Genomic DNA, 57,671 nt, shown 5'->3' on the forward strand with positions numbered 1-57,671 from the left:
CAGATTGGACAGCGGATTTTCAAAGGAACCTATGTTGGACATATTCATATATGAAACTACGCAAAATGTTGAACAACTTGAAGAGTCAATATTGACAAGTGAAAAAGTAAACTGCTTTACACCGGAAGCAGTTAATGAAATATTTCGAATTATGCACACCATTAAAGGTTCTTCCGCCATGATGCTGTATAACAATATAGCTTCTTTGGCTCATGCTATGGAAGATCTCTTTTATTGCATCCGGGAGGAAAAGCCCCAAGATATGGACTGTGCCTTGCTTTCAGATTTGGTTTTAGAAGGCGTGGATTTTATTAAGTTGGAGTTGGAGAAAGTAAAAAATGCGGACAGTCTTGACGGGGATCCTTCGAATTTGATTGAAGATATCAAAAGTTTCTTAGATTCTATTAAAGCTGAGAAAGATGACGCAGTTATATCCAAAGAGAAAGAAAAACTTCCTTTAGTACAACAGTACTATCTGTCTCACAGCAGTGCTGTTAAAACTTCGGCTGCAAAAGTTTATGAAGCAGTCATTTATTTTGATGATGGGTGTGAAATGGAAAATATCCGGGCATATTCCATTATACATAATTTAAAAGATATTACAGATGATTTTGCCTGTTACCCTTCGGATATTATCGAAAATAATGAAAGCGTACAGGTGATACGGGAACAGGGATTTCGAATAACCCTTTGCACCGAAAAAAGTCTGAAGGAGCTTCATGATTTCTTTACGGGAACCGCATTTGTAAGGGATTTGGAGATTGTCCAACTTGAAGAGGAAGAAGCCTCTCTTCGGTTTGCTTCCAGTCAGAATACAACCATTCAGGAAACACCTGTAATAATTCCTAGAGTACAGGAGCAGGAGCATCCGGACTATGGGCAGGCTGAAATCAGAAATACACATCAAAGCATTATTAGCGTTGATGTGTTTAAATTGGACAAATTAATGGATTTGATGGGGGAAATGGTTATTGCAGAGGCAATGGTTACACAAAACCCAGAGCTTAAGAGTCTGCAGCTAAATAGTTTTTATAAAGCAGCCCGCCAGCTTAGAAAGATTACCGGAGAAATGCAGGATATGGTAATGTCCATCCGAATGGTACCTTTAACAGTGACTTTCCACAAGATGTATCGCATTGTAAGGGATATGAGCAGGAAGCTTGGCAAAGAGGTGGAACTTACGTTGCTTGGAGAAGAAACGGAAGTAGATAAAAATATTATAGAGCATATCTCCGATCCCCTAATGCATCTGGTCAGAAATGCCGTGGATCACGGCATTGAAGAGCCCGAGGTTCGGGAAGCAGCCGGTAAGCCAAGAGCAGGGCAGGTAATATTGGAAGCTAAGAATGCCGGAAGTGAAGTTCTTGTAACTGTCAGGGATGATGGCAAAGGTCTTAACAAAACGAGAATTATAGAAAAGTCAATGGAGCAAGGGATATTAAACAAACCGGAAAATGAAATGACGGATAGGGAAATTTATAATCTGATTTTTCGCCCCGGATTTTCTACCAACGATAGTGTAACGGAATTCTCCGGCCGGGGAGTGGGTATGGACGTGGTGATTAAGAACTTGGAAGCGGTGGGAGGTTCCGTGTCTGTAGACAGCGGAGAAGGAACAGGCACGATAACTACGCTGAAAATACCTCTTACTCTGGCAATTATAGACGGAATGAATATAAGGGTGGGAAATGCAAAGTATACACTTCCCACAACTTCCATTCAGGAAACCTTCCAGGCGAGGAAAAGAGACATTATAAAGCAGCCGGATGGAAATGAAATGATTATGGTACGGGGAGAGTGTCATCCTATCCTCCGACTTCACAAACTATTTGCCATAAAAACCGATATTACCGACCTGACAAAAGGAATTATGCTTATGGTTGAACAGGAAGGTAAAAGCCTGTGCCTCTTTGCAGATGAGCTTATAGGCCAGCATCAGGTAGTAGTTAAAACCCTTCCGGCTTATGTAAAGAACCTAAAAAAAGTGGAAGGATTGGCAGGCTGTACTCTTCTTGGAGATGGCAGTATCAGTCTGATTCTTAATATAGACGGATTACTAAACATGTGAAAGCTACCATGATAATTTAGAATGAAGAATATAAAGGAGGTCATTAAAATGGCACAGATTGATGTATTGAACCTGACAGAACAGGAAGAGGATACATTGAAAGGAAAATACCTTATATTTTCTATGGGAAGTGAATTATACGGAATGGAAATCAGGTATATTACTGAAATCATTGGTATCCAGCCCATTACAGAGGTTCCTGAGATGCCGGAGTATGTAAGAGGGATTACTAATTTAAGAGGAAAGATTATCCCCGTAATGGATGCGCGGCTGCGTTTTAAAAAGGCTGTGCGGGAATATGATGGCAGGACCTGTATCATTGTCATTGATACCAATGACATATCCATCGGTCTGATTGTGGATAGTGTTTCGGAGGTACTTGCTATTGGGGACGAAGACATAGCATCTCCTACAGATATCTACAAGGGAGGACATAAATATATTAAGGGAATCGGAAAGGCGGGCGACAGTGTTAAACTATTGCTGGACTGTCAAAAACTGTTGACAGATGAAGAGATGGAAACACTGAGCACCATGTCCTGATAATCGTAACCTTAAAGTCTAAAAATAAAACAATATTGGAAGGAGGGCATGATATCCCCTTTTTCCATAAGGCAGGTGAATCCATGATTGTCATAAAAGAACAAGAATTCAGGCAATTTGCCGATTATATAAAATCCAATTATGGCATTCATTTTAAAAATGAGAAGAAAGTTTTGGTTGCCGGAAGGCTTAACCATGTGCTTACAAGTATGAATATGAACAGTTTGACGGAGTACATGGATTATGTAGTGGCAGATAAAACAGGTCAGGCAGCATCGGAAATGCTGAATAAAATAACTACGAATTATACCTTTTTCATGAGAGAAGCAGAACATTTTTATTATTTCAGAGATAAAGTACTGCCTTATCTGTCAAGAACGGTGAAAGACAGGGATTTGAGAATTTGGAGTGCAGCTTGTTCCACCGGGGAAGAACCTTATACATTGGCAATGATAATGGACCAGTTCTTCGGCCAGGATAAAAAGACCTGGGATACCAAAATACTGGCTACGGATATTTCTCAGAACGTACTATCCACTGCAAAGACCGGTATTTATAGAAAAGAGACGGTTTCTGAAGTACCGGCTTTGTGGAAGCAGAATTATTTTAGAGAATATGATGAGAGTAATTATATTCTGTCCGAGAAAATCAGGAATGAAGTAATTTTTGGAAATATCAATCTGATGGAATCGGTATTTCCTTTTAGAAGAAAGATGCATGCCATATTTTGCAGAAATGTCATGATTTATTTTGACAATGATACGAAGGATAAACTGGTTGAACGGCTATACGACATTACCGAACCTGGGGGATTTCTGTTTATTGGGCATTCGGAAGGACTTAATCGGGAAAAAACAAGGTACAGATATGTAATGCCTGCCGTTTACAGAAAGGAGTAGTTATGTATGGAAGGACATAAAAAGATCAGGGTGCTGGTGGTTGACGACAGTGCAGTATCCCGTGAAATGATAGTGAGAGGTATTACTACTGATACGCAGATTGAGGTAGTTGCTGTTGCAGGTGATCCTTTTGAAGCCAGAGATAAGATTCTTGAAGTACATCCTGATGTAATCACCTGTGATGTGGAAATGCCCAAAATGAAAGGCACCGAGTTTGTACGCCGGCTGATGCCCCAGTATTTTGTACCGGTGGTTATGGTCAGTGCTGTAAGCGAAGCGGTATTTGAAGCCATGGAGGCAGGAGCGGTTGATTTTGTGGTAAAGCCGGACATATATTCTCCCAGGGGAATGGAGATGTTCCTCCGTGATTTGATTCAAAAGATAAAGATGGCCTCCACTGTAAAAGCAATATTACCAAAATCAGCAAGTACCATTGGAAAAATCACAGGAGCTATGGCTCATGATACCAATAAAATTATTGCTATTGGTGCTTCTACCGGAGGAACGGAGGCCATATACAGCATACTCCGCTTACTTCCCCCCACCGTTCCGGGAATCGTAATTGTACAGCATATCCCCCCTGTTTTTTCAAGGATGTATGCGGAGAGACTGGATAATCAAACAGCTCTCCATGCCAAAGAGGCTGAAACCGGGGACTATATAGATTCGGGCAAAGTTTTAGTTGCACCGGGAGATCGGCATATGAGGGTGAAAAAGGTTGGAAAAAGATATCAGGTGGAGTGTTTTCACGGAGATAAAGTCAACGGACACTGCCCATCTGTGGATATTCTATTTGATTCCGCAGCAAAAGAAGCAGGCAGCAACGCCATTGGAATACTTTTGACAGGAATGGGTTATGACGGTGCGAAGGGACTTCTTACCATGCGGCGTAAAGGCAGCAGAACCATCGGGCAGGATGAAGGATCTTCAGTGGTGTATGGAATGCCAAAAGTAGCCTTTGATATAGGGGCTGTGGAAATACAGACAGCATTAGGGAATATTCCCCAAGTGCTGTTTGAGATGCTGGATTAGGTGATAGTTATGGAATTGGTAGTAGGAATGGGAGAATACATTGTAACTGACAGAGAAGATGACCTTATACGAACTTTTGCCCTGGCTTCCTGTGTGGCAGTTACCGTGTACTGTCCGGTAAAAAAGGCAGCCGGTATGATTCATGTGGTACTGCCTTTTCCCTTGGGTCCCAGGGATAAAACAGAACGCCCGGGTTATTTTGCCGAAACAGGCATTCCCTTACTTATAAATGCAATGGGTACAAAATACGGCTGTAAAAGGCATGAACTTCATATCCAAATGTATGGCGGAGCAGATTCTATACTTCCCCATGACATTTACAACGTGGGAAAAAAGAATATTGATGCAATAAAATATATATTGCTTGGCATGGGACTTACAATATGCAAGGCGGATCTGCGGGGAAATGAAAGCAGAACCATATCCATGGAAGTAAAAACCGGATTGGTGGAGGTTTACCGCCAGCCTATCTTAAAATAAGGAGGTGATTTTACTGCTACAAAATATACAGGAATCAGATCAAATGAAATTTATAACAGCTACCTTATCCAGTATCGGTGATGGAGTGATTGTAACTGACAGAAAAGGAATGATTCTCTATATCAATGCCTCCGGAGAGAAGCTAACTGGTTGGAACATAAAAGAAGCTTTAGGAAAATCTTTTGATGAAGTATTTCATTTAGTTAATTTCTTTACCGGTAAACAGCTGGGAAGCCCGATTTGTGGGGCACTTAGGAGTGGAAAAGCGGTAGGACTTAAAAATCACTCTGCTCTCATTAACAAAGAAGGAAAAACACTTTTTGTTTCAGCAAGCTGTTCTCCAATTTATACTGGTGACAAAGCAGAAGGTGTTGTTGTAGTATTTCGTGATATTGATCGTATTAAAAATATAGAAGAAAAAATCAGGAAAGAAAAAGATAATCTTAAAAATGTATTGGAAGCACTTCCTACAGGAATATTACTGATTGGAGGCGATGGAGTTGTAAAGTGGGTCAACAAGCCCTTTCTGGATATGTTTCATATTCAGGAAAAGGATATTGCAGGGCAGCGTTTTGGTGACGGCGTCCATTGCATTTACAGTTATGAAAAAGGTTGTGGAGAAAGCGGGAAATGCCGCTTTTGTGAAGTTCGGCAAAATATCGATAGGGTTATCCGGGAGGGTATGAATTGCAAGGACGTAATTTTTCGCCGGGCATTCTTAAGTGGTTTTCATAAAAACTACTTTTGGCTGAAGCTTAATTTTATTCCCCTTGCCTTTTCGGAGGAAAAGCAAGTAGTAGTAGCCATTGAAGATATTACCAATCAGAAAAATTATGAAGCAGCTCTTAAAAAAAGCAAGGATGAAGCAGAGTCAGCCAATAAAATGAAAAGTGAATTTTTAGCCAATATGAGTCATGAGATCCGTACCCCTCTAAATGGACTGATTGGTATGATGGACTTGTTTTTACAGACGGATACCAATGAGGAACAGAAAGAATATATCCAGATGGCCAAAATAAGTGCGGATACCCTGCTTAAAGTAATCAATGATGTTTTGGATTTTTCAAGAATAGAGGCAGGAAAAATATCTATTTCCAAGGTTCCCTTTAATATAAAAATTCTTATGGATGAAGTCGCCAAACTTCATGGAGTTCTTGCTGAAAAGAAAGGATTGGAACTGCATTACAATTTTTCCTCGGAAATTCCGCTATATGTAAAGGGAGACCCGGACCGCCTGCGCCAGATATTGAACAATTTAATCGGCAATGGGGTGAAATTCACGGATACCGGTGAGGTTAAGATTACTGTGGAAAAGATAATGGAAGCCGGACAAAGTGTGGAATTGGAGTTTTGTATATCAGATACGGGAATCGGTATATCTTCAGACAAGATGGCACTGCTTTTTGAACGGTTTAGGCAGATAGACGGTACGGTAACCAGACGACATAGTGGCACCGGTTTGGGGCTTGCAATCTGTAAGCAGCTGGCAGAATTAATGGATGGAACAATCAGAGCAGAGAGTGAAATTGGAAAGGGCAGCAGATTTTATTTAAGGATAGGCTTTGAGGTTGCGAAGATGCCTTTAGCAGATAACTTACAAAATATTGATTTTGGTGAGAAAGGTTTACCGTCTATTGTGATGGATGACCGTGAAGCCGGCCGGTTTATTCCGGAAAAAGCAGCAGGCCGGGCAGAAAATATTCATATACGAAAGAAAGGGGCCGGTTTTAAGAAGTGCAGTAGTGTCAGACTTGGAGAAAACGGAGAGATTGTTTTTGATACAGAAGCAGGAAAGGCCGAGGGAGAAGATATATCCCTTGAGTTAGAACGGCTTGAAAAAGTCTTGCAAGAACTTCAGATTATGATTGAGGAAAACAGAGTATTCCAGATAGAAGAAGCCGTCCATAAAGTGAAAAGAATCGCAGTCCGAATCTGCGGGGAAGATCTTAGGGAACTGGCATTCAAGGCAGAACTTGCAGCAAGGAAATGTAAATGGAATGTTGCAGTGGATTACTGTAACCAATTAATAAACATATTCAGCATTCGTTATAGGAGAGTATGAAGTATAGAACTATTATTTGTGATGCCGCAAAAGGGTATTCGGTTTGGAATCTGAAAGAAAAAAATAGAAAGGATGGATGGGTATAAACATGAGAATTTTGGTTGCGGAAGATGACTTAGTCAGCAGAAACTTTCTGAGTAAATTTCTTTCAAAATACGGGGATTGTGATTTGGTGGTAGACGGATTGGAAACCATTGATGCATTTCTTATGGCACTAAAAGACAAAGAGCCGTATCACTTAATCTGCCTTGATATTATGATGCCGAAGGTAGATGGTATGAAGACATTGAAAGCCATCAGGGATTTGGAAAAACAATATAACATCTCCCCTGAGAAACGTGTAAAGATCATTATGACAACGGCTTTAGCCGAAGCACAGATGGTTCGGACTGCTTTTGATTATGGCTGCGAAGCTTATGCCGCCAAACCCATTGATACTAAAAAACTAATAGAGGTGATGGAAAAGCTAGGGCTTATAAAGGAGAAGCAAGAGGAACAATCTGCACCGGAGACCATAGCATATGGAATGGAAAAACCTGATTTATCTCCGAATATGTTCAAGGAAAAAAGTAATACGGGAGAAGGATATTTTAAAAGTGTGCAGGCCCTGCCGGATTATCAATTGGAAGTCACCATGGAAACCGGTACAACAATTCATTTTGACTTTCGTTCCAGGCTGAACACCCTCCGTTTTGGGATGCTTCGGGATGAAGAATTATTTCGGAGTGTGTATACCGATGGGAACTACTTGATTTTTAATAAGGTAGGCAGGATGTTAGTTAAAATTACTGCTTCCGAGTTTATGGATCTTGTTCTGATTGATAGGAGAAAGTAATTACATAAAAGAGAAATAATAGAGTAATAAAGGACAGGGGAAGATAAAAGTTATGTTTGAACAAATACAAAGCACAAAGGATAAAGGAGGTAAAAGCAATCTTATGAAAAATTTATCAATTAATATGAAACTAATTGTCGGCTTTGGTATTGTACTCATTACAATGATGTTGTCTATGGGGGTATCCATGTTTAATATAGACAGTATTGGAAATGAGGTAAATTTATTTGAGGTTTATTCTCTTCCAAATACAGGCTATACCTGGAGTATTAGACGTGATATGCTTTTTATCCAAAACGAACTGTTGCAGGCCATCCAGGAGAAGACGGAAGAGAAAGCGGCAGAAAATATCAAATTAGCAGAAAATGAAGCTGCTCATTTGGAAAACACTATAGCAGCGCTTTCAGGGAACCAAAGAGACAATAAGCGGGATGCCCAGATAGCAGAACTTAAAGCAGAACTTGAGAAAACTTCTGACATTAGAAGTCAGATTACAGAGTTGGTAAAAAATAAGACGACGGAGAATACAGAAGCTGCATATAAATTATATGTAGAGGAGTATGTACCCCATTTTACAAAAGCAGCGGATATTGCGGTTATTCTAAATGAGCTTGAAGTGACAGAAGCTCAGGATCAGGCTGCTAATGCGAAAAACGCCGAAAAGCTGGCATTGGCTTTGTTAGTAGTTCTAACTGCAACTTCGTTTTTTCTGACAATTATCGTTGTAATTGCCATAAGAAAATCAATTCTAAGTCCCGTTAAGGAAATTGAGAATGTATATACGGAGATGGCGAAGGGCAATATGCAGGTGGAAATCAGCTATGAAAGCAAGGATGAACTGGGACACATGGCAAAGAACATCAAAAAGACCAATGAACTTCTTTCTTCCTACATACATGATATTTCAGAGAAACTGAATCAAATGTCACATGGAGACATGCGGATTAATGTGGAGATGGACTACATTGGTGACTTTGCTGCCATTAAAAAGGCAATGCAGAATACAGCTACAGCGTTAAATTATACATTGATGACTATTAATACAGCAGCCGAGCAGGTAAGTACCGGTTCTTCACAGGTGGCAAGCGGAGCCCAGGCACTAGCCACAGGCTCCACAGAGCAGGCTTCTTCTGTGGAAGAATTAAGTGTTTCCATTACCAAGATTGCAGAAGAGGCAGAGAAAAATTCAGACAATGTTAAAATAGCTACACAATATGTGGAACAAGCCGGTGCAGAAGTGAATGCCGGAAATGAGCATATGGAACAGCTTACAAAGGCTATGACCAATATTGGTTCTGCATCTACTCAGATTGCCAATATCACCAAGGTTATTGAAGATATTGCGTTCCAGACAAACATTCTGGCACTGAATGCTGCCATTGAAGCAGCCCGGGCAGGTAATGCAGGAAAAGGCTTTGCAGTAGTTGCTGACGAGGTTCGCAATCTTGCTGCTAAATCAGCAGAAGCGGCTAAGCAGACGGTGGAGTTAATCCAGCATTCTACCGTTACGGTAGATGAGGGCACACAGATAACAGCACAAACAGCGCAAATACTTCAAAATGTCAGGGAAAAAGCCTTAATGGTAAATGAAAGTATTATTAAAATTGAGAGGGCATCTTCCGAACAGGCCATTGCAATTGAACAGATTAAGCAGGGACTCACCCAGGTTTCTTCTGTTGTGCAGACCAATGCGGCTACTGCAGAAGAGAATTCTGCAACCAGTGAAGAAATGTCCGCCCAGGCTGCCACATTACGTGAGGAAGTTGGGAAGTTCAAGCTGAATACCGGATACGAAAGAGAAAGTATATCTCCCATATCCCTATATAAGGAATTTCCTCAAGTGAATAACGCAATGTTTGAAGCTGCTCCTTCTTTAGGAAAGTACTAATTTTACAACATAAACAAAATAGGAGGCAACAAAAGAACTATGGATGCAGAAATAATAAATCCATTTATACAGGCCGCACAATCGGTTTTAAAAGCACTTTGCAATGACGAACCTGTGTTGGGTAAAATTTACTTAAAAAAATCATCTTTTTTAGCAAATCAAATTATTATCGTGATTGGAATTGTAGGAAAAATACGGGGACAGGTCTGTTTTGAGTTATCTCAGGAAACCGCCAAGAATATAGCCACTGTAATGATGGGCGGCTTTACTGTAAATAGAATGGATGAAATCAGCAAAAGTGCTATTTCGGAAATGGGGAATATGATTATGGGGAATACCTGCAGTTTGCTTGGTCAAAAATCCATCCAAGTGGATATTACCACGCCTTCCCTGATGTCAGGTAATAATATTGAAATATCCAACAGACTTCCAACAATCTCCATTCCACTCTCCCTGAATAAATATGGGGTAATTACATTAAATGTTACCATGGAAACAACTGCATAACCTGACTTTAGCTGAATTTAAGTAGTCCGTGAAATTCTATAGTAAAAGAAAACAGGATAAGGTTAAAAAATAAATATTGTAAATATAAAAACAGGTAGCCATAAAAGGTGCCTGTTTTTTCAACTTAAATAATATAATAGCAGGCTGAAAATTTAGACTAAGACTGCCTAAACAAACTTAAATTCACATAAATGAACTTAAATTTACTTAAATAGAACATAAATTAGAACATAAATTTAGAACTTAAATGAATTAAAAAAATGGAACCAAAAATTAAAAAGCCTCGTCTAATTAATGAAACAATCCGATTATACTACACATACCCAGATGACAATTACAGGAAGGAGGTCAACTTCCCTTACTAGAGTGGTATAAAAGGATAAAAGTATATTTTATTTGGAGGCTAGATAAATGAAAAGAAAGATTGTTTATATTTTAATGATAGTTTTAACTATGAGTATTTTTACAGCTTGTAAGAATACAGTAACAGAAGAAAATAATCAAGGTACTAATGATAATAATACAGAAGTAGAAAATGATGAGAATGACAATAAGGATGACAATGGCAGCAAGGATGAAACAGAAAATACAGATAATAGTAATGCCCAGAATGCAGAAGATAGTGATCTTTTATCTATTATCAAGAAAATATATGAAATTAAGGATCCGGAATTAAATGTGGCTGAGAATCCTGTGGATTTAAGTAATAGTGATTCTGTAAAATATTATACTGGACTTTCTGATAGTTCTAAATTAAAGGAAGCAGTTGCATCTGAAACAATGATAGGTTCACAGGCATATTCCCTGGTACTTGTTAGGTTAAAAGATGCAGGTGATGCGAAATCTGTTGCCGAAGAAATGGTAAAGGGAATAGATACCAGAAAGTGGATCTGTGTTGAAGCAGATGATCTTCAGGTTGTAGGTCATGATGATGTGGTAATGCTGATTATGGTTTCTTCATCTTTCAAAGACAGTGTAACATCTCAGCAAATTGTCGATGCGTTCAAAGAAGTATCTGGCGGTAAATTGGATATTGAATTAAAATAAGAAGTAATTGGAGGGTACAAATGAAAAAAAATATAATTTACGTTTTATTAATAGTTCTGATTATGGGTGTTTCTGCCGGCTGTAAGAAAACAGAAACAAAAAATAATGAAATTATGGAAGAAGATAATGGTGAGTTGTCTGAGAATACATTAGGGGAAAATGAATCTGAAGATATGGTTCCGGACAATAATGAAAGTTCAGACAGCACTGGAAAAATAGATGAAGAGAATGATAAGATAGAAACCGATGGTAAAGAATCCGATAGTAAAGAGAACGGAGAAACAGAAACCGGCAATACAGAAACCGAAAGTAAAGGAACTGAAAACACTGATAATAAAAGTACAGAGAACGTAAATAAAGAAACTGAAAATAAAGATAGCGGAAATAAGGAAAGTGGAAGTAAAGGAACTGGAAATAAAGAAAGCGAAAACAAGGAAACAGAAAATAAAGGAACTGGAAATAAAGAAAGCGGAAACAAGGAAACGGAAAATAAAGGAACTGGAAATAAAGAAAGCGGAAACAAGGAAACAGGAAATAAAGGAACAGGAAATAAAGAAAGTGGAAATAAAGAAAGCGGAAATAAGGAAAGTGGAAATAAAGAAACCGGAAACAAAGAAAATGGAAATAAGGAAACAGGAAATAAAGGCAACGGAGATAAAGAAACCGATAATTCAAAAGATAAGGATAAACAAGATGTAAAAGAGAAAGATCTTTTGGATATAATAAAAAAGATATATGAAATTAAGGATCCGGGACTTAGGTTAGATAACGCATCGGTTGATTTGAGTAATGAGGATTCAGTGAAGTATTATACCGGACTTACTGACAGTTCCAAGGTAAAGAAAATAGCAGCATCGGAAGCAATGATACTTTCCCATGCTTATTCCCTGGTTCTTGTACAGCTTAATGATGTCGGTGACGCAGAAAAGGTCGCCAACGATATGTTAAACGGCATTGACACTAGGAAGTGGATATGTGTTGGAGCAGATGATCTCCAAGTTGTAAGTCATGATGATGTTATAATGCTTTTTATGGTTTCTTCAACATTAGAGGAAAGTGTAACATCCAAGCAAATTGTAGCTGCTTTTAAAGAAGTCAGCGGCGGCAAGCTGGATATTGAGTTAAAAAAGTAAATTAATTATTGTATTCATTAACCGTATCCTGTTTTCAAACCGTTTTTCTGCGGTAAGGAATTCAGGATATGGATATTTAGGAGAAAACATGCTATTTTCAAGTATAACATTTTTATATTATTTTCTGCCATTGGTTCTAATTTTATATTTTGCTGTGCCTAAGAATCTTAAAAACTGGGTACTTCTGATTTCATCTCTTATATTTTACGGATGGGGTGAACCGAAATATATCCTGCTGATGGGTTTATCCATAGTGGTTCAATATATTCTGGGTATTCTAATTGAAAGACATTCCGATACAAAGAAAGCAAAATTCTGGTTAGTGATATCAATTTGTTTCTCCATAGGATTACTTGGTTATTTTAAATATGTCGATTTTTTTATTCGTAATGTAAATAGCGTCACGGGATTGTCAATACCCCTGCTTTCCATTGCTTTGCCCGTAGGTATCAGCTTCTACACATTTCAAATATTAAGTTATACCATTGATGTTTACCGCAAAGAGGCCAGGGCTCAAAAGAATATAGTTCATTTAGCCACTTATGTTGTCTTATTTCCACAGCTTATTGCAGGGCCCATTGTGCGTTATGTTGATATAGCCTCAGCCCTTGAAAATCGCAGCCATAGTTTTGAAAAATGGCGTTATGGTTTACGCCGCTTTATATTTGGTCTTGGGAAAAAAGTGCTGATAGCGAATTCTCTTGGAGAGATTTGTGAGATTTTTAAGAAGACAGAACAAAGTACGGTGCTGTTTTATTGGATGTATGCTATTGCTTTCTCACTTCAAATTTATTTTGATTTTTCAGGATATAGTGATATGGCAATCGGCTTAGGAAAGTTATTTGGATTTGATTTCCTGGAAAACTTTAATTATCCTTATATATCAAGGAGCATTAGTGAGTTCTGGCGCAGATGGCATATGTCATTGGGCACATGGTTCCGGGATTATCTGTACATTCCAATGGGTGGAAACCGTGTAAAGAAGAGCCGTTGGATATTAAATATTATGGTTGTTTGGATGCTTACCGGCTTATGGCACGGGGCAGCATGGAATTTTGTAATCTGGGGCTTGTTATTTGCCCTGTTATTGATGAATGAAAAATTATGGTTTGAGAAAGTAATGAAAAAATTACCCAAATTCATATCTCATATATATGTGCTGTTTTTTGTAATTATAAGTTTTGTTATTTTTGACGCGGCCAATATGGCTGAGGCAGTAGAACGAATCTCCTCTATGCTGGGAATGGGAAGAATAAAAGCAATGGATATACAGTCTTTATATTATTTTCGAAGCTATGGTATAATTCTGATTCTTTCCATAATCGGCTGCACACCGTTGCCCAAATTATGTATCGAGAATATCCGAAAGATGAAATGGGCTGACAGGGCATTGGTTATACTTGAACCGATTATTTGTATTATATTGCTTTTAACAATTACTGCATATCTAGTGGATGCTTCTTTTAATCCATTTCTATATTTTCGTTTTTAACTTAGGTTAAAAGAACAAGCTTTAACAACCAGTAATTTGTGTCGGTGCACAAAATTACCATCGTTATTATAAGGTGCTAAAGCACCGGAATTGAGGTTATTATGGGAGAAAAATTAAAGAATACCGTCGTAGTTCTTTCCATAGGACTTATTTGGTGTATACTTGCACTGTTTTGCTGGATAAAATCTCCGGAGGAAATATCAATTAGTGAAAGAAGAAAACTGGAACAGTTGCCGGAATTCAAAGTACAAACTTTGTTGTCCGGAAAGTTTATGAGTGATTTTGAAAAATATGCACAGAATCAGTTCCCCCATCGCTTTATGTTTCGTAAATTGAAAGCATATACCAGATTCTATGCCTTTGCTCAGAAGGACAATAATGATATTTATATTGAGGGGGATTATGCAGCAAAATTAGAGTATCCCTTAAATGAAAGGTCTATTTTATCTGCTGCCCAAAAGTTTGGCTACCTTTATGAGAAATATATGAAGGAGAAGGAGCTTAATGTTTATCTCTCTATTATTCCGGACAAGGGATATTATTTAGCCGGTCAGAATGGATATCCTGCTATGGATTATGAAAAGCTTTTTGATATAATGAAGAATCATACAGAATTTGCAGAGTATATAGATATTTCAGATATTCTTGAATTGGAGGACTATTACTATACGGACATTCACTGGAGGCAGGAAAAGCTTATGAAAGTAGCAGAAAAAATTGCCTCAGCACTGGACATTTCAAAGGAACTTTCTGGAAATTATGAAACAATAGAGACAGATGTGCCATTTTATGGCGTATATTATGGTCAATCTGCTCTGCCTTTAGAACATGAAAAAATATATTATCTAACAAATGATATTATTAATAATTGTACTGTCTATAATGTTGAAACAGATAAAACGACTCCGGTATATGATACCATAAAACTCCATGACAAGGACCCTTATGATGTATACCTGTCAGGAGCTTCCCCTTTGCTTATTGTAGACAACCCAAATGCTGCAAATAAGAAAGAATTGATTGTATTCAGGGATTCCTTTGGCAGCAGCCTCATACCTTTATTGCTGGAAGGGTATTCTAAAGTGACGTTGGTAGATATTCGATATATTACAAGCGACTATTTAGGAGAATTTCTCACCTTTGATGATCAGGATGTGTTATTTTTGTATAGTACTCCTGTACTTAATTCATCTGCCGTGTTAAAATGAGTATATGCTTTTATTACATCATGAAACATTGGGAGTATAATAAATGAAACAATTTAAGAGAGTATATATTGAGATTACTAATATATGTAATCTCAATTGTAATTTCTGCCCTCAAACCCAGCGGCAAGCAGAATTAATGAGTGTAGATACCTTTTGCAATATATTAGATCAAGTGAAACCATATACGGACTATCTGTATTTTCATGTAAAAGGTGAGCCTTTTCTTCATCCTCAAATAGATGAATTGCTAGATATTAGTTATGAAAAAGGCTTTCAGGTAAATATAACTACAAACGGCACTTTGATTACAAAGGTAAAGGACAAGCTTGCAAATAAGCCTGCATTAAGACAGATTAACTTTTCCCTGCATAGTTTTGACGGAAATGATGGCTTACACAACAAAGGCGAATATATATGGGATATTTTATCCTTTGTAAAAGAAATCAGGGAAAAATCCAATGTATTAATTTCTTTAAGACTTTGGAATTTGGATGAGGACAATCAGGTTAATCTGGATAAGAAAAAGAACAATGTCCTGTTGGAGGTAATTGAGAAAGAGTTTAATCTGACTTATAATATACAAGAAGTCGTTACACCTGGCAGAGGAATAAAAATAGCGAATGGTGTTTATTTAAATCAGGATTATGAATTTCAATGGCCTGCGCTAAAAGAAAAAGAAGATGATGGTATTGGATTTTGCTATGGACTTCGTAACCAGATAGCAATACTGGTAGATGGAACGGTTGTTCCCTGCTGTCTGGATGGGGAAGGAGTTATTAATCTGGGAAACATAAAAAACGCTCCCTTCTCCCAGTTACTGGAAAGTGAAAGAGCAAAAAGTATTGTAGAAGGTTTTTCAAGAATGGAAGCCGTAGAGGAACTTTGCAGAAAATGCGGATATAGAAAACGATTTGGCAAATAAGGAATATAATAAATAGCTTTCTTGGGTGGTTAACTTGTACCCAAGAAAGCTATTTTTATAATCATTATTTCTAAGCTTCTCCATAAGTAATTAGCAGAGACTTTTAATCTAAATAAGTCTTAATTACTTTATTTCGGCTCTTTCTTTTAAGAATGATAATACTCTTGCATGTATTAATTCCTGCATGACATAACCTTTGCCATATTCTTCAACAAGAGAATCATAATCCACTGTTGCCTTGTCGCCCAGATACTTGTCAAATTCTTCTGCTGTTACATTAAGACCTTCTTTTTGATAAATCATCTGGAATATTAAAGCCATCTTTGCTTGATCTTCTACGTCTTTCCCCAATCCGGCATCATATTCTTTCTCAGACATACCGGTATATTGTTCAAAGGTTGCATAAGGTGGGGTTGAACCAAAAGAAGTATATAATTGATTCATGTATTCAAAATAACTTTGATCTTCGAATTTCTTAACGGATTTTAAGTGCTTCATATATTTCTCAGGATAGGATGAAACGGTGGTATTATCCATAAGAAAATCTTCTAACCAGGTGTCCAGTTTAGCTTCATATTTGGATCTTTTTAGATATTCTCTATAATCTTTGGCTGTCATTGCATGTTCAGAAAGATTTTCTTTTACAAAGGCATCTGTCAATTCCGGTATGTCATAAATTCCATTAATTTGAACTTCAAAAACTGCATTCTTTCCAGCCAAAGCTTCATTTTGTTTATAATCTGCTGGGAAAGTAACTTCTACGGTTACATTATCACCAATACCATGGCCGATTAATTGTTCTTCAAAGCCATCCACATAATCTTCAGAGCCGATTACTAAATCTGTTCCGGCATCTTTTGTATTACCGCCTTCAAATTCTTTTCCGTCAACAGTTCCCACATAGTCGATGTTTACTTTATCACCATTTGCAATCAATGCATCGGTTTCTGTTTCCAGTGTACCATGTTCTGCCAGTAGCTCTCGAATATCCTTTTCCATATCTTCATCGGTATATTCTACTTCACTTAAGGGTATGTTAATATTGGAATAATCACCTAATACTAAATGGTCAGTAACTTGTACATCTTTTATTAAGCCCTCTTCTGTCAATTTTGCACTATAATCACTACTTGGTCTTACTCTGTTAATGCTTCGGTGTACGGAGTAGCCGATTAAAAGTACAAAACCAACAGATACCAGAGCAATTAAGCAGATAGAAATAATCTTTGATAAGTAAGCATCCCTTTTCATTTTTTTAATTTCTTTTTTTCTTTCAATTTTCCTTGTTTTGCTCATGCTTGTAGAATTTTTTTCATTCTGTGATGCATCATTCATATTTTACACCCATTTCATATCACATGTCTCTTGCGATAGCGCCACATATAACATGTGCGAAAGATTATCTTTGTGGCATCCTTTCAATATTATATTTCTTTCACACCTTGGTGCCAGGTTGCCTCAGCAACAGCAGACGGCACATGAAAATTCGAGAAAACATGATATTTAAGCCCTTCCGGTTTTCTTATCATATTCCCGCAAACTGTAAAGCAGCTTCCATTTTACATTTCTAAACAGACTGTGCCTTACAATGTCTTAAATATAACAATTCATTTTTGTCCGGGTATCAGAACATAACCGTTATGTAATTCATTATACATTAAAATTATGAATGATTTGTGTACAAATTCATTTTTTGGACAAATATAAAATAAAAACTTATAGATATTATACAATAAAAATCATTTAAAATATATAATAAATTATAAACTTCAACTTTAAATATAATTTCTCAATGAAGGATTTTAATGCCTTGTTTTTAATTCCTATTTCTTATGTAAAGTTTCTTTCAGCTTACATTTTCTCTCCTCACAGATTATAATTAATCAGTTACATATATAGTACATCTTGCTTTAGCTCCGTCTTCCTTTGCATAGATATAGGCTCTTCCTTTTTTTATTGCTCTTATTTGACCCTTGGAGTTTATGGATATAATTTTGGGATTACTGGTTGACCACGCCGGAGAATTACCGGATGAAACACTGGCAGTAAGTGCAGCAGCAGAACCTGTTTTTATAGTTAGTTCCTCTGTACTTAAAGTAATTACAGGCTTTTTTACAGTTACTTCACAAATGTCAGAAACACCATTAACGGTTGCGGTAATGACAGCAGTTCCATTTTTGACAGCGGTTATGTTACCATTTTGATCCACCGTAGCCACACTTTTTTTACTTGTTTTCCATTTGGGTTTGACTTTAGATGAGACTTTAGCGGAAAGTTTGGCACTTTGGCTCCGGTATAAAGCGATATGAGATTGGCTTAAGGTAATCGTTGGAGGATCAACCGTAACCAAACAGGAGGCATAGGCCCCTTTTATGCTGGCCGTGATAACTGCAGAACCGGTTTTTTTAGCAGTGACTTTACCATATTTGTTAACAGAAGCAATTTTAGAATCACTGCTTTTCCAGGTTGCTTTCTTTCCGGTGGAGGTAATTGCAATGATATAGAATTCATCACTTATAGTGACTCTTTTTTCGTACTGGGAAAGTATTATAAATGAGATTTCTGTGGAAATTGCCTTTACCGGCTGTGAAGGCAGGATAAAAAGAATTGATATGTAAGATAACAGGATAGATAATAAGACTTTCTTTATGTTTAACAATAGAATCCCCCATTCTTAGAAAATGAGGAGAGAATCATTCAGATGAAAGAAACTTTCGATTATTGTATCATAAAATATGCTGTTTGTAAAATTATTCTTTTTTATAAGTTGTTGTGATAATAGATGATATTAACATGAATTACAGTCTTGTTTTTGTTGGAATTTTATTGTATACTTATGTCGTAAATAAATATTTCATAAAAATGTATAAATTATATGTAAAATATGAGAATTCTTGTATATATTTAGAGCTTTATTAACACCGATAGAACCAATTCAGCAATACATAAAAACTGAATAGAGAATAATCTTTATATGAATTTTATTCATGTGCGTTATTTACTATTAAATAAGGTTTCAGACCATTAGAAAAGTAAAATACTAGAGAAGGGAGGATTTGGCATAAATAATGGTTCAGAACCTTTAATGCAGTTTTCGGCTAGAAAACATGTAAAATATCGAAAAGGAAGGTTATTATTAATATGATAAATAAGAAAGCTGTAAGATCAAACACGGAACTTTTTGAATTAAACGGTAAGCCTAGCTGGGGGTTAGCATTTCCACAGGCCATGCAGCATGTTTTAGCAATGTTGGTTGGTAATATTACACCACCTATATTAATCGCACAACTACTGGGTCTACCGGAAAGTGATAAGATTCTTTTAATGCAGGCTGCAATGTTAATTGGTGGTATTACCACTTTGATTCAGTTATTTCCTGTATTTGGTTTTGGTATGGGGTTACCAAATGTAATGGGTGTAGCCTTTGCCTATATGCCAATATTATCAGCCATTGGTTTAAGTTATGGAATTAAGGCAATTTTTGGAGCTCAATTAGTAGGTGCCTTTGCTTCCATATTTATAGGAATGTTTATCGGTAAATTAAGAAAATTTTTCCCACCGATTGTAAGCGGTACGGTAGTTTTAAGTATTGGTCTGTCCTTATACACCACAGCAGTTAACTATATGGCAGGCGGCAATGCCAATGCGGATGATTTTGGAAAGACTCAATACTGGATTGTGGCTATTGTTGTATTAGCTGTTACTCTTGCATGTAACTTATTTGGCAAAGGATATATTAAAGTATCCGGTATGTTAATAGGTATTGCTGTTGGATACATAATTTCACTTTTCATGGGTAATATGATTAATTTTGATAGTGTAGTAAGTTCATCCTGGATTGCACTTCCACGTTTTATGAAGTGGGGAATTGAATTCCATCCATCAGCTATTATTTCTATGATTTTAATGTATATAGTACAAGCAGTTCAAACAATAGGTGACGTTTCCTCCACTACTATAGGTGCATTTAATCGTGAAGCCACGGATAAAGAACTTGGTGGAGCTATTAAGGGACAAGGTATCTGCGGTATGTTAGGTGCATGTATGGGCGGTCTGCCAACTGACCCTTACAGCCAGAATGTTGGTTTAATTGTTACTACAAAGGTTATAGCAAAAAGAGTATTTACCATTGTTGGCGGTATTATGATTGTAGCCGGCTTATGTCCAAAATTTGGCGCACTTATGACTACTATCCCATATCCGGTACTAGGCGGTGCAACAGTTACCGTATTTGCAGCAATTACCATGTCCGGTATTCAATTAATTTCACAACAGCCTTTAAATTATCGTAATAAGATGATTGTTGGTATTGCACTGGCTCTTGGTGTTGGTATCAGTTCAGTTACAAAATCCTTACAGTTCTTACCTGAGGATGTACAAAATATTATCGGCAAATCTCCTATCGTTCTTGCCTTTGCAATTGCATTTGTATTAAATATTATTGTACCGGAAGATAATACGGAAGAGGAAGATTAGTAATTTTTAAAATTTATAGAAGTTAGATTATATCATTCTAAGTTTTTATGGAGGAATCCCGGATAAGGATTACTTACATAAGACTTAGAATGATTTTTTTATTTTCAGGCAGATTTATTTATGGGTGCTTTGGCAGCCTTTATTTAATGCCTGAGAGATGCCTTTCACAGAAGAGGCATACTTCATGGGAGACATGCCAGTGGCTTTTTTAAATTGCTTTGAAAAATGCTGTAATGAATTATAAGAAAGAAAATGTGCAATTTCAGTTAGATTCATGTTACCGTCTCGTATGATTTCTTTTGAACGCTCAATTTTTAAATTATTAAAATATTCAATAACACCACAATTTTTATTTTTACGGAAAAGAGAATGCAAGGTGGAATGACTAACAGAAAAAGCTTTGCATATATCAGGAATTTTAAGTTGTTCACATATGTGCAGCTCCATGTATTGAATAATTTGTTCGAAGATATCGGATTTAGTGGAACCTTCTTTTAAGGTGCTAAGGGTTAGTATTTCATCCTTCTTTTTTTGGTCAGCAAGATGATTGCGCCGTACTTGTATTAAGAAGAGTTCTAAATACAGTAAAATCAACTGCTGCGAGCCAAAAAGACTTTGTTCGGATAACATCACCTGTTCCACAGATGGTATATGGAGGGGAGTGGTAAATGCCATTCGTGCTTCTGCTATAATTTGTGCAATTAGTAATTTCTCAGATGAAGACAAAGAAGTAACTCTTTCCATAAAAAATTCCATAGCCGGAGAAGAACTTATAAATGAAATTGCCACTAAATTAGGCGCTTTATCACCGATTGATTTAATGGAATGAAATTCATTTGGTTTATGAAAAATAATGTCCCCGGCTTCAAGTTGATATTGTCTATAATCTGCTTGAACCAAAACCGTACCCTTATCTACATATAAAAACTCCCAAAAGTCATGGGATTCTCCTTTAAACTCAAAATTTTTCATATATTCAAAATAATGAACCGTTATAATTTCATGGATTTCAATTTCTCTTTTTAACGTTGTACTAACGTATGCCATTCAATCAACTCCTTTAACTGATGCATAATATTTTATATTTTAGCAAAAATATTTATATATTACAAATCTAATATATAGATGTTTTGGATAAAATGACAAAAATATTGGATAATTGTAAAAGCAGATTTTAGTAAAAACGTTTATAATATGGACTATAGTTATAAAATATTCAGGCAAGGTGTTAGCGTTAGGTACGTATAATGCCTTTTTTTGAAACAGCATGGTAATTATAGGAGGAATTGGAATGAGCAAGAAAGTTAAAGTAGCTTTAGCGGGTCTTGGAAGCAGAGGAAAGGATACCTATGCACCAACTGCTAAATTATTTCCGGAAAAAATGGAAATAGTAGCTATTGCAGATATTGATTCTGCAAAAGTGAAAGATGTTGCAAAAGAATATAACGTACCGGAATCCGCATGTTTTTCCAGCGCAGAGGAATTAATTGCACAGGATAAACTAGCAGATGTAATGTTTATTACTACTCAGGATCAGCAACACGTAGGTCAGGCAATTCCTGCACTTCGTAAAGGTTATGACCTGTTATTGGAAAAACCAATTTCACCTGACCTTGATGAGTGTAGAGAAATTGTTAAAGTAGCAAAAGAATGCGGCAGAAAAGTAGTTGTATGCCATGTTTTAAGATATACACCTTTTTATACAAAATTAAAAGAAGTATTGGACAGTGGCGTTATAGGCGATGTGGTATCCATTATGGCAATTGAGAATGTGGGATACTGGCATCAGGCACATAGCTTTGTTCGGGGGAACTGGAGAAATTCCAATACTACAAGTCCAATGATTTTACAAAAGTGCTGCCATGATTTCGACTTGTTATTATGGCTGTCAGGTAAAACCTGTAAATCTGTTTCTTCTTATGGTAATACTTATTTATTTAAAAAAGAAATGGCGCCGGAGGGAGCAACTACCCGTTGTCTTGACGGATGCAAGGCAAAAGAACATTGCCCATTTGATGCAGAAAAGATTTATATTACAAATAAAAAGACTGGTGTTGCACATGGAAAAACAGATTGGCCACTTGATGTTGTAGCTCTTCATCCAACAGTTGAGAGTATAACAGAAGCTATTGAGAAAGGGCCTTATGGAAGATGTGTTTACATGTGTGATAACAACGTAGTAGATCATCAGATAGTTAATATGGACATGACAGACGGCTCTACCATATCTTTAACCATGACAGCCTTTACTGCAACCGGCTCCCGCTATCAAAAAATTATGGGGACTAAGGGAGAAGTTGTAGCGGATATGTCTGAAAAGACAATTAAGGTAACACCTTTTGGTAAAGAAACAGAAGTGATTGATGTTTCCAAATTAGCAACTGATTTTTCCGGTCATGCAGGAGGGGACAACCGCATGGTGGAAGAATTTATTGATATGATTGCAGAAGAAAAAGAGCCTACGAATAAGATTACATCTGTAGAACGCTCCGTAGAAAGTCATTATTGCGCTATGGCGGCTGAAAAATCAAGACTGGCAGATGGTGCAGTTATTGATTTGGATACCCTTAGAAAATAGTGAAATAAATTTAAGAGAGAGAAGGAGATTGTTATGAAAAAGAATTTGAAATGCTTAGTAACATTGGGTCTTGTAGCTATTATGGGTGCAACATTACTTACCGGTTGCGGTAAAAATCAAGGTAATAAGGATGGAAACACCACAACAGGCGGAAAAACAAAAGTAACCTTTGGTATATGGGATGAAAACCAACGCCCTACTATGGAAAACTTAGCAACTGCTTACGAAGCTAAGAATAACAATGTAGATGTTGAGATTCAATTAACACCATACAAAGGCGGAGAATACTGGACTAAGTTAGAAGCTTCCGCAACAGGTGGTACTGCGCCTGATGTATTCTGGTTAAATACTTTACATGCAGAAAGTTATAAAGACGGCGGAATTCTTTTAGACTTAACAGATTATTTAGCAAAATCCGATTTAAATCTGGAAGAAAACTATCCGGCTGCTTTAATCAGTATGTATAAATTTGATGATAAAATGTATGCAATTCCGAAAGACTTTGATACCAATGCTTTATGGTATAACAAAGCAATCTTTGATAAAGCAGGGGTGGACTATCCAACAGATGACTGGACCTGGGATGATTTCGTAGCAGCAGCACAAAAGTTAAAGGATGCAGGACTTGATGCAGGGGTTTATCCGGTAGCTGCTCCACTTGATTTCCAAACAGATTATTATCCAACTGTTTATGCAAATGGCGGATGGATTCTAAATGCTGATAAAACAGAAACAGGATACGAAGATCCCAAAACACAAGAAGGTATTCAGGTATGGATTGACTTAATAAAAGCCGGATTATCTCCTGATCTTGCAACTATGACGGATACTTCAGCAGATGCTATGTTCGAAGCTGGTAAATTAGGTATGATTCTTGCTGGTTCCTACATGACACCTCAATATATGTCCAATGATGGAATCAATAAAATAGTCAATTTAGTGGAATTCCCGAAATTCAATGGTGTAGAGCCTAATATTATTAACGGACTTGGATATGCTGTATATTCCGGAAGCAAGAATAAAGATGCTGCGGTAGACTTTGCGTTATGGTTAGGAAGTGCAGAAGCCATGAAGATCCAGGGTGAAGGCGGAGCGGTTATTTCAGCGAGAAATGATGGGCAACAATATTTTGCAGCAACAAACCCGGATTTAAATCTTGCAGCATATACCAATCATTCCGATGTGGCTTATCCATTACCCGTGTGTAAATCTTCAGCTGAACTTTATGATTTAGAAGCAAATTATTTAAAATGGGCTTACAGTGGTGAAAAAACTTTAGCGGAGGCAAGCAAAGAATTAAAGGCAGAAGCAGATGCGGTCCTTAGCAAGATGAATAAATAGGTAGGTGATAAACCATGAGTGACATGGCAAAAACAAGTGTCAAACCAATGAGAAGAAAAACCACCACACGTGAGAAAAAAGAATGGGCCGCAGCCTATATATTTATTGCACCGTTGGTAATCGGTATATTTGTATTTTACATTTATCCCTTTATTCAGAATTTTTGGTTTAGCTTTAATGATGTAAATCGATTTAATATAAGTACTTTTACAGGTTTAGAGAATTATAAAAATTTAATAAAAGATAAAGAATTATACAGAACTTTAGGAAATACCATAAAATATGTTATTATTACCGTTCCCGTTGGAATTTGTTTGTCTATTCTGATAGCCACACTATTAAATGCAAAAATCAGAGGAACCTCCATATATAGAACCATTTATTTTCTTCCCTCTGTAACCATGTCCGTAGCTATAGCATTAGTGTGGAAATGGATGTATAACGGTGAATTCGGTATATTAAACAATATTTTAAATGTATTTGGAATAGAGGGCCAGAACTGGCTCTCTAATCCCAAGACAGCTTTGTACATGGTTATGATTGTTGGTATCTGGATGTCGGTTGGTTATAATATGATTATTTTATTAGCTGGTATGCAGGGAATATCAAAATCTTATTATGAAGCTGCGGCTATTGATGGTGCCGGTCCTGTGAAACAGTTCTTTAAAATTACAATACCAATGCTGACTCCAACGATTTTCTTTGTTATGATTACGTCCATAATAGGCGGTTTCCAGGTATTTGACACTATTTATATGATGATTGGTAAAACCAGTTTAGCTTATGAAAGCACACAGACATTGGTTATGATGTTCTATCGATATGCCTTTGATTACGGTCAGAAGGGATATGCGGCAGCTATCTCTATTGTTATATTTGCTATCATTATGCTTATAACAATCTTTCAGTTTGTGATGCAGAAGAAGTGGGTAAATTACGATTAGGAAAGGAGGAAAGAGTATGCGAAATCGTCAAAGTATTCAACATTTTTTTGTTCATTTAGCTTTAATTATTGGCACCAGTATTACGATACTCCCATTCCTTTGGATGGTATTCACTTCTTTCAAAACAGTAGGTGAAGCAATGGCCATACCGCCAACAATCCTACCTAAGGCATTTAATCTGGATTCCTATAAGAATATATTAAATTCTCTGCCTTTTGGAAGGGTTTATCTAAATACGATTATTTCAACAGTAGTAACGGTAATCGGACAGATAACAATTTGTACTATGGCAGGTTATGCATTTGCCAGACTTGAGTTTCCTGGAAAAAACATAATATTTATTATAATTTTGTCCGTATTAATGGTACCTGGACAGATATTCCTGGTACCTCAATATATGATTATATTAAAAATGGGATTGTTAGACACCATTCCTGCTCTGTTCCTTCCAAACTTATTCAGTGCTTTTGGTACTTTTATGATGAGACAGTTTTTTACCTCAATTCCAAAAGAATTAGAAGAAGCAGCGATGTTAGATGGATGCAACCGGTTCCAGACCTTTGGAAGAATCATGGTTCCATTAGTAAAATCAGGTATTGTTGCATTAGTTATTTTTACTGCTAAGTTTGCATGGAATGACTTTATGTGGCCGCTGATTGTTAATACATCACCTAAGATGATGACCTTAGGTCCTTCCCTTTCCACCTTACAAGGACAGTATACCACCAATTATCCGGCTCAGATGGCAGGTGCAGTTATGGCTGTTGTGCCAATGGTTTTATTATTCTTTATCTTCCAGAAACAATTCGTGGAAGGTGTTGCACATACTGGTGTTAAGGGGTAATTATTTATTATTTATAGAAATTATAGGACGCTGTGCCTCGACATCCTTATTTTGGGCGTTGAGGCATAGCTGGTTATTGAAGGTTGTTCATAATCAATTACGAATTTTTTCTACATTGCGATTCATCAGTTTGCGTCCGATATAACGATACATCCATTTTTTCAGGGGTGACAACCTCTGCTGGTGTTTCTTAAAGAATTCATCAGGGGAATGGAATAGGCCGAAATCGTGATTGATACCTTCTTTTTGAATATAAGTATCATTGGCATTCCAATCCACTTGTGGATTTTGAAAGTTATCAGTGGCGGCACCATATCCACAAAAATTAGTTTTGCAATCAGAAAATTTTTCTTGAAGCTTCTTCAAATATTCCCTGTCCAGAATGAAACCCTCTATGTTATACCAATGCTCCTTATATTGAATTTCAACCCAGCTATGAATAATGCTCTTAGGAGCAAGCTTATAAATCAGACCTGTCATTGCACCTTTTTGCAATTTCTTATTAATGGTAAAACCATGAATCCGGCAAGGTATTCCAACTGCTCTGAGAAGCGCCATAAACAGCGTTCCCTTTGTATTGCATTGTCCATAACCGTCATTTAAAACTTCAGAGGCGGGAATGGTATCATCTATGTTATATCCAAAAGAAATTTCATCTCTTACAAAGTTATAGATTTTTTGGATTTTCTGAAAATCCTCCTCCTTTGCCCATTGTCTTTCCTTTATTAATCTCTGTATGGAGCTGTGAGAAAAATTCAACATCTCTGTTTCTTGTAAGTATTTATTCATTGTGTAATCATCCCTTTCGTTCTGTTTGATTACACTTTATCAGAATAATTATTAGAAAACTTTCAAAAACTCGCTATCTCTTATAATATTGGTTGCGGACATCCCGGTCATCATTTTGTTCGTATATGCAAGATGTGATGGACTGTCAAAACCAGCATTAAGAGCGGCTGTGGTTATGTTTTCACCATTAAAAATTGACTGGTATGCTATCTGTAGTTTATGCAAAACAACATAACTTTTTAAAGGAATACCCGTTTCTTCTTTAAACAAATGTGCCAGACGACTTTCAGAAAGATGTGTTTTATCAGAAAAATGCTTTATCTGATGAGATTCATCTTCATGTATGCAGTTACCCAGGAGGTTTAATACTTCAATAACCCGATCATCAAAATTATTCATATTACTATAGTCAAATTGAGCAATTATACTCTCAACAAAGGGAAGATAAGCATTGTGACTTTTTTGTGCAAGGGCATCTTGAAAAGTCTGCTGCATAATCATGGTTTTTTCCCGGGGAAAAATAAAAAAGGGCTGACCTTTTAATAGCCCTCTCAGTACACGTCCAAGGTCTGTGGTAGGATCAACCAGTATAGTAAAATGGGGGTCTCCCTCAGTACTAAATAAATGGGGTGTGTCCACGTTCACAAGAATAGCACTGCAAGGGATCAGTTTTCCATTCACTTCAATATTTAATTCTTTCCGGCTGCTGAGAAACATTTGCAGCAGCCAATGTTTATGACAATCTGCTTCTATATTATCTGAGATTGCCATAAAGTTTTTACCGTATTTAAAAATATAGTTCATTTCATCACCTATGTGGTTTAAATTTAGCTTTACTATACCATCAATTACTGTAAAAGTGAATTAGTATCTTGAAAGCCGTTGCAGGAATGCGACGGTTTTTCATTTTGTCTAAAACAATATATCCTATATCTGGGGGTGACATATACCTTTATATAGGTGCTTCAGGAATAATCTATTCGTTCCTTTTTTATTTCTTTAAATTATTCTTGACAATCCCTATATGAATAGGTATAATTCATAAAGAATAAATTTATAACGTATAATTCATATATTAATAGTATGAATTGGACTTGAAAGGAGATTTCTCATGAACAGACTGATTAAACGATGTTGCTGCCAGTAATAATATTTCCATCGCCTGTATCACATAAAAGCAAAAGAATATATAGGAGTGAATGTATTTTATTTTGCAGTTTGTGTGACATAAAGAACAAAAAGTAATGGAATAAAAAGTTATAGAAATAGTAAGAAAAGAAATCAGAAATGTAGAAATTATCCATGACAGCTCAATACGAATCGATCATTAAAAACCGTACTCATAAATCTTTGCAAAACCATAAGCTTAAGATTTTACAAGTACTTTTTAAAGGTTTTATAATCATGATAAGTATAAGAACAAATAATGAAAGGCAGCGTGTTTTATGAAAAAAATAGTAAGTTTAACATTAGTAATGGTTTTAGCAATATCTTTATTAAGTGGATGTGCTCCTTCCAAAAGTGCAAGTACCTCCGAAAATGGACCTCTTAAAGTAGCGGTTGCATTTCCTATGACAGGAGATAATGCGGAATATGGAAAGAGCTTTTTACTTGCAGCCCAGCTTAAAGTAGATGAATGGAATGAAAAAGGCGGAGTGTTGGGACGCAAAATAGAAATTGCAACTTTTGATGATAAGAATTCTGGAGAAGAAGCTGCGACTATCGCACAAAAGATTGTAAGTGACCCAAGTATTATCGGTGTATTAGGGCATTTTGCTTCCGGTGTCAGTATGGCAGCAGCCCCTACTTATGATGAAAATAAATATATTGAGATATCCAATACGGCATCTCATCCGGATTATTCCTCCATTGGTGATTACATCTTCCGTAATAATTCGGTTATTAATAGTGAATTTGAAGTAATCGAAGATGTGCTTATCAACGATCTGAAAGTATCAAAGGTTGGTATTGTAGCAATTAAGACAGACTGGGGAACCACTGCCGGACAGATTGCGGAGGATATGATAAGTAACAATTCTTCCTTAGAGTTAGTGGGACGTGAAGATGTATTAGAAGGTTCCGATGATTATAGTTTAGCAATTACAAAATTAAAAGATGCAGGAGCAGAAGCAGTAATCAGCGTAGGAATGTATTCCTTGCTCGCTCCTTTGGCAAAACAATATAAAGAAGTTGATCCAGACATTAAGATTCTTGGTTTATCCAACGCTTATGCTCAACAATTAATTGAACTTGGCGGAGAAGCAGTGGAAGGTGTTATATTTCCAGTAAGCTTCTATGCAGATGCCGAAGATTCTTCAGTTAGAAAATTCGTTGAGGCTTATACCAAGGAATTTGGAAGTGAACCCTCTGCATTAGCAGCTCAGGCATATGATTCCGTGGGAATGTTACTAGAAGCGGTGGAACAAAACGGTTCTGTAGAAAGAGAATCTTTAAGGGATACATTAAACGCTATCACATACCCAGGAGTTACGGGAGAAACCAAGTTTGATGAGATTGGTGATGCTGCCAAGGTATATACAAAGTTAATTGTACAGGATGGTAAATTCGTAAGATATGAAAGTAAAACAGCAACTAAATAGTACTCTATTAAATGGTGCTAAAGCACCGGAATCGAGGTTAATATGATACTACAGCAAACGTTAAATGGCCTGGCACTTGGCATGGCGTATGCATTGGTTGCCGTAGGTTATTCATTGGTATTTGGTATTTTGAGATTGGTAAATTTCTCTCATGGGTCTGTATATGCCTTTGGTGCTCATATGGTTATATTTTTAGCAGGTTTTCATTTTGGCTTAGTTCCTGCCATTGTAATGGGAGTTATTTTAACGGGCCTGCTGGGAATCTTAATAGACAAAATGGCACTTAGTCCTTTAAGAAAGAAGAAATCCCCCGGGATTTCTTCTCTTATTACCACAATCGGTATATCCTATATCATTCAAAATATGCTTATGATGTTTTTTGGAAGCGAAAAGAAACCTTTTCCCCCTTTATTTAAAAATAATATAATTACTATTGCAGGTGCCAAAATGAATACCATGCAGCTTATGATGTTCCTTGTATCCATTTTGTTACTTGTAGTTTTATCTGTTCTTGTAAAGTATACCAAAATCGGTCTTGCCATGAGGTCGGTGGAACAAAGCCAGGTGGTATCCAGTTTAATGGGCATCAATACTAATCTGGTTATTGCATTCACATTTTTCTTAGGTGGCGCTTCTGCTGCTATTGCCAGTGTTTTAATCAGCGGCTACTATCAGATTGTTTATCCAACTATGGGATTTATGATTGGTCTTAAGGCATTTGCGGCTGCCGTTCTTGGCGGAATCGGTCTTTTCCATGGCTCTATTGCAGGGGGATTGGTTATTGGAGTTGCGGAAGCCCTTGCTGCTACTATATTTGGTTCTGCATACCGTGATTCCGTTGCCTTTATCATACTGATTCTGGTATTGCTTGTTCGCCCTGCCGGATTGTTTGGTAAGAAAGGAATAGAAAAGGTGTAGATATGGAGCAGAAGTCTAATCAATGGCAAGAAAAGTTATATAACAAAAGATATATATTTGAAATCGGGGCTGTTCTACTATTATTGGCAGTACCAGCCTTAGGATTTTCCCAATATGTGATTCGAATTCTTATAATGATTGGTATTTACACCATGTTAGCTTTGGGTTTTAATATACTTACCGGATTAACCGGATTGGTATCTCTGGGACATGCAGGTTTCTTTGCAATCGGTGCTTATGCAACCGCTATTCTTATGATTAAGATGCAGATGAATTTCTTCCTGGCGGTATTCATTGCCATGATAATAACCGGGATATGCGGTTTATTACTGGGATTACCCACTTTAAGACTTACAGGAACTTATTTGTCCATTGTAACATTGGGGTTTGCTGAGATTGTAAAAATGATAATTATGAACTGGGATTCCATGACTAATGGTACTTTAGGTATAAGAAATATTCCAAAACCTACGATGTTTGGAGAAAAATTAACGTTAGCCAACAATGGAATGTATTATTTGATGCTGTTGTTACTTTTCTTAGTAACCTTTACATGTATAACCATTCATAGTTCTAAAATAGGAAGGGCATTAAAGGCCATTAAGGCAAATGAATTGGCATCTTCCATGATGGGAATTTACACAGCCAGATATAAAGTTTTAGCTTTCGTTATATCCGCGGTTATTACAGGGCTTGCAGGAGGGTTCTATGCTGCTTTAGTTTCCTACATCGATCACAATTCCTTTACATTTGATACTTCTATATTGATTCTAAGTATTGTTATACTTGGAGGAATGGGAACTATTCGGGGAATGTTCTTAGGAGCTGCTATCTTAATTTCATTTCCGGAGGTGGCCAGACCTCTTATGGAGTGGAGATTTGTAGTATATGGTTTGATTCTGATTCTGATGATGCGTTTCAGACCCCAAGGCTTACTGGGATGGCGTTCCACTGCCAAGTATAGAATTCCGAAAGATAAGGAAGGAAAGAAAAGAGGTGGTAAACATGGCATATCTTGAAGCAAGAAACATAACCATACAATTTGGAGGTCTTACTGCGGTGGATCATCTGGATTTTAAAGTAGAAAAAGGTCAGGTAGTAAGTATTATCGGCCCAAATGGTGCAGGCAAAACGACGATATTTAATCTTCTGACCGGAATCTATAAACCCAGTGCAGGTGAGATTTATTTTGAGGGTAAAAGAATGGATGGTTTACCATCCCAGAAGATTGTAGCCGCAGGATTAGCAAGAACTTTTCAGAATATACGTCTTTTCCCGGATATGCGTGTTATTGAGAATGTCTTAGTAGGAACCCATATAGGAACCAGATATAACTTTTTTGACCGGCTGTTCTATACCGGAAGATACCGCAGGGAAGAGGCAGAAAAAATACGTTATGCAGCAGAACTTTTAGAAGAAGTGGGCTTGAAATACCGTATAGATGATTATGCGGATAATCTTCCTTACGGAGAACAACGGAAGCTTGAAATTGCAAGAGCCATAGCTACCGGTACAAAACTTCTTCTGCTGGATGAACCGGCTGCAGGTATGAATCCACAAGAATCCGAGGAATTAAGACAGTTCATTCTTCAACTGAAGAACCAAGGCTATACCATTCTTTTAATTGAACATGATATGAATGTAGTCATGAACTTATCGGATTATATCTACGTTGTGGACTATGGCAAGAAGATTGCAGAGGGGCTTCCTCAGGAGATACAGAATAACCGGCAGGTTGCAGTTGCTTATCTTGGAGAAAGCGAGGAAGAACAATGAGTTTGTTAAAAGTGGAAGATTTGTATACCAGCTATGGGAAAATAAATGCCTTAAAAGGTGCAAATCTGGAAGTGAAGGAAGGAGAAATCATAAGTCTCATTGGTTCCAACGGAGCAGGGAAAAGTACTCTTCTTTCTTCCATAACGGGAATTGTTCCCGCTTCTAAAGGTAAGATTTATTTTGAAGGAAAAGACATTACCCATAAGAAGGCAAATGAAATCGTTAGGATGGGAATCAGCCTTTCTTTAGAAGGCAGAGGAATCCTGCCAAGGCTTACTGTGGAAGAAAACCTTCGTGTTGGTGCATTTACCAGGAAAGACAAGGAAGAAATAAAAGCAACCATGGAGGAAATGTATCAAATGTTTCCAAGGCTGGAACAAAGGAAAAAGCAGTTAGCCGGAACCATGTCCGGTGGAGAACAGCAAATGCTTGCGATTGCAAGAGCACTTATGAGTAAGCCAAAACTTTTGCTATTAGATGAGCCTTCCTTAGGTCTTGCCCCCAATCTGGTAAAACAAATATTTCAGATGATAACCGACATTAATGATAAAGGCATAAGCATATTGCTAATTGAACAAAATGCCAACATGGCACTTAAAATATCCAACCGGGCTTATGTACTGGAAAATGGTGTGGTTAAATTATCAGGTGCTTCTGCAACTCTATTAAATAATAAAGATGTGAAAAAAGCATATTTAGGTGAACTGCTAAAGGATCAAACGGATGAAAGTATATTGAAATCCTTAGATGATTCGAAATTATAATTAAAAAGATAAAAGTATTGATTTTCCAATATAAAAAGCTGGGTTAAATATTGGAATGAAACCAGATTCAACAATCAAAGTAAAAACAAATGAAAAAGCTAAGTAAAATAGTTAAAACAAAATCAAGGTAAAAGCTAAAATAAAAAGCTAAAACCAAGAACTAAAGCCAAAAGCTAAAGCCAAAAACCCAAAAGCAAAACCCAAAAGCTAAAGCCAAAACTAAAACCAAAAGCTAAAACCAAAACTAAACCCAAAAGCAAAACTAAAAGCCGAAGCCAGAAGTCAAAACCAAAAGCCAAAACCAAAGCTAAAAGCAAAAGCCTAAAGTCAAAGCTAAAAGCTAAACCCAAAGTAAATCATAATAAAAAAGAAACCGTAGAAATAGTTAAATCAGAACGATATTTATATAAATAAAAGGAGAATTCCATGATAAATAATAAGAAAACTGAGCAAGGAAGCCATATAGAAGAATTACGTTCCGGAATTGAACACCGAGCTACATGGTTTGCATTACTTATAGAGGAAGCCAGAAAAAGAGGATTAGATTTATCCTTTGCAAGAGATGCCATATACCGCTGCGGTGCTTTCCATGGTGAAAATAAATTGCCAAGAACAGAAGATATTAAGGAATTTACAGAAGCCTTTCTTCCAGAGAATACAAGAAAAGTATTTGAAATGGAAACGGATGTAACTGAGGAAGAATTAAAGGTTACTTTCCATTACTGTCCATTAGTTGAAGCATGGCAAAAACTTGGTTTACCAGAAGAAGATATTGCGGAGTTCTGCGATATAGCAATGGATGGAGACAGAGGAATTGTAAGTACACATGAAACTTTCGAATACCGTCTTGGTGATACCATTGCTAAAGGATGTCCAACATGTGAATTATTCATAACAAAGAAAAAATAACATACAGCTCCCATTGCATGCCACGTCTGCTTGCAGATGTGGCACTGCCTCGAATCAAGGCGTATGCATTCAATAATTGAAACTAAGAGCCTGTTGCAAAATGAGTATAGGGGATAAAAAACACCGGAATTATCATTTTCATTCCCATATTCTCATTCTATTTTGCAACAGCTCTGTTTTGTTAAGGTCGGAAGATTTATAGGTAAATACCACTGGAATAAATGGTAAGAATGTTAAGCCGTACGGTCATTCTTATAAAATATTATTTTTTATTATTCCTGCTTTTTTCGTGTTTGCCCTCGTGGACACCAATTACCTGCCCATTTATCATTCCAACATCCGCATTATCTTTCGGCTTCATTTTTCTCAACTCAGAATTGCTTTTTTCTCTATCACGCATTCTATTTTTATTATTATCCATATTGTAATCCTTTCTATCCATTCGTTAAGTTTCAGTCAGGGTTATGAATATATTCAAGAGCTGGGTATATGCAAGAAATTGGATATATTCAAGTATTGGGTATATTTTAGTATTTGCAAAAGAAATGAAATTATTTTTCCAATATTTATTAGAAAGAATGATTAGGTGTCAGATGGAAAGACTGATTAGGTGTCAGATTCGTTGATATTTTATTAAGGAGTGATATAATAAGAGAAAGAAAAGGTTTACCATTTTAATAATACAAAATTATGTGGTAATAAGAGATTAACTATGAGGTGTGGAGTTAGATTTATCAAATGATATATGAAATAACTTCACAAGGTAAAAATAATTGGAGGTATCATAATGGCAGACGAAAATACTAAAATAAAAATAATGGAATTAAGAGAAATAATGAAAGCCCCCACAGAGGATATATTAAGTGATCAAGTAAAAGACTTGCCTCAACCGCCTCTGGAAAAAAGTTTTAAAGGAAAGAAAATTATTCCCCTTACAAAAAACTTTGAAGATGTAATTAAGAATAATGATTTCCTAAGTTTAATTAATGCCAGAACCAGTAAACGAAAATATAATGAAGAAGCCTTGACTCAATATGAGTTATCATTTCTGCTATGGTCAACACAGGGAATAAAGAGTATAGTAGGAAAGGAGCGAAAAGCTACTTTTCGTACGGTACCTTCAGCAGGAGCAAGACATCCTTTTGAAACCTATTTATTTATAAACAAGGTGATTGGATTACAACCAGGATTATATCATTATATGGCAACAGAACATCAACTTGAATATTTAGGATCCATAGAGAACCAGGCAGAACAGGTTAGTGAAGCTTTTGGAGGACAGAACTTCTTTGCTAATGCACCAGTTGGCTTTGTATGGTCAGTAATCCCTTACCGAACGGAATGGCGTTATAGCAACCATGCTCAAAAATATGCTTTGGTAGATGTAGGACATGTATGCGAAAATCTTTATCTGTCCTGTGAAGCAATCCAATGTGGAGCATGCGCAATCGGTGCATACAATCAGCCTTTAGCAGATAAACTTTTAGGTTTTGACACTTCACCATCAGCAGATAAAGAAGCGGAATTTGTTGTTTATGCGGCAGCAGTGGGGAAGGTAGATGGTAATTAAATTTAATTTTATGTGAGGAAATATGGGGGAATAGATAATGGAAAAAGCAAGCAAGTCAGTTGATACAAAAGAAAGTAAAAAGGGATATCAGACGATAGATGAATATATATTACTATTTCCACCAAATGTACAAGAAATATTAATTAACATCAAAAACCTGATTCGAGAAGAAGCGCCGGATGCCACAGAAAAAATAAGCTATCAGATGCCAACATTTGTTTTATATAGTAACCTGGTACATTTTGCAGCTTATACAAATCATATTGGACTTTATCCGACACCTTCCGGAATGGAAACTTTTCAAAAAGAACTATCCATATATAAGAGTGGAAAAGGCTCTGTGCAATTTCCATTAGACAAACCAATACCTTATGATTTAATAAGGGAAATAGTAAAGTTCAGAGTAAAAGAAAATATAGAGAAACACAGTAACAAGAAAAAATAACAAATGAAGCGGCTGTTGTAAATAATAAAATGTCATTCTGAATACATATTCAGCTTAGCTAAATATGTTCTCGGAATGATATTTTTACAATAGTCCAGCTTAAATATTTATCATAAAATTTCTTGACATTTTGTATAATACGTAATATATTACTTAATATAGGTAATATATTAAGTATTATGATTTTAAGGAGCTGCAAGAATGAATACTCAGGATAAACAAAAACATATATTTGGCGGTCTTTTTCTGCTTGCCAATAAGTTACAGGTTAAAGGAGATGCTTTCCTGGCAGAGGATGAAATGACAACAAAGCAATGGTTTTTAATCGTTATGATCTCACAATTTAAAGATACTCCTCCTATGCTGTCTGAGGTAGCAAATCTAATGGGTTCTACCAGGCAGAATGTAAAACAGCTTGCTTTAAAGCTTGAAGAAAAAGGTTTCTTAGTAATGGAGAAGGATCAAAATGATAGTAGGATCTTACGGTTGAAGCTAACGGAAAAAAACGAAGAATTTTGGGATAAACGACAAGGAAAAGACAACACCTTTGTAGAAAACCTGTTTCAGAATTTTACACCAGAAGAGATTAATGTGATGTATCGTGGAATAGAGAAATTATTAGATGAAGTAAAAGAATAATGTTCAGAATTTAATACTTATAGAAGGGAGGCTTGATATGACTGTCTATATTACATTAATTTTAGTTGTTATTGTAATAGTTATTTATTATTTATCTAATACATTAAAAAGAAAGTATAATGCTGAAGTTAGAGATGGTTTAAATCGAGTGAAGAACCTGGGAGAGTCTGTACTTACGGAGAAAGACATTACTCATTTGCCGGAACCGGTACAAAAATATCTTAAATACGCAGGTGTATTAGGCAGGGAAAAAGTAAATAATTTTAAAGTTTCTATAAATGGTACCATGAAAACCGATAAGAACAGGGATTGGTTTCAAGTCAAAATACATCAGCATAGTTTTTTAGATAAAGTCACCCGTCTATTTTATTTAAATCTTAATATGTCAGGGATTCCGGTTCTCGGATTGCATTTTTATAAAAATGGAATTGCCACAATGAAAATTAAAATATTAGGTTTCATTACTGCTGTAAAAGGAATGGGTGAGAAAATGAACCGTGCTGAAACTGTAACCGTGTTCAATGATATGTGCATTATGGCCCCGGCTTCTCTTATTGATACCAGAATTCAATGGGAAACGATTGACTTGTATACAGTAAAAGCAACTTTTCGTAATGAAGGAAATTGCATAACAGCAGCTTTATATTTTAATGACATAGGACAATTAATTAATTTTGTTTCAGATGACAGATATTACTCTCCTACAGGTAAAACCTTTGAAAGTGTTAGATGGTCTACTCCTGTTAGTTCTTATAAAAATATTAACGGTTTTAATCTGGCTGCCTATGGTGAAGCAATATGGAACTTTCCAGATGAAGATCTTTGCTATGCAAAATTTAATATACTGGATATCAAATATAATTGTAAAAATGACTATAATTGTAAAAATGATTAGATGGGGATGGAATAAAATATGAAATCATTAAAAAGAACAAATAATAGAAAAAGATACCTGCTGTTTTTAATACCGATAGCAATAATTATATTGATAGCAGCATTATCTGTAAAATTCAATGAAATTATTAAACAGGCAAATAGTATAGCAATTAATCCGGTTGATTTTACTAATATACAAGACGGAACATATCAGGGAGAATACTACATTCAAGATTTTATTGGTGCAAAGGTGAAGGTTACTATAGAAAATGGTGAAATTATAAATATAACATTACTAGATCATAAATATGGCTTAGGTAAAAAAGCAGAAGAAATTATAGATATAGTGAAGGAAAAACAAACACTGGAAGTTGATACTATTTCAGGTGCGACTTACAGTAGCACCATGATTATAAAAGCTATTGAAAATGCATTAAGAAAATAATATAAATGGTGTTACAACACCGGAATTGAGGATAACATGAAAACAGCATTTTTTTATGCCACAAAATATGGTTGTGTTGTTCAATGTGGAAAGGCAATTGAAGAAAAACTGAATGGAGTTATGGACTTTTATAATTTAAAATCTAACATGCAAATAGACCTTACCCAGTATGACAAAATAATCATTGGCGGCTCTATCTACGTGGGAAGAATACAGAAAGAAGTGACTCAATTTGCTCTGGATAATTTAAACAACCTAAAAGATAAAAAACTAGGCTTATTTATCTGCTGTTTATCGGAAGGAGAAGAAGCAGAAACAGAATTAAGAAATGCATATCCGGAAGTATTACTGGAGCAAGCAGCAGTAAAAGAATATTTTGGGGGACAGGCGATACTTAATAAAATGAAATTTTTTGACCGTTTCATTATAAAGAAGGTAGCTAAAACAGAGAAAGATATTTACAAACTATCAAAAGAAAAAATAGAGAAGTTTGTAAAAGATTTAAATAATATATAGAAAATCAAGAATTATAATCTCTCTCCAGTCTTTTATTATAGTAGTTTTTAATTATGTAAGAAATTATATATTGATTAAACGGCTTTGTTTTAGTAGAATGAAAATAATACATTTAAGGATAAGTGATACATTACAATTGAGCTGGTAAAGAATGGGAGAGGAAAAATGAAGTTATTAGAAGAACGCATTATAAAGGATGGAGTACTAAAAGAAGGTGGAGTTCTTAAAGTAGACAGTTTTTTAAATCATCAAATGGACATTGAATTGATAAATGAAATTGGTAAAGAATTTGCAAGGCTTTTTAAACATAAAAATATTACTAAAATACTTACTATAGAAGCCTCTGGTATAGGTATTGCTTGTATTACAGCGCAATACTTCGGTGTACCCGTAGTTTTTGCTAAGAAAGCACAATCTAAAAATTTGGATGGAGAAATTTATACAACGGAAGTACATTCTTTTACACATAACAAAGATTATACCATTCGTGTGTCTAAAAAATTTATAACTTCAGATGATAGAGTTTTAGTTATTGACGACTTTTTAGCAAATGGAAAAGCCTTAATCGGGCTTATGGAGATATTAAAGCAGGCAGGAGCTACCCTGGAAGGATGCGGTATCTGTATAGAAAAAGGTTTCCAGGATGGGGGAGATTATATAAGAGGAATGGGCATTGATCTTCAATCTCTGGCAATCGTTGACTTAAATGAAAAAGGTGAACTTATCTTTAGACAATAAAAACAAGTTTTATATCATAATATAAATGAAATTCCGAAAGATTGGGCACTTTCGGAATTTTATTTATGTTTATTTATCTATACTGGATTTCTACTTGAAATAATCAGAAAAGAGTACTGCCCAGACTTTAAGAGTTTAGTCTCGTAGTTTATTCAAATAAACGGTTCATTTTTTCTCTGATTCGATGTTCTCTTTCCAATCGTTCATACCTATCAAGAGAAAAAGTGCCATCTTCTTTTTCTACTATACAATCCCCTTCCTTACTATGTTCCGGCAGGCTGGATTTGGGAATATGGACGAAAGATTTATCTTCTGCTTCACATATGGCATAGTCATCTTCAAAACGGTCAATAATGTATTTCTTCATAAGTTCTTCCCTCTTTTCTATGGTAATAGGCTTATTTTGCTGGCGGCTTGCAGGTTCCGCATGGTTCTAATCCCTTGGCAAGAGCTTCATCTAAGGTAACCTCTATGTCAACCTTTAGAAAACGGCATCCTGCAACATGATATTTACGCCCGGTATTGGTAATATGGACAATAGTGCTGCCGGAATTCTTACTCTTGTCTTTTGCTGATTTGGCACTGTTATTTTTTGTTGCCCTTGATAAATCTGACTGAGTAATGGAATATGGCTCCTTATTAACAGTAATATGTTCTCCATCGGAAGTAAATATAATCGTATTTTGTAAATCCGTTCGAAAAACTTCTATGTTTCTATCTTTTAATTTCTGCAAGGTTTCCACATGGGGGTGTCCATATGAATTATCAACTCCTGCACTAATGACTGCATAATCTGGCTGAACTTCATCTAAGAAATCCTCCTGACTGCTTGTGGAAGAACCATGATGGCCAAGTTTTAACACATCTGCGGATAAATCGATACCATTATGAAGCATCTCTGTTTCGGATAATTTCTCTGCATCCCCTGTTAACAAAAAGGAATTTTCACCGTTAACGAATTTAATTCCTACACTATAATCATTTAACCCATCATAATCAGAACCGTTGGGCGCCACGATGGTAAAGGAAGTCGTGCCCAGAGAATATGTAGTACCGGCAATGGCTTTTGTTATCTTTAAGTCTTTTTCTGAAATTGCATCCAAAACGTCTTCAAAGGTTTTGGTAGTATGTACAACATCAGGCATAATCACCTTTCCAATGTCAAAAGAATAAATTACGGTATCCAATCCTCCAATATGGTCACTGTGAGGATGGGTTCCTATTACATAATCTAATTTCTTAATTCCCAGCTCTTTTAAGTAATTTACTACTGTAGTACCTTGGTTATTCTCGCCTGCATCTATTAACATATAGTGTTCATCTGTTTCAATTAAAATAGCATCCCCTTGCCCAACATCAATAAAATGAACTTTACTGAGAGAAGATGCATTAGTCGGAACATTATTTATGGTTTCCTTTGACACTTCTTTTGTTATAAATGTTATGGATAAAATCAGAAGGAATATGCTGCATACCCAACCCAAGAATTTGAAACTTTTATTTAACATGCTGAAACCTCCTATACATGAATTATAGCATAGAAGCTTTGAGATAGAAGTAGGTTTGAAATATTTTTAGTTTGAAATAAGTGGTAAATAATCACGATAGACAAATTAAGTAAGAAACGTTTGTAATTTATGTAAGAATATAGTAAAATATCAGTATAACGTTAAAAAATGTAAATATAGATTGCCGTAAGCAGCGGTGGAATGGAGAGGATTTACGAAAGCAGTAAGTTTTGCATAGAAAAATTAATTCACACATTAAAACCATAAATAATTATAACACTTAGATATTCCTATGGAGGGGTGATAGGTAATGTTTCGAATAGCAATATGTGATGAGGATCAGATTTGTTGCGCTAATATTGAGAATATTATCTTAAGTTACAGTAAAAGAATAAATGAAAAAATGGAAATTGAAGTGTTTTATTCAGGGGGAGAATTACTGAAATTTATCCTGAAGGAGTATTGTTTTGACTTGATATTTATAGAATTGAGTTTAAAACATATCAATGGAATAACAGTTGGAAAAATAATTCGTGATTTGTTGGATTATCAAAAGGTCCAAATTGTGTATATGTCCAAAACGGATAAATATTTGATGGAATTATTTAATATAAGACCTATGCATTTTATTGAAAAGCCTATAGAATCCTACAAAATAATTAATGATATACGTTTAGCTATGAAATTAACGGATAAACTGGGCGCAGACTTTAGTTATAAAAAAGGGTATGATATCCATAAGTTACCTTTAAAGAATATCCTCTATTTTGAAAGTGTAGACCGTGAAATCAGAATGGTAACCATAAATGGAGAAGAACTTTTTTACGGAAAATTGGAAACTATATATAACCAGGTAGCAAAATATCAGTTTGTGCAGATACATAAATCTTATATTATTAATTATGCCCATGCAAGCAGACTAAATTATAATGAAGTTATTATGTCTAATTCTGATTGTCTGCCAATTAGTCAGTCAAGAAGAAAAATAATAAGAGAGTTATATATGGAATATGAAACGGGAGTTTTTTAGTTTACTGCAAAAGAGTATATGAATTTCTGCAAGAGTCCGCACAAATAGTAAATTTATGCTAATATGCAATTACCGAAAGGTAAAACTGTAAAGGGGGTAATTGCTATGAGAGCATAGAAAACTGTAAAAGGTAATAAAGTTGATGCACAAAGTAGCTATGTTTCAAAAGGCGTTAGTTCGCCAGAATCGGAGGTCAATATGAAAAAGTTTAAAAGATTATTATCCGTAATAGTTATCGCAGCTATGTTTGCTTCAATGAACACAATCGTTTCCGCAGAGCAAAATGCATTAGATGAACTTGAAAACTTACCTTATTCTGATTCTATTGTTTACACTCCAGGCGGTGAAGTGAATGGTGCGTATTATGAAAATCTTCAGCAGAAATTAATTAACGAGTTTGCTTATAAGAATCAAAATACTATAACAAGATCCCTCCTCCAAAGAGAAATGCAGTTAAGTGCAACACACAATACCATTCCGGGAGATGTATATGTATCCTTTACCGGAACTACCTCAGGAATTGACTTTGCATTGGTTGGACATGCCTCTTTGGTAGAAACTGCCGGCGGAGTATGGTGTATTTCCTCCTGGCCTGAGAAAGATGGCCATGTAAATGGAGTTCAGTATGAATATAATTATTGGCCGGGACGTAATAAAATATATGGATTAAGAGTAACAGAGGGTACCTCCACCTCCAGAGCAGCAGCTGTAAAGGCAGCGAGAGATTATGTGAATACAAGTCCAAGAATTCCTTATAACTGGAATTTCCTTAACAAATTCACAACAAGCAGCTTCTATTGCTCACAGCTTGTATGGAGATGCTGGAAGACCGCCGGTATTGATATTGACAGATTCCCTTACGATACGGTTGTATCACCGGCAGAACTAACAGGATCGAATATGACGGTATTATTTTATGTAAATGAATAAATTTATCATAGCAGGGCCTGTTGAATGGAATAAATTATTTGTGTTATTTTATAGTACGGCAGGCCCTGCTGTACTTAGATATAATATAGTTAAGGTTATTAATATTTTTATTACAAAGATATAAATAGGGAGAAACAATTTTGTCAATGAATCCAATAGCATGATCTTAAGACATTTTCATAGTCTTAGATGCGGAAAGAGGTAATGATGAAAAAGCTAATCATAATAATCCTCATTATTTGTAGTATTATCTTAATTTCCTGTGAAAGAAAGGTAAAGTTTACAGCAAAAAATATTTCCTTAAACGATTCTAAATACTTACTTTCCTTTAGTGGAAGTGATATGAATCAATTTAATAATTCCATATCTGTTTTATATGAAGATGGCAGCGTAAAAGAAATACCTGTAAATACCTCCATGGTATTGGAAAATGCTGTTGAAAATCAGGGGGAATATTATTTTTATTCCAGACAAAAGAATATCCATTATCGTATGAAAGATGGCCGGTTAGAACAATTCTCAATTATGAAGGATGTGTATTCCGACGGATATTATGGAGTACTGTACGCATATCCAACGGAAAAAGGCTGTATACAAATCTTAAATATAGGTGTACAAGACGGGGTCTATGTTACTGACATAGTAAGAACCGGCAAGGATATGGAGGAATTAATATATAAGTTAGAAAATAAGTTAGCCTGTTCTGTAGTTGCAGAGGGTGATTTGCTTCATATAGCATATATAGATTTAAAAACTGAGAAACCGGATCAAAATTCTATAGGCAGCAGCGGAATTATGACACTGGATTTGGAGAGCAGGAGAATATTATCAGATACTTTATTACCAAAGCAATACAGAGCAGAGCCTGACAGGCCGGTGGTTGGATTTGGAGACGCCGTTATTGTCTATTCCCAGGAACTTACGGAAGAGGGAATACCTACGGGTAAATCTTACATAGCAGCTTATAGAGAAGGCAGTCAGATTAAAGAAATAGTGGCAGAGGAGTTTAATATCCTTGCATCCTATGTCCATGCAAACAAATTGTATTTGATTGGCGATGGTGGTATGATTAAAATATATGATTCTGATTATAAGAACATTGCCGATGCTGATCTTAATATAGAGGGAGTTATAAGAAAAATCTATTTTAAAGAGAATTATGTATTTATTGCAGTATATGGTAATGACTCTAAAATGTATATTCATAAATATGAACTGGATTCAGGTATCCAGGAAGAAAAGTTTGAAGTGCCCTACCCATCGGTTATTGATTGGGAAATAGAAAATTTCACTTTTATACCGAATCTATGACAATGTGAGGAAAGAAATTGAACAAGATAAGAGAACAATTATTTCATTTGGCAGATGAAAAGTACAGACAATTTCAAAGTGGTTTATGTCCCAATACAGATGGGATTATAGGTGTCAGGCTGCCTATCTTAAGAAAACTTGCCAAAGAGATAGCAAAAGGAGATTGGAGAGAATATCTCAATTATGCAAATAACCAATATAGGAATGCAAATAGCCAATACTTTGAAGAAGTTATGTTAACGGGCATGGTAATTGGTTATGTTAAAGCAGATAAGGAAGAAATATTAAAGTATGTTGCGGATTTTGTTCCCCAAATTGATAATTGGGCTGTCTGTGATAGCTTTTGTACCGGATTAAAATTTACCAAAGTAAACAAAAGCAGAGTTTGGGAATTTATACAACCTCATCTGTTTTCAAAAGAAGAATTTCAAATACGATTTGGTGTTGTGATGCTTCTTAACTATTATATAGAAGCTGATTACATTGACAGGGTATTAGATATATTAAACAGAATCAAATACGAAGGTTATTATGTTAAGATGGCTGTAGCATGGGCCATATCTATGTGTTTTGTAAAGTATGAAATAGAAACAATGAGCTTTTTAGAGAAGAATGAATTGGAGGATTTTACTTATAACAAAGCAATTCAGAAAATCATAGAATCTTTGCAGGTGGATCAAGAGACAAAAGCAATATTAAAGAAAATGAAACGTAAGAAAGCTTAAAACAGATTATTATCTGATACCTCCTTCCATAGATATCCCTCAGAAGGGGCTGCTGCAAAATAGTAAACTGCCATCTTTCAGTACAAATTCCGCTGAGTTGTAAGGAGAGAGCGAGTTAGAATGACAGTTTATTGTTTGCGGCAGTCTCTTTTCTGTGTATAATATCCTATTTATGCCGGAAGATATTTTTCAATAGGAACAGGGCCTCTTACTACGGTTCTGATTACATGAAGCGCCCCATCCTTGTCCGCACGGATTCTCCAGTCCACCATCATAATTTTACCGTTTGCTATTTCTATACCATTAATACCTCTTGTATGAATACAGCAGCCGGTATTAAAGTAAGGAAGTTCTTTTCTTTTGGGAAATTTTGGTCTGTGGGTGTGGCCGCAAATTAGCATCATTTTATGCCGTCTGATCCATTTCTTATAGTTTTTCTCAATTTTATGACGTTTAAAATGATTCCTGGCAGGGCTGGAGGGGTTATGAAATCCTACTACATGCATGAACCGCCAGAAATATCGTAAGGTAAGCATAGAAACAAACCACAATTGATCATTCATTAAGTCACCCTGATGGCCATGAACAATCAATATCTCCTGACCGGATTCTTTGTTCTTTAAAAGGAGGGCTTCCTGAGGATTCAGTCCATTAAATAATTCATGCATATCCTGAGTATATTCGTCATAAAATTGGAAGAAGTTTTTCTTTACATATGTTTTGCTTTTTAAATAGATATTGTGATTGCCATAAATCATAGTCAATCGATTAGCATCAAAGTATTTTTTTATGACTGTAAATATATCGCTATGGGCTAAGCGGATATATCTGAATTCCTTATATTCCCAAAGTTCATCTCCGTCACCTACTTCAACATAGGTGTAACCTTTATTATAATAGTAATCCAAGGCATGTAATAATACATTCTGATTTCTTGCAAATTCATCGGATACACTGTCGTCGCCCCGATGAATATCACTAAAGAATATATATTTAGAATCTTTGTCAAAGTATTCGACTCTTGCTTTCTTGTAAGCATCGGTTAATCTTTTATCCGTAAACATAGTGAACACCCCATTTATTTTCGTTTAAAATATTACATCTTAATATGATTTTCTATTCATATTATTTGACAAATCTAGAAATATTATTATTATTATTGTGTAATATTCAGAAGCTATATAAATTCTAAATCGTTTCCAGGACACATTCCTTTGGAAGGGATAGAATTTCAGAATATATAATATCCCGAAAATCTATGCTTCAGGGAATCAATAATATCATATATAGAGAATTTTCTCCGAAAGGGACCATAACAATTATCTTCTCTGTCAAGAATAATGGATAGGGAATTGTGGTTATTAAATTCCGCCACTTTCAAATAGACATAATTCTTATCGTGTTTCATCTGGGAATTAAAACTTGGTTTTCTTTTTTTGATTAATTCACATTCAAGAAGTCTTGCTTCCAGATGGGTATCTGTTACTTCGTATTCAATATCCTCGATAAACCGTACTAATTTATTAACCTTTTCCCACTTTGGAGAATTAACAAAATAGGATTTCACACGTTTTTTAAGACATTTGCTTTTACCTATGTATATTATATTTCCCTGTGAATCTAGCATTTTATAAACACCGGGAAGTTCCGGAAGGGTATGCAGCCGTTCCTTTAGTTTTTCAGATAAATTAATCATGGGTTCCACCTTTGCTTTCCTATACAACTAAGGATAGTTTATAGGGAATTATGGAGATATACAATAGAAAATATTTAAATTTAACAAAAGAAGTTTATGGTGAAAGGGAATGGAACAGAAAATAATTTAATATAAGCTCTAGTTATAACCTGTATAAGAACTATTAGTTTTACTGGAGAGAATTTCAGTGCTATAATATAGTTAACAAAATATGATTTTCAAAGAAAACTGTTGGAAGAAAAAATATAGAGAAAGGTGCCACAAATAATTCTTTCAACTGGATTTTTTTGTGGCTGCATCGAATCTGCTTATGATTTTGTATGCAATGGGTGTAATAATGGAAAGATTAGTTGGAACAATTTCAAGAGGATTACGTGCTCCGATTATCAGAGAAGGAGACGATATTGCAGAAATCGTTGTTAACAGTGTAATAGAGGCTGCAAAAAGCGAAAATTTTCAGCTTTATGACAAAGATGTAATAGCTGTAACAGAAGCAGTTGTGGCAAGAGCTCAGGGTAACTATGCGACTACCGATCAAATTGCCAGTGATATTGAGAGTAAATTTGGCGAGGAAACCTTTGGAGTTATCTTTCCGATTTTAAGCCGTAACCGTTTTGCCAATTGTTTAAAAGGAATTGCAAAAGGAGCTAAGAAGATTGTATTAATGTTAAGCTATCCATCGGATGAAGTAGGTAATCATTTGGTTGATATTGATTTATTGGATGAAAAAGGAGTTAATCCATGGATCGATGTACTAACAGAAGAGAAATACCGTGAACTTTTTGGGTATCAAAAACATACTTTCACTGGTGTTGATTATATTGATTATTACAAAGAAGTAGTTCAGAGTGCAGGATGCGAAGTTGAAATCATCTTTGCAAATGATTGCAGAACTATATTAAAATATACGAAGAATGTATTGTGTTGTGACATTCATTCAAGAGCCCGTTCCAAACGTTTACTAAAAGCTGCCGGAGCAGAGAAAGTATATGGTCTGGATGACATTCTTACAACCTCTGTAAATGGAAGCGGATTCAATGAAAATTACGGTTTGTTGGGAAGCAATAAGGCAACGGAAGACACAGTTAAATTATTCCCACGCAGCTGTAAGTCAGTAGTTGAGACAATTCAAGAAAGAATTCTTGAATTAACCGGCAAACATGTAGAAGTTATGGTATATGGTGACGGAGCGTTCAAAGATCCAATCGGAAAGATATGGGAACTTGCAGATCCAGTTGTATCTCCTGCATACACCGATGGATTGGAAGGACAGCCAAATGAAGTTAAATTAAAATATTTAGCAGATAATGATTTTGCGGATCTAAAAGGAGAAGAGTTAAAGCAAGCAATCTCTGATTATATTCGTAACAAAGATAATGATTTAGTAGGTCAAATGGTATCTCAGGGAACTACTCCACGCCATCTGACTGACTTAATCGGATCCCTTTGCGATTTAACCTCAGGAAGCGGAGACAAAGGAACACCTATCATATTAGTTCAGGGTTACTTTGATAATTATACAAAATAATAACTAGGCTTTTACCTTTAGAGTTAATAAAGACCTTGGAGAGTATGGAATTATTCCATATTCTCCAAGGTCTATTTTCGTCTTAAGAATACAAACTGTAATTTTCCAAGTAAATTGTTTCGGGAAACTTCTTTAATAATGAAATACAGCAGTTACAAAGGCTTCAATTAATTGTTCTCCGGATTCGATTGGAGTGGCAAAGGCACGTTCAGCTACATTCCGCAATAATGGGGCAGGAGGTGCACTATTTTCTTCAATTCGGATTGGTATTAAATCGACAGATATTCCAAGGTGATGGGAAATAGAATTTGCTTTTTCTATTGCATTACCAATGGCCAGGTTTAATGCCTCCTGATAATACATATCTCTTTTAGAAACCTCAAAGGAAACCAAATCAACCACATTTGCACCGTTATCAACAGCCGTATCGATTACCAAACCAGTCTGGCCTATATTCTGTATATTAATTTCAAGGATATTCCGAACAGAATACCCCTTGTCAATCCTAGTCCCATTTACGTATTCATAAATTTTATCAATAGTATACTGAAAGGTTTTAATATTTGTGATTCCCAATTGCTTCAAAGAATCTATAACAGCCCGGCTTAAATCTGCATTTTCTGTCTGCGCCTTAATTAAATCTTCACCCTGGGTCAGTACACCTAGCCGAATGACTGCAATATCAGGAATTGCAGAGATTTCACCTCTGCCGGTTAAAGTCATGGTCTGCTTATTAGGACAGCAATTATTATATAAATATTCACTCATGGAAAAAGCTCCTTTTTTATTTATAATATATGATGGTATTCTAATGGGATATGCTCTTATTTGAGGAAGTATCCTCGTGATGGGAGGGATAATATATGGAGGAAGAGGAATTTGATGATGGAAGAGGATAATATCTAATGGAGAAGGATAGTACCTGATGGAGAAGGAAGATACCTGATGGAGAAGGATAATACCTGATGGAGAAGGAGGATACCTGATGGAAAAGAAAATTTGCTGATGGATGGGGAGAATATTGGACGGAAAGAAGAAAATACCTGATAGCTAGGGAAAACAATTATATGAAATGTGTGTTGGATAGATAGGAATACTAAAATTTAAGAGAAGATAATTTTAGGGGTTGACATTATTACTAATTAGTAATATATTATTGGTATGAAGAATAAAAAACATTATGGCGAAGAAAATGATTTAAATCTAAAAGTTGTTATTGGACTAAGCAGAGCAAATCAAGCAATTCAAAAACAATCAGCTGTAACATTTAAAGAAGGAGGTTTAACTACAGCCCAATTTGCTGTTTTGGAAGCTTTATACCATAAGGGAACATTAACAATCCAGGAAATTATAAATAGCATTCTTTCAACAGGCGGCAATATGACAGTAGTGATTAATAATCTGGAGAAAGAAAAACTCATTGAAAGACATGTAAATCCCGAAGACAAAAGATCAAGCTTAATTGAAATTACGGATAAGGGAAAGAAAATCATCCAAGAAATTTTTCCAAATCATTTACAAAGTTTAAAAGAAGAATTTGAGGTTTTAACCAAAGAAGAAAAACAAGAATTGATAACAATATTAAAAAAATTAAGTACTAGATGATAGTACTTTTATTAAAAGAATCTCTTTGTATAACTTTGACTCAGTCAAATAAGTATAATACATAGGCCGGATCTTTCTACAACTTTTCTATTATTTCTTTAAGCTATTATTATTTTATAAAATCCATGAAATGAAGTATAGGATGAAACTTTCCTTTTACAGTATTTCATGGTTTTTTTTGTTTAAGGAAGTTCCCCAAATTAAAAGCTTTAAAGTATGGTTAGACGAAAAGTAAACAATATTAACACTATTTTACATAAAGGTCATATTATGTACTAATGCAATTTCTCTTACGACTTGAGGGGTTCCCTGGACTATATTACATACTATATTGCCTGTATCTAACAAAGAGTATTACTCATATTCATAGCAGAAATAACATACCGCTTTGAGATACTTATTCATTAGCAGGAACAATATAAGTAAGATTAGCCTCATTTTTTTATAAAGAACTTATATTAATAGGAGATATTTAATAAATATATAGAAAGCAGATAATAGCAAAGGGGTAATAGGAAAATGAAAAAAAATATAAAAGAAAAGGCAATATCCATAGCAATGAATCAGGCAATAAAATTTATATCAGAAAATCCTCAAAAAAATCTTCGCAAACTGATGAAATGGGCAGATAAATTTGACCGGGCGGGAAATTGGGAAAGTCAGAGAGGAACACTTCATGAAGTCATTGAAAATCAGGATAATAATTGGAACAAATATATAATGAGCTTATTTGAAGATGTTGACAATGATATTTTAAAGACAATTCTAAAAAATTTTATGATTAATGCAAGTATGATTGGTTATCCAAAACAGAGGAAACTGGAGGAGAAATATAATTGTAATATTCCCTGGGCAATCCTTATGGATCCTACAAGTGCATGTAACCTTCACTGTACCGGCTGCTGGGCAGCAGAGTACGGAAATAAATTAAATATGTCTTATGAAACACTAGACAGTATCATTAAACAAGGTAATGAATTAGCTACCCATTTCTTCCTATATTCAGGCGGAGAGCCACTGGTAAGAAAAAAAGACATCATTCGTTTGTGCGCCGCTCATCCGGATAGCCAGTTTGCAGCATTTACCAATGGAACATTAATTGATGAAAAATTTGCAGATGAAATCCTTCGTGTGAAAAATTTTGTTCCTGTCATAAGCGTGGAAGGATTTGAAGAAGCAACGGATTTTCGTAGGGGTAAAGGTGTATTTGCCAAGGTAGAAAAGGTTATGAAATTATTAAAAGAAAAGAAGATTCCATTTGGCATTTCCTGCTGTTACACCAATAAAAATGTGGAAATAATCGGTTCAGAGGAATATTTTGATCAGATGATCAATTGGGGTGCAAAATTTTGCTGGTTCTTTACTTATATGCCAATAGGCAAACAGGCAGTTCCGGAACTTATGGTTACTGCACAACAACGTCAATTTATGTATGAAAAAATCAATGAATTTAGAGAAACCAAGCCTTTATTTACCCTTGACTTCTGGAATGACGGAGCGCATGCCGATGGTTGTATAGCAGGAGGAAGACGTTATCTGCATATTAATGCCAATGGAGATATTGAACCATGTGCTTTCATCCATTATTCCGATTCTAATATAAAAGATAAAACTGTACTGGAAGCTCTTCAGTCGCCGTTATTCCAGGAATACAGGAAAGGTCAGCCTTTTAACCATAATCACTTGCGCCCCTGTCCGCTGTTAGATAACCCGGGTGCTCTGACAAAGGCAGTTGAACAGTCCGGAGCCCATTCTACAGATTTGCAGAATCCGGAAGAAGTAAGGGAACTTTCAAATAAGTGTAAGACCGCGGCTGAGAACTGGGCCCCAGTAGCAGAACATATATGGGAACAGTATCAGTGCAGAAAATGCAAGGGATGCCAATATGGTGAGAACATATGTATGAATAGCAGTGATTCTAATAACAGTAATTTAAATGACAGTAATGGTAGTAGCAGTGATATTAATAATAGCAATGTAAATGGTAGCAATAGTAATAACAGCAATAGCAATAACAGCGATATTAATAACGTCGATGTAAGCATTAGCAATGTTGATGGCAGCAGTGGTAATAACAGTGATATCAATATTAACATTGAAAATAACAGTAATGAAAATAACAGTAATGAAAATAACAGTAATGAAAATAACAGTAATGAAAATAGTGCTAATGACAATAACAGCAAAGACAATAAGAGCAATGTCAATAACGGCAATAATGAAGATAATTAATGTAATGATATCAAATACTATGTAGGCCAATGCAATGTCGGTGATAAAAAGTAGCTAATTAATAACAGAAGCGGATGCTTCAAGTTAATCAAATTAATTTGAAATTTTTGTAAGGTTTTCATTAATATTTCAATGAGATTTAAATATTATTTTAGAATTAATTTGTAGCAAAAGCATTTTCGTATTGTAGTAGGAGCTAAAATATCTATTTCTTTAATTTGTTTTGTGTGAATAAACCAATAAAGCACTTTAATTGTCGAAACAATTAGAAAAATATCGAGAAGAATTCAAAAAGCTATTTGACAACATTTAGAATTAAATATACAATAGAAGTACTAGAAAAAACAAAGGAGTGAGTTTCATGGGAGATAAGAATCCAAAAAAGGCACCTAAAAAGAAAGGTGACAAAGGTTCAAGTGCAACAAACTCAGCGAAAAAAAAATAAGTATAAAAAATTCCCTGCCGAACAAAGTCATCTGAGTTCAGGATGGGGAATTTTTTATGTTAATTGTTAGTTATGTTATTTACTTTGCTTGACACAATTTTTCAGAAAGAATACAATAAAGCATGTGTTACGGAGAAATTGTTATAAAGCGAAAGAATAAGATAAATTATATAAACAAAAAGTATGCAAATAGTGGCTATTCATTTATTTGAGTAAAACAACGGATTTGCATGAAATATGATATGAAATGGGTGTAAAAAGGATAATGAATTTATTAAAGGATTGTACTTTATGTCCAAGAAATTGTAAGGCAGATCGTGTGAATGGACAAGTAGGATATTGTAAAGGGACCGATGAGCTGGTTGTTGCAAGAGCAGCACTCCATATGTGGGAGGAACCGTGCATTTCAGGGGAAGCTGGTTCCGGAACAGTTTTCTTTTCAGGATGTTCTATGGGATGCGTGTATTGCCAGAATAAGAATATTGCGGCTGCAAAAGCGGGCAAAAGAATAACTATCCGCCGATTATCGGAAATATTTATAAAATTACAGGAGAAAGGTGCCAATAATATAAATTTGGTTACCCCCAGCCACTATGTTCCACAAATTATACAAGGAATAACCATTGCAAGAGAGAAGGGGTTGACACTTCCTATTGTATATAATTGCAGCGGTTATGAAAAAGTCGACACTTTGCAATTATTAGAAGGAATTGTTTCTGTTTATCTTCCGGATTTTAAATACATGTCTGATGATATTGCAAGAAAATATTCCAATTGCAGTAGCTATTTTGAGATAGCCTCAAAAGCTATTGCTGAAATGGTCCGTCAAGTGGGAGAACCTGAATTTAACCAATCCGGAATGATGAAAAAAGGAGTTATTGTTAGACATTTAACCTTGCCGGGATATCTGGAGGACTCGAAAAATATTATAAAGTATTTGTATGAAACATTCGGAGATACTATTTATATAAGCGTTATGAATCAGTATACGCCCCTTCCCCAGGTGGAACAATATCCGGAACTAAACCGGAAAATTACACAAGAGGAGTATGAGGAACTGGTGGATTATGCAATAGAAATCGGAGTGGAAAATGGCTTTATACAAGAAGGGGAAACCGCTTCGGAAAGCTTTATACCGGAATTTAATAATGAGGGAGTTTAATAGAAAATTATAATATAGAAAATCAATGGTATATATTTTTGATATTTAAATCTAATATAAAAGACTTTTAAAATAAAAGGCAATGAGAAGTACAAGGTAATGAAAGGTACAAGAAAGGAACATAACATGGGAAAAGAAAAAGGGGCGATGCCTCATAAAATTGCTTCACATAAACCAATCGGAGTAAATCAAAGAGAAAAAAGAAGGACAAGTGAAAAAGAGGTTACAGATAAAAAAGGAAAGAAAAAGGAATCCATTTGCCCAATCGAAAAGAAATGTGGGGGATGCCAATTATTGAATCAAAGTTACGAGCAGCAATTAAAGGACAAGCAAAAATTAGTAGAAAGTCTTTTAAATAAATATTGTAAGGTAGATAATATCATTGGTATGGACAATCCTTATCATTATCGAAATAAAGTTCATGCTGTATTTGACCGTGATAGAAAAGGAAATCCCATATCTGGTGTTTATGAATCAGGCACTCACCGTGTTGTTCCGGTAGAAAAATGCTGGATTGAAAATGAAAAGGCAGATGAAATAATCAGTTCTATACGCGGACTGCTAAAATCCTTTAAAATTAAAACCTATGATGAAGATACTGGCTACGGCTTACTCCGCCATGTACTGGTCAGAGTTGGATATACCAGCGGTGAAATCATGGTTGTTTTGGTACTTGGTTCTCCCATATTGCCGTCTAAAAGTAATTTCGTAAAAGCCTTAAGAAAACTACATCCTGAAATAACAACTATCATAATTAATGTAAACAATAAAAAGACCAGTATGATATTAGGAGAAAAAGAACAAGTTATCTATGGAAAAGGTTATATTGAAGATACTTTATGCGGTAAAGTATTTCGTATATCCCCCAAATCATTCTATCAAGTAAATCCGGTACAGACAGAAGTACTGTATAATAAAGCAATTGAATATGCAGGATTTACCGGTAATGAAACAATTATTGATGCATATTCTGGAATTGGAACAATCGGCATCGTCGCAAGTGAGCATGTAAAGAAGGTCATTGGTGTAGAACTGAATAAAGACGCGGTTCGTGATGCAATCATAAATGCGAAGAGAAACAATATATCTAATATTGATTTTTACAACAAAGATGCCGGTGAATTCATGAGCCAAATGGCAGAACAGAATCAAACAGTAGACTTCGTATTTATGGATCCACCGAGAGCGGGTAGTGATGAGAAGTTCTTAGATTCCTTATGTTCATTAAGGCCGAAGAAAGTGGTCTATATTTCATGTAACCCGGTGACGTTAGAAAGAGACTTAGTGTTCTTAACGAAAAAAGGTTATAAAGTACAAAGGGCGGTTCCGGTGGATATGTTTCCGGGAACGGTGCATGCAGAGGTTGTGGTCCTGTTGCAGCAGAAAAGATAACGCAAAAGAGATGAGTAAGAGCAATATCAAGAAGTTAAAATGGGAGAAAATATTGAAAAATAGTATACAATGCAAATGCTGCGGTGATATCGATTGAATCGAAAACTGTGCATGATTTGTAACATGTTCTTGTGGCAGATGCAGTGTGGACGGAGGTATATTTACGCAGATCCGCTGAGAAAGGCAGTTATGTTGATTTATCAATAGTTGAAAATGAATAAAGATTACTTTGAGGCGTAAGAGTTTTTTACTTTTACGCCATTTCTATATTATTAAGTCACTAAAAAGATTTGAATGTAAAGGAGGATATGATTATGAAAAAGATTACGTTTATTCCCGCAAGAAGCTCTTTAAAGAATATCGGAAAACTAAAGGTTGCGGCATATTGCAGGGTCAGTACCGAGCGTGAAAGTCAGCGAAGCAGTATAGACATTCAAATCAGGTATTATACCGATTTGATTCAAAAGAATCCTGAATGGGAACTTGCAGGCGTGTTTTATGATTATGAAAGTGGGCTTAAAAAAGAGAAACGGAATGGTTTGGATACGATGCTTAAGAAGGCATATCGTGGTGAAATTGATTATATCATTACCAAGTCTATCAGCAGATTGTCCAGAAATGTGTTAGATACGTTAACTATTACCCGAAGTTTAAAAGCAAAAGGTATAAATATCTATTTTGAAAAGGAAGATTTAAATTCACTTGAAGCAGAAAAAGAAATAGATATTGCATTTAATGGAGTTTTAGCACAGGAGGAGAGCAGGAATTTAAGCGAAAACGTTCAATGGGGATACAAACGCAAATTTGAAAGCGGGGATGACTTCGTCGGCAAAATACCTATGGGCTACAAGCGTGACAATGATGAATGGATGATCGTGCCGGAAGAAGCCAATATGATAAAGAAAATCTATCAATTGTATTTGGAAGGCAGTACACTGCAACAAATAAAAGAGTATCTGGAAGAATATCAGATTAAAACTGCTACAGGGAAAGAAGCATGGGCAACAGCTGTTATTCAAAAGATACTGAAGAATGAGAAATATAAGGGTGATTCTTTATTACAGAAGACCTATACGGAAGATTTTATAACAGGAAGAAAAAGCAAAAATGCTGGTCAAAGAGAACGTTACTATATAACGAATAGTCATCCGGCTATTATTACTGCCGAAGTATTTGATAAGGTTCAGGAAGAAATGTCTAGACGCGCAAGGCTAGTCCGTAAAGAAGATGGCACAATGGAATCAAGCACCAGCAAATATAATGGCAAATATCTTTTGGGAAATTTGCTTGTGTGTGGTGATTGCGAGGCATCTTACCGGAGGCGAACGGAAAGAGGTAAGGTAGTTTGGAGATGTTCTACAAGGATTGAGAAAGGGAAAGATATGTGTGCTGATTCTCCCACATTGAATGAGGAGTGGATTCAGAAAAGCTTTAGGCGAAATAGTTTGTGAGAATAGCACATATGATGAAGGGATAGTTAGAAATAATGTCGTAAAGATTTTGATTTTTGTGAGCATTTAGAAATCAGTTGCAGGAATGAAAACAAATACAGCATCAAATATTCTGTAAATAGGTGTCTGAAATAATATTTTAATGTTGAAATGAAACAGGAAAGGTTATACAATTAGAATAACAATGTTGTTTATAATGTTATTCTGTTTTGGAGGTACACTTATGCAGAATGCTAATGAGTTGTTAGAAACTGCGAAAGATGAAATAAAGAATCTTAAATCAGGTGAAATATTTTTGCTTCGTGACCTTTTTAAAGGCTATGAATGGAATCGAATATCACGTAGTAATCGGTTACTGTTAGGCACCTTATTTCTAAATTATATTAAATCGAATGACATATGTGTTGTATCTATTGAAAAGACTTCTTCAGGGCAACAAAAATACAGGAAAGAAAAAAGTTTATGAAAGGAAGTATATTTGATGAAAATTTTTTATTTTCGATCGAATTTTAGGGCTTATTATCAATATGGATAAAACATTTTTAAAATGGGCAGGAGGAAAAAATTGGTTTATAAATCATGAACAGCATAGACTTCCAGCACAATATCATAGATACATCGACCCATTTTTAGGTGGAGGTTCGTTATATTTTTTTTTAGAGCCACCTATTGCAATAATAAATGATATAAATCGAGAATTAATTACGACTTTTTCTGCGATACGAGATGATTGGCAAAGGGTAGAAAGAGCTTTAGTAGTTCATAGTAGACATCATAGCCAAGAATATTATTATCAAATACGTGCTATGCGTCCTAGAACACCAGCTACAATAGCTGCAAGAATGATTTATTTAAATAGGACTTGCTTTAACGGGATATATAGGGTAAATAGGAACGGAGGATTTAATGTACCAATAGGTACTCATAATAACGTGATACTAAATACTGATAATTTTGAACAACGCTCAGCAATTTTACAAAATGCACAAATATTTTGTCAGGATTTTGAAGAAATCATTGACATGGCAGAGGCAGAGGACTTTTTGTTTTGTGATCCTCCATATTCAGTACAAGATGAAAATAATAGGTTTGTTAATTATACTGCCCAGTTATTTAATTGGAATGATCAAGTTAGATTGGCTCAATCACTTCATAGAGCAAAAGATAGAAATGTAAAGATTATTATGACAAATGTCAATCACCCAGCTGTCCGAGCATTGTATGAAAATGTGGAAGGCTATTATTTGGCAGAGGTTAATAGATATAGTTCAATTTCTGGTTTGGCTAGAGGCCGACAACAATATAACGAATTAATAGTAAGTGCTAATATATGATTTGAAGGAGGAATTATTATGGCAGGGTTACAAAATTT

General features: G+C 35.5%; 56 protein-coding genes (1 of these 56 cut by a window edge). 45 read left to right on the plus strand and 11 right to left on the minus strand.

The features are described from left to right. The 14 genes from RT261_RS04085 to RT261_RS04150 form a co-directional block, all read left to right on the plus strand. Positions 1-2,068: chemotaxis protein CheA (locus RT261_RS04085; protein WP_331665393.1), on the plus strand; the 2,068-nt coding region annotated here is incomplete at its 5' end. Between the two features lie 48 nt (positions 2,069-2,116). Next, complete coding sequence (locus tag RT261_RS04090; protein ID WP_313129683.1) at positions 2,117-2,611, plus strand: chemotaxis protein CheW; 495 nt, start codon at positions 2,117-2,119, stop codon at positions 2,609-2,611. A gap of 83 nt (positions 2,612-2,694) precedes the next feature. Further along, on the plus strand, positions 2,695-3,510 hold the full coding sequence (locus RT261_RS04095) for a CheR family methyltransferase (RefSeq protein ID WP_313129684.1): 816 nt from the start codon (positions 2,695-2,697) through the stop codon (positions 3,508-3,510). 6 nt (positions 3,511-3,516) lie between these two features. Next, on the plus strand, positions 3,517-4,542 hold the full coding sequence (locus tag RT261_RS04100; protein ID WP_313129687.1) for a protein-glutamate methylesterase/protein-glutamine glutaminase: 1,026 nt from the start codon (positions 3,517-3,519) through the stop codon (positions 4,540-4,542). Positions 4,543-4,551: 9 nt separating this feature from the next. Then, positions 4,552-5,022, plus strand: coding sequence for a chemotaxis protein CheD (locus RT261_RS04105; RefSeq protein ID WP_313129689.1), 471 nt, complete (start codon positions 4,552-4,554; stop codon positions 5,020-5,022). A 43-nt stretch (positions 5,023-5,065) separates the two neighbouring features. Further along, complete coding sequence (locus RT261_RS04110) at positions 5,066-7,084, plus strand: PAS domain-containing sensor histidine kinase (RefSeq protein WP_313129692.1); 2,019 nt, start codon at positions 5,066-5,068, stop codon at positions 7,082-7,084. Between the two features lie 88 nt (positions 7,085-7,172). After that, positions 7,173-7,919: a response regulator gene (locus RT261_RS20895; RefSeq protein ID WP_331665396.1), complete on the plus strand. Its 747-nt coding sequence runs from the start codon at positions 7,173-7,175 to the stop codon at positions 7,917-7,919. Positions 7,920-8,022: 103 nt separating this feature from the next. Then, positions 8,023-9,807, plus strand: a complete 1,785-nt coding sequence (locus tag RT261_RS04120) for a methyl-accepting chemotaxis protein (protein WP_313129694.1) — start codon at positions 8,023-8,025, stop codon at positions 9,805-9,807. Positions 9,808-9,846: 39 nt separating this feature from the next. Beyond that, the gene (locus tag RT261_RS04125) at positions 9,847-10,314 is read left to right on the plus strand and encodes a chemotaxis protein CheX (protein WP_313129696.1); all 468 of its coding nucleotides are present in this window, start codon (positions 9,847-9,849) and stop codon (positions 10,312-10,314) included. 411 nt (positions 10,315-10,725) lie between these two features. Further along, positions 10,726-11,361, plus strand: coding sequence for a hypothetical protein (locus RT261_RS04130; protein ID WP_313129698.1), 636 nt, complete (start codon positions 10,726-10,728; stop codon positions 11,359-11,361). A gap of 20 nt (positions 11,362-11,381) precedes the next feature. Then, positions 11,382-12,494, plus strand: a complete 1,113-nt coding sequence (locus RT261_RS04135) for a hypothetical protein (RefSeq protein ID WP_313129700.1) — start codon at positions 11,382-11,384, stop codon at positions 12,492-12,494. Positions 12,495-12,582: 88 nt separating this feature from the next. Beyond that, positions 12,583-13,986, plus strand: a complete 1,404-nt coding sequence (locus RT261_RS04140) for an MBOAT family O-acyltransferase (RefSeq protein ID WP_313129703.1) — start codon at positions 12,583-12,585, stop codon at positions 13,984-13,986. Between the two features lie 101 nt (positions 13,987-14,087). Continuing rightward, positions 14,088-15,194: a DHHW family protein gene (locus RT261_RS04145; protein ID WP_313129707.1), complete on the plus strand. Its 1,107-nt coding sequence runs from the start codon at positions 14,088-14,090 to the stop codon at positions 15,192-15,194. Between the two features lie 43 nt (positions 15,195-15,237). Beyond that, entirely contained in the window at positions 15,238-16,116 is an 879-nt protein-coding gene (locus RT261_RS04150; protein WP_313129709.1) for a radical SAM/SPASM domain-containing protein, read from the plus strand. A 123-nt stretch (positions 16,117-16,239) separates the two neighbouring features. Here the strand turns inward: RT261_RS04150 and RT261_RS04155 are convergent, their stop codons facing one another. Beyond that, entirely contained in the window at positions 16,240-17,451 is a 1,212-nt protein-coding gene (locus tag RT261_RS04155) for an FKBP-type peptidyl-prolyl cis-trans isomerase (RefSeq protein WP_313129712.1), read from the minus strand. Positions 17,452-17,995: 544 nt separating this feature from the next. After that, a complete protein-coding gene (locus tag RT261_RS04160) occupies positions 17,996-18,775 on the minus strand; it encodes an Ig-like domain-containing protein (RefSeq protein ID WP_313129714.1) in 780 nt (259 codons plus the stop codon). Between the two features lie 482 nt (positions 18,776-19,257). Here RT261_RS04160 and RT261_RS04165 point away from each other — a divergent pair, with 482 nt between their 5' ends. After that, entirely contained in the window at positions 19,258-20,592 is a 1,335-nt protein-coding gene (locus RT261_RS04165; protein ID WP_313129717.1) for a uracil-xanthine permease family protein, read from the plus strand. 114 nt (positions 20,593-20,706) lie between these two features. Here RT261_RS04165 and RT261_RS04170 read toward each other — a convergent pair whose 3' ends face one another. Beyond that, entirely contained in the window at positions 20,707-21,639 is a 933-nt protein-coding gene (locus RT261_RS04170) for an AraC family transcriptional regulator (protein ID WP_313129720.1), read from the minus strand. A gap of 244 nt (positions 21,640-21,883) precedes the next feature. On the opposite strand from RT261_RS04170, the gene RT261_RS04175 reads away from it, so the two are divergent. The 4 genes from RT261_RS04175 to RT261_RS04190 are packed head-to-tail and all read left to right on the plus strand — an operon-like array spanning position 21,884 to position 26,299. Beyond that, positions 21,884-23,170: a Gfo/Idh/MocA family protein gene (locus tag RT261_RS04175; RefSeq protein ID WP_313129722.1), complete on the plus strand. Its 1,287-nt coding sequence runs from the start codon at positions 21,884-21,886 to the stop codon at positions 23,168-23,170. Between the two features lie 33 nt (positions 23,171-23,203). Beyond that, on the plus strand, positions 23,204-24,511 hold the full coding sequence (locus tag RT261_RS04180; protein ID WP_313129725.1) for an ABC transporter substrate-binding protein: 1,308 nt from the start codon (positions 23,204-23,206) through the stop codon (positions 24,509-24,511). 23 nt (positions 24,512-24,534) lie between these two features. After that, positions 24,535-25,455, plus strand: a complete 921-nt coding sequence (locus RT261_RS04185; RefSeq protein ID WP_313129728.1) for a carbohydrate ABC transporter permease — start codon at positions 24,535-24,537, stop codon at positions 25,453-25,455. A gap of 16 nt (positions 25,456-25,471) precedes the next feature. After that, the gene (locus RT261_RS04190) at positions 25,472-26,299 is read left to right on the plus strand and encodes a carbohydrate ABC transporter permease (RefSeq protein ID WP_313129731.1); all 828 of its coding nucleotides are present in this window, start codon (positions 25,472-25,474) and stop codon (positions 26,297-26,299) included. A gap of 93 nt (positions 26,300-26,392) precedes the next feature. On the opposite strand, the gene RT261_RS04195 is transcribed toward RT261_RS04190, so the two are convergent. Then, positions 26,393-27,088 (minus strand): transglutaminase-like domain-containing protein, encoded by a 696-nt coding sequence (locus RT261_RS04195; protein WP_313129734.1) that lies wholly within the window; start codon positions 27,086-27,088, stop codon positions 26,393-26,395. Between the two features lie 51 nt (positions 27,089-27,139). Next, positions 27,140-27,892, minus strand: a complete 753-nt coding sequence (locus RT261_RS04200) for a helix-turn-helix transcriptional regulator (RefSeq protein ID WP_313129736.1) — start codon at positions 27,890-27,892, stop codon at positions 27,140-27,142. 641 nt (positions 27,893-28,533) lie between these two features. On the opposite strand from RT261_RS04200, the gene RT261_RS04205 reads away from it, so the two are divergent. The 6 genes from RT261_RS04205 to RT261_RS04230 all read left to right on the plus strand — a co-directional run bounded on the left by RT261_RS04205 (position 28,534) and on the right by RT261_RS04230 (position 34,055). After that, the gene (locus RT261_RS04205; protein ID WP_313129737.1) at positions 28,534-29,688 is read left to right on the plus strand and encodes an ABC transporter substrate-binding protein; all 1,155 of its coding nucleotides are present in this window, start codon (positions 28,534-28,536) and stop codon (positions 29,686-29,688) included. A 42-nt stretch (positions 29,689-29,730) separates the two neighbouring features. Then, entirely contained in the window at positions 29,731-30,606 is an 876-nt protein-coding gene (locus tag RT261_RS04210; protein ID WP_313129739.1) for a branched-chain amino acid ABC transporter permease, read from the plus strand. 2 nt (positions 30,607-30,608) lie between these two features. Beyond that, positions 30,609-31,625 carry a branched-chain amino acid ABC transporter permease gene (locus RT261_RS04215; RefSeq protein WP_313129740.1) on the plus strand — a complete coding sequence of 339 codons (1,017 nt, stop codon included), beginning with the start codon at positions 30,609-30,611 and terminating at the stop codon, positions 31,623-31,625. Beyond that, positions 31,612-32,382, plus strand: a complete 771-nt coding sequence (locus RT261_RS04220) for an ABC transporter ATP-binding protein (RefSeq protein WP_313129742.1) — start codon at positions 31,612-31,614, stop codon at positions 32,380-32,382. Before RT261_RS04215 ends, RT261_RS04220 begins: the two co-directional genes overlap by 14 nt. After that, the gene (locus RT261_RS04225) at positions 32,379-33,146 is read left to right on the plus strand and encodes an ABC transporter ATP-binding protein (RefSeq protein WP_313129744.1); all 768 of its coding nucleotides are present in this window, start codon (positions 32,379-32,381) and stop codon (positions 33,144-33,146) included. Before RT261_RS04220 ends, RT261_RS04225 begins: the two co-directional genes overlap by 4 nt. A 426-nt stretch (positions 33,147-33,572) precedes the next feature. After that, positions 33,573-34,055 (plus strand): L-2-amino-thiazoline-4-carboxylic acid hydrolase, encoded by a 483-nt coding sequence (locus RT261_RS04230; RefSeq protein WP_313129745.1) that lies wholly within the window; start codon positions 33,573-33,575, stop codon positions 34,053-34,055. 262 nt (positions 34,056-34,317) lie between these two features. Here the strand turns inward: RT261_RS04230 and RT261_RS04235 are convergent, their stop codons facing one another. Further along, entirely contained in the window at positions 34,318-34,455 is a 138-nt protein-coding gene (locus RT261_RS04235; RefSeq protein WP_176494606.1) for a hypothetical protein, read from the minus strand. A 387-nt stretch (positions 34,456-34,842) separates the two neighbouring features. Here RT261_RS04235 and RT261_RS04240 point away from each other — a divergent pair, with 387 nt between their 5' ends. The 7 genes from RT261_RS04240 (at position 34,843) to RT261_RS04270 (ending at position 39,284) form a co-directional block, all read left to right on the plus strand. Then, the gene (locus RT261_RS04240) at positions 34,843-35,625 is read left to right on the plus strand and encodes a SagB/ThcOx family dehydrogenase (RefSeq protein ID WP_313129747.1); all 783 of its coding nucleotides are present in this window, start codon (positions 34,843-34,845) and stop codon (positions 35,623-35,625) included. Between the two features lie 37 nt (positions 35,626-35,662). Continuing rightward, a complete protein-coding gene (locus RT261_RS04245; protein ID WP_313129750.1) occupies positions 35,663-36,070 on the plus strand; it encodes an iron chaperone in 408 nt (135 codons plus the stop codon). Between the two features lie 201 nt (positions 36,071-36,271). Then, positions 36,272-36,709 carry a MarR family winged helix-turn-helix transcriptional regulator gene (locus tag RT261_RS04250; protein WP_313129752.1) on the plus strand — a complete coding sequence of 146 codons (438 nt, stop codon included), beginning with the start codon at positions 36,272-36,274 and terminating at the stop codon, positions 36,707-36,709. 37 nt (positions 36,710-36,746) lie between these two features. After that, positions 36,747-37,604, plus strand: coding sequence for a DUF6544 family protein (locus RT261_RS04255; protein ID WP_313129754.1), 858 nt, complete (start codon positions 36,747-36,749; stop codon positions 37,602-37,604). A gap of 18 nt (positions 37,605-37,622) precedes the next feature. Beyond that, positions 37,623-38,030 carry an FMN-binding protein gene (locus tag RT261_RS04260; protein ID WP_313129757.1) on the plus strand — a complete coding sequence of 136 codons (408 nt, stop codon included), beginning with the start codon at positions 37,623-37,625 and terminating at the stop codon, positions 38,028-38,030. 36 nt (positions 38,031-38,066) lie between these two features. Next, the gene (locus tag RT261_RS04265; protein WP_313129759.1) at positions 38,067-38,546 is read left to right on the plus strand and encodes a flavodoxin domain-containing protein; all 480 of its coding nucleotides are present in this window, start codon (positions 38,067-38,069) and stop codon (positions 38,544-38,546) included. A gap of 165 nt (positions 38,547-38,711) precedes the next feature. Beyond that, entirely contained in the window at positions 38,712-39,284 is a 573-nt protein-coding gene (locus RT261_RS04270) for a xanthine phosphoribosyltransferase (protein ID WP_313129762.1), read from the plus strand. A 148-nt stretch (positions 39,285-39,432) separates the two neighbouring features. Here the strand turns inward: RT261_RS04270 and RT261_RS04275 are convergent, their stop codons facing one another. Then, positions 39,433-39,651 (minus strand): DUF3006 domain-containing protein, encoded by a 219-nt coding sequence (locus RT261_RS04275; RefSeq protein ID WP_313129764.1) that lies wholly within the window; start codon positions 39,649-39,651, stop codon positions 39,433-39,435. A 31-nt stretch (positions 39,652-39,682) separates the two neighbouring features. Beyond that, on the minus strand, positions 39,683-40,792 hold the full coding sequence (locus RT261_RS04280; RefSeq protein WP_313129766.1) for a ComEC/Rec2 family competence protein: 1,110 nt from the start codon (positions 40,790-40,792) through the stop codon (positions 39,683-39,685). Between the two features lie 310 nt (positions 40,793-41,102). Here RT261_RS04280 and RT261_RS04285 point away from each other — a divergent pair, with 310 nt between their 5' ends. From RT261_RS04285 to RT261_RS04300, 4 genes are all read left to right on the plus strand, one after another. Then, positions 41,103-41,822: a LytR/AlgR family response regulator transcription factor gene (locus RT261_RS04285; RefSeq protein ID WP_313129768.1), complete on the plus strand. Its 720-nt coding sequence runs from the start codon at positions 41,103-41,105 to the stop codon at positions 41,820-41,822. Between the two features lie 198 nt (positions 41,823-42,020). Then, positions 42,021-42,752 (plus strand): YiiX/YebB-like N1pC/P60 family cysteine hydrolase, encoded by a 732-nt coding sequence (locus tag RT261_RS04290; RefSeq protein ID WP_313129770.1) that lies wholly within the window; start codon positions 42,021-42,023, stop codon positions 42,750-42,752. Between the two features lie 342 nt (positions 42,753-43,094). After that, positions 43,095-44,063 carry a hypothetical protein gene (locus RT261_RS04295; RefSeq protein ID WP_313129772.1) on the plus strand — a complete coding sequence of 323 codons (969 nt, stop codon included), beginning with the start codon at positions 43,095-43,097 and terminating at the stop codon, positions 44,061-44,063. Between the two features lie 17 nt (positions 44,064-44,080). Beyond that, on the plus strand, positions 44,081-44,788 hold the full coding sequence (locus RT261_RS04300) for a DNA alkylation repair protein (RefSeq protein WP_313129776.1): 708 nt from the start codon (positions 44,081-44,083) through the stop codon (positions 44,786-44,788). Positions 44,789-44,958: 170 nt separating this feature from the next. Here RT261_RS04300 and RT261_RS04305 read toward each other — a convergent pair whose 3' ends face one another. Together RT261_RS04305 and RT261_RS04310 are read right to left on the minus strand one after the other, a co-directional pair. Continuing rightward, the gene (locus RT261_RS04305) at positions 44,959-45,852 is read right to left on the minus strand and encodes a metallophosphoesterase (RefSeq protein ID WP_313129780.1); all 894 of its coding nucleotides are present in this window, start codon (positions 45,850-45,852) and stop codon (positions 44,959-44,961) included. A 167-nt stretch (positions 45,853-46,019) separates the two neighbouring features. After that, positions 46,020-46,484 carry a GIY-YIG nuclease family protein gene (locus tag RT261_RS04310; protein ID WP_313129783.1) on the minus strand — a complete coding sequence of 155 codons (465 nt, stop codon included), beginning with the start codon at positions 46,482-46,484 and terminating at the stop codon, positions 46,020-46,022. A gap of 337 nt (positions 46,485-46,821) precedes the next feature. Here RT261_RS04310 and RT261_RS04315 point away from each other — a divergent pair, with 337 nt between their 5' ends. Beyond that, positions 46,822-48,012 (plus strand): coenzyme F420-0:L-glutamate ligase, encoded by a 1,191-nt coding sequence (locus tag RT261_RS04315; protein ID WP_313129916.1) that lies wholly within the window; start codon positions 46,822-46,824, stop codon positions 48,010-48,012. 132 nt (positions 48,013-48,144) lie between these two features. On the opposite strand, the gene RT261_RS04320 is transcribed toward RT261_RS04315, so the two are convergent. After that, positions 48,145-48,780 carry an SIMPL domain-containing protein gene (locus tag RT261_RS04320; RefSeq protein ID WP_313129787.1) on the minus strand — a complete coding sequence of 212 codons (636 nt, stop codon included), beginning with the start codon at positions 48,778-48,780 and terminating at the stop codon, positions 48,145-48,147. A 393-nt stretch (positions 48,781-49,173) separates the two neighbouring features. Between RT261_RS04320 and RT261_RS04325 the strand changes: the two genes are divergently transcribed. The 8 genes from RT261_RS04325 to RT261_RS04360 all read left to right on the plus strand — a co-directional run. Continuing rightward, positions 49,174-49,617, plus strand: coding sequence for a MarR family winged helix-turn-helix transcriptional regulator (locus RT261_RS04325; RefSeq protein WP_313129791.1), 444 nt, complete (start codon positions 49,174-49,176; stop codon positions 49,615-49,617). Positions 49,618-50,136: 519 nt separating this feature from the next. Next, the gene (locus tag RT261_RS04330) at positions 50,137-51,849 is read left to right on the plus strand and encodes a radical SAM protein (RefSeq protein ID WP_313129793.1); all 1,713 of its coding nucleotides are present in this window, start codon (positions 50,137-50,139) and stop codon (positions 51,847-51,849) included. Positions 51,850-52,559: 710 nt separating this feature from the next. Continuing rightward, a complete protein-coding gene (locus RT261_RS04335; protein ID WP_313129795.1) occupies positions 52,560-53,456 on the plus strand; it encodes a 4Fe-4S cluster-binding domain-containing protein in 897 nt (298 codons plus the stop codon). Positions 53,457-53,528: 72 nt separating this feature from the next. Next, complete coding sequence (gene rlmD, locus RT261_RS04340; protein WP_442871762.1) at positions 53,529-54,848, plus strand: 23S rRNA (uracil(1939)-C(5))-methyltransferase RlmD; 1,320 nt, start codon at positions 53,529-53,531, stop codon at positions 54,846-54,848. Positions 54,849-55,162: 314 nt separating this feature from the next. Further along, positions 55,163-56,299 (plus strand): recombinase family protein, encoded by a 1,137-nt coding sequence (locus tag RT261_RS04345; protein ID WP_313129801.1) that lies wholly within the window; start codon positions 55,163-55,165, stop codon positions 56,297-56,299. Positions 56,300-56,522: 223 nt separating this feature from the next. Then, positions 56,523-56,765 carry a single-stranded DNA-binding protein gene (locus RT261_RS04350; protein ID WP_313129802.1) on the plus strand — a complete coding sequence of 81 codons (243 nt, stop codon included), beginning with the start codon at positions 56,523-56,525 and terminating at the stop codon, positions 56,763-56,765. Positions 56,766-56,826: 61 nt separating this feature from the next. Next, entirely contained in the window at positions 56,827-57,633 is an 807-nt protein-coding gene (locus RT261_RS04355) for a DNA adenine methylase (RefSeq protein WP_313129805.1), read from the plus strand. 18 nt (positions 57,634-57,651) lie between these two features. Then, positions 57,652-57,671 carry the 5' portion of an ATP-binding protein gene (locus RT261_RS04360; protein ID WP_313129807.1) on the plus strand. It continues 1,963 nt past the right edge of the window, so the window shows 20 of its 1,983 coding nt (coding positions 1-20); the start codon lies at positions 57,652-57,654; the stop codon falls past the right edge of the window.

The sequence above is a fragment of the Anaerocolumna sp. genome, assembly GCF_032079385.1.
GTDB lineage: Bacteria > Bacillota > Clostridia > Lachnospirales > Lachnospiraceae > Anaerocolumna.

Excerpts from the sequence above, each read along its gene's own strand:
- RT261_RS04090 (WP_313129683.1), top strand. The coding sequence starts at position 2,117 with ATGGCACAGATTGATGTATTGAACCTGACAGAACAGGAAGAGGATACA.
- RT261_RS04095 (WP_313129684.1), top strand. The coding sequence starts at position 2,695 with ATGATTGTCATAAAAGAACAAGAATTCAGGCAATTTGCCGATTATATA.
- RT261_RS04100 (WP_313129687.1), top strand. The coding sequence starts at position 3,517 with ATGGAAGGACATAAAAAGATCAGGGTGCTGGTGGTTGACGACAGTGCA.
- RT261_RS04105 (WP_313129689.1), top strand. The coding sequence starts at position 4,552 with ATGGAATTGGTAGTAGGAATGGGAGAATACATTGTAACTGACAGAGAA.
- RT261_RS04110 (WP_313129692.1), top strand. The coding sequence starts at position 5,066 with ATGAAATTTATAACAGCTACCTTATCCAGTATCGGTGATGGAGTGATT.
- RT261_RS20895 (WP_331665396.1), top strand. The coding sequence starts at position 7,173 with ATGAGAATTTTGGTTGCGGAAGATGACTTAGTCAGCAGAAACTTTCTG.
- RT261_RS04120 (WP_313129694.1), top strand. The coding sequence starts at position 8,023 with ATGAAAAATTTATCAATTAATATGAAACTAATTGTCGGCTTTGGTATT.
- RT261_RS04125 (WP_313129696.1), top strand. The coding sequence starts at position 9,847 with ATGGATGCAGAAATAATAAATCCATTTATACAGGCCGCACAATCGGTT.
- RT261_RS04130 (WP_313129698.1), top strand. The coding sequence starts at position 10,726 with ATGAAAAGAAAGATTGTTTATATTTTAATGATAGTTTTAACTATGAGT.
- RT261_RS04135 (WP_313129700.1), top strand. The coding sequence starts at position 11,382 with ATGAAAAAAAATATAATTTACGTTTTATTAATAGTTCTGATTATGGGT.
- RT261_RS04140 (WP_313129703.1), top strand. The coding sequence starts at position 12,583 with ATGCTATTTTCAAGTATAACATTTTTATATTATTTTCTGCCATTGGTT.
- RT261_RS04145 (WP_313129707.1), top strand. The coding sequence starts at position 14,088 with ATGGGAGAAAAATTAAAGAATACCGTCGTAGTTCTTTCCATAGGACTT.
- RT261_RS04150 (WP_313129709.1), top strand. The coding sequence starts at position 15,238 with ATGAAACAATTTAAGAGAGTATATATTGAGATTACTAATATATGTAAT.
- RT261_RS04155 (WP_313129712.1), bottom strand. The coding sequence starts at position 17,451 with ATGAATGATGCATCACAGAATGAAAAAAATTCTACAAGCATGAGCAAA.
- RT261_RS04165 (WP_313129717.1), top strand. The coding sequence starts at position 19,258 with ATGATAAATAAGAAAGCTGTAAGATCAAACACGGAACTTTTTGAATTA.
- RT261_RS04170 (WP_313129720.1), bottom strand. The coding sequence starts at position 21,639 with ATGGCATACGTTAGTACAACGTTAAAAAGAGAAATTGAAATCCATGAA.
- RT261_RS04175 (WP_313129722.1), top strand. The coding sequence starts at position 21,884 with ATGAGCAAGAAAGTTAAAGTAGCTTTAGCGGGTCTTGGAAGCAGAGGA.
- RT261_RS04180 (WP_313129725.1), top strand. The coding sequence starts at position 23,204 with ATGAAAAAGAATTTGAAATGCTTAGTAACATTGGGTCTTGTAGCTATT.
- RT261_RS04185 (WP_313129728.1), top strand. The coding sequence starts at position 24,535 with ATGGCAAAAACAAGTGTCAAACCAATGAGAAGAAAAACCACCACACGT.
- RT261_RS04190 (WP_313129731.1), top strand. The coding sequence starts at position 25,472 with ATGCGAAATCGTCAAAGTATTCAACATTTTTTTGTTCATTTAGCTTTA.
- RT261_RS04195 (WP_313129734.1), bottom strand. The coding sequence starts at position 27,088 with ATGAATAAATACTTACAAGAAACAGAGATGTTGAATTTTTCTCACAGC.
- RT261_RS04200 (WP_313129736.1), bottom strand. The coding sequence starts at position 27,892 with ATGAACTATATTTTTAAATACGGTAAAAACTTTATGGCAATCTCAGAT.
- RT261_RS04205 (WP_313129737.1), top strand. The coding sequence starts at position 28,534 with ATGAAAAAAATAGTAAGTTTAACATTAGTAATGGTTTTAGCAATATCT.
- RT261_RS04210 (WP_313129739.1), top strand. The coding sequence starts at position 29,731 with ATGATACTACAGCAAACGTTAAATGGCCTGGCACTTGGCATGGCGTAT.
- RT261_RS04215 (WP_313129740.1), top strand. The coding sequence starts at position 30,609 with ATGGAGCAGAAGTCTAATCAATGGCAAGAAAAGTTATATAACAAAAGA.
- RT261_RS04220 (WP_313129742.1), top strand. The coding sequence starts at position 31,612 with ATGGCATATCTTGAAGCAAGAAACATAACCATACAATTTGGAGGTCTT.
- RT261_RS04225 (WP_313129744.1), top strand. The coding sequence starts at position 32,379 with ATGAGTTTGTTAAAAGTGGAAGATTTGTATACCAGCTATGGGAAAATA.
- RT261_RS04230 (WP_313129745.1), top strand. The coding sequence starts at position 33,573 with ATGATAAATAATAAGAAAACTGAGCAAGGAAGCCATATAGAAGAATTA.
- RT261_RS04235 (WP_176494606.1), bottom strand. The coding sequence starts at position 34,455 with ATGCGTGATAGAGAAAAAAGCAATTCTGAGTTGAGAAAAATGAAGCCG.
- RT261_RS04240 (WP_313129747.1), top strand. The coding sequence starts at position 34,843 with ATGGCAGACGAAAATACTAAAATAAAAATAATGGAATTAAGAGAAATA.
- RT261_RS04245 (WP_313129750.1), top strand. The coding sequence starts at position 35,663 with ATGGAAAAAGCAAGCAAGTCAGTTGATACAAAAGAAAGTAAAAAGGGA.
- RT261_RS04250 (WP_313129752.1), top strand. The coding sequence starts at position 36,272 with ATGAATACTCAGGATAAACAAAAACATATATTTGGCGGTCTTTTTCTG.
- RT261_RS04255 (WP_313129754.1), top strand. The coding sequence starts at position 36,747 with ATGACTGTCTATATTACATTAATTTTAGTTGTTATTGTAATAGTTATT.
- RT261_RS04260 (WP_313129757.1), top strand. The coding sequence starts at position 37,623 with ATGAAATCATTAAAAAGAACAAATAATAGAAAAAGATACCTGCTGTTT.
- RT261_RS04265 (WP_313129759.1), top strand. The coding sequence starts at position 38,067 with ATGAAAACAGCATTTTTTTATGCCACAAAATATGGTTGTGTTGTTCAA.
- RT261_RS04270 (WP_313129762.1), top strand. The coding sequence starts at position 38,712 with ATGAAGTTATTAGAAGAACGCATTATAAAGGATGGAGTACTAAAAGAA.
- RT261_RS04275 (WP_313129764.1), bottom strand. The coding sequence starts at position 39,651 with ATGAAGAAATACATTATTGACCGTTTTGAAGATGACTATGCCATATGT.
- RT261_RS04280 (WP_313129766.1), bottom strand. The coding sequence starts at position 40,792 with ATGTTAAATAAAAGTTTCAAATTCTTGGGTTGGGTATGCAGCATATTC.
- RT261_RS04285 (WP_313129768.1), top strand. The coding sequence starts at position 41,103 with ATGTTTCGAATAGCAATATGTGATGAGGATCAGATTTGTTGCGCTAAT.
- RT261_RS04290 (WP_313129770.1), top strand. The coding sequence starts at position 42,021 with ATGAAAAAGTTTAAAAGATTATTATCCGTAATAGTTATCGCAGCTATG.
- RT261_RS04295 (WP_313129772.1), top strand. The coding sequence starts at position 43,095 with ATGAATCAATTTAATAATTCCATATCTGTTTTATATGAAGATGGCAGC.
- RT261_RS04305 (WP_313129780.1), bottom strand. The coding sequence starts at position 45,852 with ATGTTTACGGATAAAAGATTAACCGATGCTTACAAGAAAGCAAGAGTC.
- RT261_RS04310 (WP_313129783.1), bottom strand. The coding sequence starts at position 46,484 with ATGATTAATTTATCTGAAAAACTAAAGGAACGGCTGCATACCCTTCCG.
- RT261_RS04315 (WP_313129916.1), top strand. The coding sequence starts at position 46,822 with ATGGAAAGATTAGTTGGAACAATTTCAAGAGGATTACGTGCTCCGATT.
- RT261_RS04320 (WP_313129787.1), bottom strand. The coding sequence starts at position 48,780 with ATGAGTGAATATTTATATAATAATTGCTGTCCTAATAAGCAGACCATG.
- RT261_RS04325 (WP_313129791.1), top strand. The coding sequence starts at position 49,174 with ATGAAGAATAAAAAACATTATGGCGAAGAAAATGATTTAAATCTAAAA.
- RT261_RS04330 (WP_313129793.1), top strand. The coding sequence starts at position 50,137 with ATGAAAAAAAATATAAAAGAAAAGGCAATATCCATAGCAATGAATCAG.
- RT261_RS04335 (WP_313129795.1), top strand. The coding sequence starts at position 52,560 with ATGAATTTATTAAAGGATTGTACTTTATGTCCAAGAAATTGTAAGGCA.
- RT261_RS04345 (WP_313129801.1), top strand. The coding sequence starts at position 55,163 with ATGAAAAAGATTACGTTTATTCCCGCAAGAAGCTCTTTAAAGAATATC.
- RT261_RS04350 (WP_313129802.1), top strand. The coding sequence starts at position 56,523 with ATGCAGAATGCTAATGAGTTGTTAGAAACTGCGAAAGATGAAATAAAG.
- RT261_RS04355 (WP_313129805.1), top strand. The coding sequence starts at position 56,827 with ATGGATAAAACATTTTTAAAATGGGCAGGAGGAAAAAATTGGTTTATA.